Here is a 56,062-nt window from a genome sequence, read left to right as displayed (position 1 = left end):
GCGCGCTGAGGGTGTTCGCGCTCGGCATCGTCGCAGCGTTCGGGGCCTACCTGTCCTACGCCGTCGCGCAGAACCTCGTCGCGATCGCGATCGGCCAGGTGTTCATGTCGGTCGCCGTCGCGGCGACGGGTGCGTTGGGCGTTGCGATCGCTCAGGACCTCGTGCCCGAACGACTCGCCACCGCGACGAACACGTTCAGCAGTTCGGTGATGGTCTCCGGAGCGCTCGGCGGTCTCTACACAGGCGTTGCGGGTGACAGCCTGGGTATCCCGCGTCTGTTCCTGCTGCCGGCCGCGGCCACTGCAGTGGCCGCAGTGCTCTACGCTGCGATGGTGTTCGCCCGGCGCGGGCCTTGGGGCCATGGTCTGCGGCATTGACTTGAAGGTCTCGGCCGCGACGTACTTAAGGCGTACATGGATCAGTTGGGCAATGTAGCCAGAGCCCTGACTTCGCACGGCCCGAGGAGCCGGGTGAGCTCTACTCGTCGCTTCGGCTGGCGCTGAGGTACAACCCACCGAGCAGATTCTCGAGGTGGAGGTCGATCCGTCGGCTGACCGTGTGGTTAGTTCTGGTGTCCGAGGGGGGACTTGAACCCCCACGCCCCGCGAAGGGCACTAGCACCTCAAGCTAGCGCGTCTGCCTATTCCGCCACCCGGACGAGTGGTCTGCACCGGGGTGCGGTGCTGACCGGAGAACAGTAGCAAACTCCAGGGGTGGAATTCACATCGGGCGGGTGGGGGTGGTGACGGAGTGTTGGGGGCGGGGTAGTTTCGGGTTCAAGGAGAAGGGTGGGGTGGGATGACGGAGATCGAGCTGGGTGCGATCGAGGCCGAGCGGGAGCGGATCCGGAGCGCTTATCTGAAGCCGGGCGGGGTGAGTTCGGCGCGTGGGTTGCATCACACCGCGTTGCTGTGTGCCGACGTCGAGCGGACGGTGCGGTTCTACCAGGACGTGCTCGGCTTCCCGCTGACCGAGATGGTCGGGAACCGCGACTACGAGGGCTCGACGCACTTCTTCTTCGACATCGGGAACGGGAACCTGCTGGCGTTCTTCGACTTCCCGGGGCTGGATCTCGGGCCGTACGCCGAGGTGCTGGGCGGACTGCACCACATGGCGATCTCGGTCGAGCCGGCGCGGTGGGACGAGCTCAAAGCGAGCCTGAGCGCGCACGGCGTCGACTTCCAGGAGGAGAGCGGTACGTCGATCTACTTCCGCGACCCCGACGGCGCGCGGATCGAACTGATCTCGGATCCGCTCGGCGAGATGTACGGCCTCAAGGTGCTCTGACCAAGTCGCTCTGACCAAGTTGCTCTGACCGCCGGCAAGCAGTTGCGCCTCCGTGTCGACGGGCTGAGCCGTTGACCGGGCGGGTGGTCGGCGGGATCCTCGTCTCGGGGTGAGACAAGGCTCGGGGTGGGGCGGCGATGGGGCAGCGTAGTCCGTTGGTGACGTTGGCGGCGACGGCCGTCGGCCTGGTCGGGTTCCTCGTGGTCAACAGCACCCAGACCGGCAATCCAACGCCCGCGAGCAGTCCGCCCGCGGTCGCTCCGGCCGCCCAAGGCACCGTCACACCGAGCACATCCGAGTCGGCCGTCACCCCCACGGCCCCCAAGACCACGGCGCCCGCCACTACGACGGCCCCCGCCAAACCGCCCGCGGTCTACGCAGGGCATACCAACGAACGTGAAGCCTCGCTGGCGATCGCGACGAAGGGCGAGCGAGCCGCGGCCTACGTGTGCGACGGCCGTCGCCTGGAAGCCTGGCTGACCGGCACGTACCACAACGGTCAGCTCGTACTCCGCTCGAAGACCGGCGAGCGCCTGACCGCCGCGATCACCAACAACACCGCCACCGGCGCCTTCACGCTCAGTGGTCGCACCCTGCGATTCTCGATCGCCAAGGCCGGCCCGCCCGCCGGCCTCTACCGCGCGCGGAACGCGACCAGCACCATCGGCTGGATCGTGCTGCCCGACGGCAAGCAGGTCGGCGTCGACGACGACGGTACGCCGGCGCCCGCCCCGCCGCTCGACACCACCAGGCGCGCCGCGACCGTCAACGGCGTACCCGTGACCGCGCAGGCAGTCGTCGGAGATGAGACGTTCTGATGAGCACAGCACAGGTTCAGAAAGCGAGCACGATCGCGATACCGCTGTCGGTCGGCGCCGCCGCGGCCGTCGCGCTCGGTGTCTACGGTCGCCTCCACGATCCGACCGGCGTCGCGATCAACCTGGCCGGTTTCTCCAGCTTCCAGTCCGTCAAAACCTGGCTCGCCACGCTCGCCGCGGTACTCGGCCTGGTGCAGGTTGTCAGCGCCTACGCCCTGTACCACGGCCGCCCCAAAGTCGCGCCGCTCCACCGCTGGTCCGGCCGCGCCGCCGTCGCGGTCACCCTCCCGGTCGTCGCGCACTGTCTCTATGCACTCGGCTTCCAGTACGGCGAACCGCGCGTGCTGATCCACTCCCTGCTGGGCTGCTTCTTCTACGGCGCGTTCGTCGCGAAGATGCTCACGCTCACCAGGCCCGACGCCCCCAAATGGCTCTTGCCGGTCGTCGGCGGAGCCCTGTTCACCGCCCTGATCGGCCTGTGGCTGACCTCGGCCCTGTGGTTCTTCACGACGTTCGGAGTTATCCGATGACCGAGCAAGCAGGCCGCCGCGCGGTGCTGGCCGTCGTACTCGGAGCGACCGCCGCCGGCTGTTCGAAGTACGGCCAACCCTCGAACCCGCAGCCCTCGAACGCGCCACCGGGCTCGAACCCGCAGCCCTCGCAGACGGCGCCCGCGAACGCCGTCCTCGGGAAGACCGAGGAGATCCCGGTCGGCGAGGGCAAGATCTTCGACCAGAACCAGGTCGTCGTCACGCAGCCGGTGAAGGGCACGTTCAAGGCGTTCAGCTCGACCTGTACGCATCAGGGCTGTCAGGTGACGACTGTTGCCGACGGCACCATCGACTGTCCGTGTCACGGCAGCAAGTACTCCGTGAAAGACGGCTCCGTCGTGGCCGGGCCCGCGCCGCGGCCGCTCCCGCCGAAACAGATCACCGTCTCCGGGGACTCGATCACGCTGGTCTGACCGACCTCGGGGTGCCTCCCCAGGACCGGTGCGAGAGGATGGTCGGCATGACGACCTCCAGCGACCGCCCGTCGTACGCCCCCGATGCCGAGGTGGTGGAGCTCTGCAGTGAGCTGATCCGGATCGACACCACGAACTACGGCAACGGCAAGAGCAACGGGGAGCGGGTCGCGGCCGAGTACGTCGCCGCGAAGCTGGACGAGGTCGGGATCGAGTCGACGATCTACGAGTCGGAGCCGGGTCGCGCGACGCTGGTCGCTCATTGGGACGGTGAGGACCAGAATGCGGACCCGCTGCTGGTGCACGGGCACCTGGACGTCGTACCGGCGGACCCGAAGGACTGGAAGGTAGACCCGTTCTCCGGGGAGCTCTTCGACGGCTGCGTCTGGGGTCGCGGCGCGGTCGACATGAAGGACTTCGACGCGATGGTGCTTTCGGTGGTCCGCGCTCGGCAGCGCGCCGGCGTGAAGCCGCGGCGGCCGGTGCGTCTCGTGTTCACCGCCGACGAAGAGGCCGGCGGTGTGTACGGCGCGCAGTGGCTGATCAACAACCACCCCGACACCGTCGCCGACTGCACCGAAGGCATCGGCGAGGTCGGCGGGTTCTCGATCACGGTCAAGGACGACCTGCGGCTGTACCTGATCGAGACGGCCGAGAAGGGCATGAACTGGATGCGGCTCAAGGCCCGCGGTACGGCGGGGCACGGGTCGATGGTCAACAACGACAACGCGGTCACCAACCTGGTCGAGGCGGTGACCCGGATCGGCGGGCACGAGTGGCCGCTGCGGATCACGCCGACGGTGCGTGAGTTCCTGAAGACGCTGGAGGATGTGCTCGAGGTCGAGCTCGATCCCGAGGACATGACCGCGACGCTCGCGAAGCTGGGCACGTTCAGCCGGATGTTCGGCGCGACCATCCGCAACACCTCGAACCCGACGATGCTGAACGCCGGCTACAAGGTGAACGTGATTCCCGGCGACGCCGAGGCGCACATCGACGGACGGTTCCTGCCCGGGTACGAGGACGAGTTCTACGCGACCATCGACGAGCTGCTCGGCGACAAGGTGCAGCGGGAGACGGTGGTCAACGACATCGCGCTGGAGACCGAGTTCAGCGGCGGGCTGGTCGAGGCGATGAAGGCGTGCCTGGCCGCCGAGGATCCGCAGAGCCGGACCGCGCCGCTGCTGATGTCGGGCGGCACCGACGCCAAGTCGTGGAGCCGGCTCGGGGTGCGGTGCTTCGGGTTTGTACCGCTGCAGCTGCCGCCGGACCTGGATTTCATGGGCATGTTCCACGGCATCGACGAGCGGGTGCCGACCTCGTCGCTCGAGTTCGGGTCGCGGGTCCTGGACCGGTTCCTGGACCAGGCGTGAGCTCGAGCCGGCAGCCTGGGAAGGTAAGAGCGTGATCGCAGATAATGCCACCGAGGAGCTCGCCCGGCTCCGTAGCAGTATCGACAACATCGACGCCGCGCTGATCCATCTGCTGGCCGAGCGCTTCAAGTGCACCCAGCAGGTCGGTGCCCTCAAGGCCCGGACCGGGATGCCGCCGGCCGACAAGTCCCGCGAACAGGCTCAGGTGGCCCGGCTCCGCGCGCTCGCCGCCGAGTCCGGTCTCGATCCGGTCTTCGCCGAGAAGTTCCTCGCCTTCGTGGTCGCCGAGGTCATCCACCACCACGAACGCCTCGCCGAGGCGCGCGCCGCCGACTAGCTGGTTCGGATGATCGTCGGTACGGCGAGCAGCCCGGAGTTCAGGTAGTCGGCCGCGTGCTCGACGTGCTGCAGGTCGAAGCGGCGGCCGAATTCCTTGGTGACGGTTGCTGTCGCTTCGAGTAGGTGTTGGTCGGCGGACAGCGCGTTCGCGGCCGTGTTGTGTACGACGACGCGGAGCGCGTTGGCGCCTGAGTGTGCGGCCTGGGTGATGTCTACGCGGTACGGCGGGGCCCAGAGGGTGCCGCAGGGCGTTTCGTTGAGGTAGATCTCGGCGGCGACGCCGACCGGCGGGATGATGAGGGCCCGGTAGGAGTTGCTGGGCAGATACGGCTCGCTGTCGGGGGCGACGGGCTCGCCTGGGCCGAAGTCCAGGAAGAGCTTTCCGTCGGTGTGCTCCAGTTGCAGCTCGACTTCGTAGGTGGCCGAGCCGGAGTACGTCGCCAGCTCGGGGTCGTCTTCCCAGCGGTGGGGGAGCGTGACGGGGCGAATGTTGTGGTCGAAGGCAACCGACCAGTTGCCCTGGACCGGTCCGACGACTTGCTCGGTGGGGGCGGTTGTAGCAGTCCCGGTCGTCGGGGACAGCACGGCGGATTCGTACGGGCGCAGCGTGAGCGCGAGCGTTGGCTCGTCGGAGGTGCTCCAGTTTTCCATCGGGCGGTCGAAGGTGAGCGTGCGAGACTCAGGCCCGGTGTTGGCGACGAAGTAGAAATCGCCGTCGTCCAGGCGGCGGTGGACGACTCCGACGCCGGGAGGTGGCGTGATCGGTGCCGCCGGCAAGTATCCGGTCGGATCGGTGACCACCTGTCCGCCCGACGCGACCACAGCATCGAGCCAACGCCTGGTCTTCGGTGGCGTCGTGGTTCCTTCAGGTACGACGATCAGCGGCACGTCGGCCGGATCCACCACGGCGATGGCATCGTCGTCGATCAGGTCGTAGTCGAGGCCGGCCTCGCGGACCGTGCGGGGGATGCTTTCCGGAATCAGGCGGCGTACGACGCGGTACAGGTTGTTCGGTTCGTCGGCGCCCGTGTCGGCGTACGCGTCGGAGGCCGGGATGTAGATCTTGACCGGGCGGACCGGCGTACCTTGCTGGAGGAGCCAGGACAGGCGATGGAGTGAGGCGAACAGATCGGTTGCCACCGGCCACCAAGGGTTGCGGTCGTCGAGCGCGCCGGCGGCGTAGAAGATCCAGCCGAGTCCGGGTCCGTTCGTCGGCGAATACGGCCAGCCGTGGCCGATCAGCTGGTTGACGCCGGACAAGAAATGTTCGTGCGCCTCACCTTGGAGATCGAGCGGCGTCGCGCGGAACGAGGGCGAGTGCACCCAGGTCCACACCTCGGCCGACACCACCGAGCGGCCGTAGATGGCGGCCGCCGAGGATGCCCACCGAGTCTCGGGGATCCGCGTCCAACCCCAGCCCTCGCCCTCGAAGATGTCGGCGAACCGGAAGCTGCTCATTGTCGCCGGCGGTTCGCCGTAGCTCTGGATGCGGAACGGTACGCCGTGCCCGGCTGCCCACTGCTGGAACACCTTCAGGAAGTTGTCCTCGTACAGCTCCGACAACGTCCGCCCGAAGTCGATCCGCAGCTGCCTCCATTCACCTGTGTCGGCGAACAGCTCATACAGCCGCGGCCGCAGGTCGTATCCCCGGCGCTTGGCGAACTCCTCGAAGATCCCCGGCGTCCAGTCGCCCTTGTACACCTCGAGGCTGTCGCAGAACACGGACCCGAGCAGCTTCGGCGTCGCGGCCTGCAGCAATGGCTCCGCCACGGAGCGGATGTGCTCCAACGCTGCAGCCGCCGAGTAGTGATCGAGCGTGTGTCCCTCCGCTCCCGCGGCGGCTCGCTTCACGTTCTGCCCGGTCACCTGCGACGTCGCGATCAACACCTCGCGCGGTTGCCCGCCGGCCGGCACCTCGATCACCCCGTTGCGCACCGGCACCTCGACGTACGACGACGGCGCGCCGAGCGATCCGTCGCCGACGAAGGCCGCGACGAACTCGTCACCGGGCCAGGCCGTCACGATCGGTACGTCGTACGCCGCCGCGCCGATCTCGCGGCGATCCCAGTGCAACTGCCGGGCCGCGTACTCGATCCCGACGTGCGGCCCGCCGTACGACCAGCCGCTGCCGAGCGTCACGTCGAACCGCAGCCCGAGCGAACGCGCCCTCCGAGCCGCATGTCCCACCAGCTCGAGCAGCTCCGGGGACCCGAACGGTGCCGTAACCGGCCCCATCGGATACACGAACGCGACCTCGGCGCCGCCCAGTCCGGCTGCGGCCATCGCGGTCAGTTCGCGGTCGATTTCGTCTCGCGCGATGGACGGCCCGAACCACCACCAGCGCATCATCGGCCGTCCCTCGGGTGGCGGGTTCCGGAACTGTCGTCGTACGTCGTCGACGGTCGCCATACCCTTCACCCCACAGCGGACGCGACCAACGGTCAACGAGGATGACCACTACCGGTCAGATTTGGTCACCCCTGAGGCCAGCAGGTACTGACCGACGGCGTACGTCGACATCGTGAGCGTGCCGCGGCCAGGAAAGTCCCGCCCGGACATCCGCAGCGCGATCAACGCGTCCGAAACGAGGAACAGTGCGCCGCCGACGCCGCTCCGCGAGTTGTGCCAGCGGGAGGCGACGGCAGTTGCTGTCAGCAACAATGCGTACGCAGCCACCGGCACGCGCCGGCCATCGAGCCCAGGCGACAGCACCGCGATCAGGGCTGCCCACAGCGCTGCGTACGCCGCCAGCACTCGCCAGGACCGCTGCGCGGGGTTGGCGAGAAACACCGCGAGGTAACACGCATGCGCCGCCGCGAACGCCGCTATCCCGGCCAGCTGCGCATCAGTCTCGAGCAACAGATCCCCGGCCGCCGACGCGAGCAGCGCCGCCTGAAGCAGCGGCGGCGCGTCCTGTGTGCGCGACCACTGCCACAGCAGCGGCATCAACGTCACCTTGCTGGCCTGCTTGAGGATCTTGACGTCAAAGGCAACGGCCGCGACCTGCACGACCGTCGCACCACAGAACCCCGCCAATACCCGCCGCCCGTGCGTCAACCGCCCCAGGTTCATGCCCCTGAGTCTGCCTGCTCCCGGCGGCCGACTCACCGGTGTTCACGACAAGTTCAACGTGGCGCGAAGTTGGGGGAGGTGTCGGATCAGGGGGCGTGGCGGGTTGGGAGTGGTGACGACGGAGAGGGTGAGCCGGTAGGCGAAGGGGGAGGCGGCGAGGTGTTCGCCGGGGCGGAGCTCGGTGGCGAGGGCGCTGCGCGGGACGAGGGCCAGGTGCGAGCGGCGGCGGGCGATGGCGACGGTCGTGCTGAGCGTGACGCCGCGGCGCGGGACGGCCCCGAGGGCGGCGAGTCGGGTCTGGATCTCCTCGGCGCCGCGGTCGTAGGTGGAGAACACGATCGGGCGATCCTTCAGTGGCTGGCGACCACGGCCCGGTGGACGGGCGCCCGGTGGGACGAACAGGACGAGGTCGTCGCGGCCGACGCGACGGGACGTGGTGCCGCGGGGGAGGGTCATCTGGTCGGCGATCGCGATGAAGGCGGCGTCCATGGTGCCTTCGGCGACACGTTCGACCAGGAAGTGGCCGTGGTCGACCTGTTGCTGGATCTCGAGGTCGGGCAGATCGGCGTCCAGGACCGGGAACAGGATCGGCGCGAGACTCGCGAAGGTGCCGATCACGAGTTGCTGCCCCACCGCGGCCGCGCGCGTGGCGTCGTACACCTCCTCGAGGTGGCGGAGGATGTGGTCGGCCCGGCGACTCAGCTCGGCGCCGGCCGGGGTGGGGCGGGCGCCGCGGGTGTCGCGTTCGAAGAGCTTGGTGCCGCAGAGGCGTTCCAGACGGGCCAGGCGTTGTGATGCCGAGGGCTGCGAGATGCGGAGCTCGCGCGCGGCGGTGCCGACCGCGCCGGTGCGCGTGACGGCTTGGACGAGCCGCAGGTCCTCGACGGAGGGTAATGAGGCCATAGGTTGAGCCTATGGCAAGCAGTCAAGACTCGGCGGGTACCTGCGCAGTAGTGAAAGGCCAAGAATTGAAGGCGTGAGAGCGAAGTTCGAGGCGCTGGCACTGCTGGCCGGGAGTGGTACGGCGGACTTCGCGATGCGGATTACGCAGGTTGCTCTGCCGCTGGTGATCCTGCGCGAAACGGGGTCGGTGGGCGCAACCGGACTGGTCGGCGGCGCGGCCGGACTGCCGGTGCTGTTGTCGCCCTGGTGGGCGCGGAAGGCGCGGCAGCGGGTGGACTCCGGGCCGCGGCTGGCCCTGGTCGCGCTGGTGACGGCGATGGCGTTGGCCTCGGTCCCGGCTGCCGCGGGACTCGGCCTACTGACGCCGGAGTTGCTGGTACTGAGCGGTCTCCTGCTGGGCTGCGGTACTGCGCTGTCAGACCCGGGCCGGTCCGCATTGCTGGCTGACACGGGGGATCGGTGGGGCGCGGATCGCGCGGTCCTGTTGCTCACGTGGCAGGACGGCCTGCGCCGTGTCGGCATGCTGATCGGACCAACGGTCGGTGCGCTGGCGGTGTCGGCCGGGTTCACGAACCGGCTGCTGTGGATCGAAGCGGTGGCTGTCGTCGGCGCCGGACTGCTTGCCTGCACGGTGCCTGCACGGCGCACGGCCGGGCACGCGGTCGGTCAGGGCGAGCTGCCGTCCATTCGAGGCAGCCTCAAGGGCCGGCCGGAAGTCCGGTACGGCTGGCTGATCCGCAGCACAGGATGCGTGACCTGGTTCGCCTTCACGTTGGGGCTGTCGGTGCTGGGGGAACAACGCGGGCGGCCCGGGGTGTACCTGGCCGCGGGCATGACGGGGTACGGCGTGGGCTCGCTGATCGGAACCGCGATCTCGCTGGCCGTCGTACGCCGGATCCCGCCAGTGGTTTGCGCCGCGGTCGCCTGGTCCTGGAGCGGACTGTGCTGGATCGCGATGGGATTGTGTCCGACGCCGGCGGTGGTCGCGGGCGCGGGCGCGTTCTCGGGTGTGACGGTGGTGGTCGGGATTACGGCCATCTCGGTCATCATCACGAGGTCATCGTCCGGCGCAGAGCGGCGTACGTTGCTGGGGGGCCAGGCTGTGGTCGTCAGCGCGAGCAGTTCGGCGGGGCTGCTGGTCGGCGGACCGATCATCGCAGCGGCCGGTGCGCAGGTGACGCTGGTCGGCGCCGGGACGATCACGGCTTTAATCGCTGGACTCGTCCTGCTTCGGTGTCAGACTGCACTACATGCCAGGGATCGTGATCACCACGTTGGCCGAGCGTCCTGAGTACCTCCAGCGGATGTACGAGTTCGCCGACGCGTGGCCGAAGTTCATGTTCAACGACCCCATCGGCAACGCGCTGATGGGCCAGGTGGCGGCGAACTTCCCCGACCAGTGCCTGTTCGCGACGGAGGACGGCGAGCCGGTCGCGCACGGCCGGAGCATCCCGTTCGTCTACCCGGACGAGGACCGTCCGGAGCTGCCGGCCGACGGCTGGGACCGGGTCCTGCAGTGGGGCTTCGCCGACCTCCGTCACGGGCGCGAGCCGAACGTGTCGAGCGCTCTGGAGATCCTGATCCGTCCGTCGCATCAGGGTCGTGGGCTGTCCCACGCGATGCTCGACGCGATGCGCCAAGCCGTGAAGGCGAAAGGCCACACCACCCTCTACGCCCCGGTCCGCCCGAACGGCAAGACCGATGCACACCAGCCGATGACGGAGTACGCCGAGGAAACCAGGCCGGACGGTCTACCAACCGATCCCTGGTTGCGCGTCCACGTCAAAGCCGGCGGCACGATCGTCCAGGTCGCCCCACGCTCGATGGTCATCGCGGGCACCCTCGACGAGTGGCGCAGGTGGACCGGCCTGCCGTTCGACACGACCGGCGACGTCGTCGTACCCAAGGCGTTGGTCCCCGTCCACGTGGACATCCGTCACAACCACGCCGTGTACGTCGAACCCAACGTCTGGGTCCGGCACGACCTCTAACGCGCGAGACGACTGAGGAGCGCCGACGCCGCGCAGATGCCTGCGATCGCGGCGACGATCAGGACGGCGAAGTCGAGCCAGTAGTTGGTGGGTTGGCCGATCAGTAGGCCGCGCAGAGCGCTCACCTCGTAGGTCAGCGGGTTCGCATGGCTCAGCACCTTGAGCCAGGCCGGCATGATCGCGATCGGATACAGCGCGCTCGACGCGAAGAACAGCGGCATCGTGATCGCCTGCCCGATCCCCATCAGGCGGTCGCGGCGCAGGACGAGACCGGCGATGGTCATCGACAGGCACGAGAAGAACGCCGCGCCGAGTACGACGACCACGAGAACCGCGAGCAGCTTCAGCGGGTTCCACGTCATGCTGACGCCGAGCAGCGCGGCGACGATGATGACCACGATCGCCTGCGAGATCGTCCGGACGCCGGCCGCGAACGCCTTGCCCGCGACCAGAGCAGAGCGCGGGCTGGGCGTGACGAGCAGCTTGGTCAGGATGCCCGCGTCGCGCTCCCAGATGATCTGGATGCCGTAGAAGATCGCGACGAACAGCGCCGACTGCGCGATGATGCCCGGCGCGAGATAGTCGAGGTACGGCACGTTGCCGGTCGGGATGGCCCGGATCCGGCTGAACGTCTGGCCGAAGATCACCAGCCAGAGGATCGGCTGGATCGCGCGCGTGACCAGCTCGGTCCGGTCGTGCCGCAGCTTCTGCAGCTCGACCAGGCAGAACGTGCCGATCCTGGACAACAGCCGGAGCGCCGCTCGCGGCCGCGAATCAACCCATGCGCTGGGCGGTGCGGCGGGTGCCACGGACATCGCGCAGGCCTCCCTTCTCCGAAGCCGCGAGGCTTTCGCCGGTGTGGTGGCGGAACACGTCCTCGAGGCTCGCCTCGGGACCGAGCTCGGCCTTCAGATCAGTCGGTGTGCCGAGGGCCCGCAGCCGGCCCAGATGCATCAGCGCCACCCGGTCGCAGAGGATGTCGGCCTCCTCCATGTAGTGCGTGGTCAGCAGCACGGTCATCCCGTACCGCTGCTGCATGTCCTGCACACGCGCCCACACCGAGTCCCGCGCGACCGGGTCCAGGCCGACCGTCGGCTCGTCGAGGACGAGCAGCGCGGGCCGATTCACCAGCGCCTGCGCGAGCTCGAGGCGACGTACCATCCCGCCGGAGTACGTCGACGCGAGCCGGTCCGCTGCATCCGTCAGGTCGACGATCTCGAGTACTTCGGCCACGCGGGCCGCCCGTTCACGCCGCGGTACGTCGAACAGCCGCGCGAACCACGACACGTTCTCCCGGCCGGTGAGCGCGCCCTCGATCGACAACTGCTGTGGGACATAGCCGAGCATCCGGCGTACCGACATGGCATCCCGGCGCACATCGAGGCCGAAGACGCGGACCGTGCCCGACTGCGGCGGATAGAGCGTATTGAGCACCCGGAGGGTGGTGGTCTTGCCTGCGCCGTTCGGGCCGAGCAGACCGAAGCACTCACCGGGGGAGACGGTCAGGTCGAGGCTGTCGACCGCGAGATGGTCGCCGAACCGATGACTGAGCCCGATGATCTCGGCAGCCGGCGCCGACTGCGTTGCGGGTTCCGCATTCATACACTCTCCTTGACGTCCCGCTCGGATGGGGTGAGTCGTTCGGCGAGTACGCCGAGAGCCGGTAAAGCGGCGCGCAACGCGTCCCGGTCCGCGGGACGGAGTTCGTCGAGGGCTTCGTTGACGAGGGCGGCGCGGCGGTCGCGCCAGGCCTCGACCTGTTCGCGGGCCGGCTCGGTCAGGGTCAGGCGGGCGATTCTGCGGTCGCTCTCGTCCGGTGCCCGTAGCAGCATGCCGCGCTCGGTGAGCTGGCCGACCAGGGTCGACACGGTGTTCGCGACGAGACCGAGCTCGGCGGCGGCCTCGGCGACGGAGATGCCTGGGTTGCGCCGCACGAGCCGGACCAGCTCCGCCTGCGAACCCGTCAGTGTGCTGAGCGCCAACGGACGCCCGGCCGATCGACGGAGGCGACGGCGCACCAGCCCGATCGCAGCCAGCAGGTCCTCGGCGAGTGTCTCGGTCACGTCTTCGAGATTACCTCTGTCGCAGAGATATTTCACCGGCAGAACCCCAACTAATCGGGGTACAGCCGGGATCCGGACCCGCGCACGATCGAGTCATGAGCACAACAGACAGCAACAAAACCGTCGTCAAGGACTTCATCGACGGACTGTTCACCAAAGGGGACCTCGGCGCCGTGGACACGCACCTGGCCGAGGACTTCATCAACCACGACCCGCCGTTCGGCGTCACGCCGGACCGCGAGGGCATGCGGGACGCCGGAAGCATGATGCGGGCCGCGTTCCCGGACTGGCACAGCGACCTGCACGCGCTGATCGCGGAGGGCGATCTCGTCGTCGAGCGGTTCACGGCCGGTGGGACGCAGCGCGGTGAGGTGATGGGCGTGCCGCCGACCGGCAAGACCGTAAGCCTGCCGGGGATCAACATCTGGCGACTCCGGGACGGCCTGATCGTCGAACGCTGGGGGCGGCTCGACGACCTCGGGTTCCGCGAGCAACTCGGCGTAGCATCCTGACCATGGGGGCGGGGCGGGGTGGGGGCGATGGATCGCCTTGAGGTGCTGATCCAGCGCTGTTACGCGGGGCTGGACGCCGATGAGTTGCGCTCCGAGGTGCTCGCGCGGCTGAGGGGTGTGCTGACGGTCGACGCGGCGTTCTTCGCGACGGTGGATCCGGCGACGGTGCTGTTCACGTCGGTGACGGTCGACGAGCCGCTCGATGCGGTCACCGAGCAGTTCATCGCGAACGAGTTCGGGCAGGACGATGTGAACAAGTTCGCCGTACTGGCCGGCGGCCGCGATCCGGTGCGGTCGCTGGGCCAGGCGACGAAGGGCGACTGGGCGAGCAGTCCGCGGTACGCCGAGGTGATGCGCCCGCTCGGTCTCGGCGACGAACTCCGCGCCGCCCTGACGTCGAACGGCCGCTGCTGGGGCGTCCTCTGCCTCCACCGGGAGAACGCGGAGTCAGGCTTCGCCGCCCAAGAGATCCAGCTCGTACGACGACTGGCGCCACACCTGGGCGAGGGCCTGCGCCTCGGACTCCGACCCACCGCCTTCGAGGCGCGAGAGCTCGAGCCCGGGCCGCCAGACCATACCGTATGGTATGCCAGCGCGCCGCGAGTCGGGCCGGGCGTGGTGGTGCTGGACACCCGGCTCCGGATGCAGTCGTCGAGCGCCGAGGCGGGCTACTGGCTCGCGGAGCTCGGCTCGGCCGACGAGCTGCCCGTTGCCGTCCGGTCGGTGGCCGCGCGGATGCAGTTCGATCAGGCGACCGCGAGGCTGAAGGTCAGGACGCGTGCCGGCGACTGGTTACAGCTTCAGGCGTCGAAGCTCGGTGACAACGGGCAGATCGTCGTCGTGATGGAGCCGGTGACACCGGCTCAGCTGGGGTCGTTGTTGCTGGATCTGCATGGACTCACGCCGGCTCAGCAGCGGGTCACGGAGCTCTTGTTGCGCGGCTACTCGACGCGGCAGGTCGTCGAGCGGTTGTGCCTGTCACCGCACACCGTGCAGGAGCACGTGCGGGCGTCGTTCGACAAGGTCGGCGTCGGGAGCCGACGCGAGCTGGTGAGTGCGTTGCTCAGAGGGTCCGCATCACGCGGATGATGCGGCGGCGGAGCCAGACGCGGCGGGTGCCGTCGGGATAGCGACGAAGACGGGCAAGCTCCCACCCGCCGTACTCCGCGTGCTCGGTGAGCAACCTGCGCACCGCACCGCGGGACTCCGTCCTGGACACCTCGAACTGCTGCAGCTCGTATTCGGCCATCCGCACCTCCCTGCCACCTTCAACAACACAGCTGTAACAACAAAGGCCTCACGAAACATCCTCCAACGCCGCCGCGATCGCGGGCGGCAGGGTGAGTTCCTCCACTCCGAGCACCGACTTCAATTGCAGCGCAGTCCGGGCTCCGACGATGGCCGCCGACACGCCGGGCCGGTCCCGCACCCAGGTCAGTGCGACCTCGAGCGGGGTCCAGCCGAGCCCGTCCGCTGCCCGGGCAACCGCTTCCACGATGCCTGAAGCGCGCGCGTCGAGGTAGGGGTCGACGAATCTGGACAGATGTTGAGACGCCGCGCGGGAGTCCGCCGGGATGCCCGTGCGGTACTTCCCGGTCAGCACGCCGCGCCCCAGCGGGGACCACGCCAGGACCCCGATCCCGAGCCCGGCGGCGGCCCGCAGCGCGTCCAACTCGGCGTCCCGGGCGAGCAGCGAGTACTCCACCTGGTTGGACACCGGGACCGCGCGGCCCGGCCAGGCCTGCTGCCAGGTGACGGCTCGGGCGGACTTCCAGCCCGCGTAGTTCGAGATGCCGACATACCGCACCTTGCCGGAGTTGACTGCGTGATCCAGCGCCGAGAGCGTCTCCTCCAACGGCACGTCGTCGGACCAGGTGTGCAGCTGCCAGAGGTCGATGTGGTCGACGTTCATCCGGCGCAGCGAGCCCTCGAGGTCGCGCAGCAGGGCGCCGCGGGACGTGTCGGTGATCCGCTCGCCCCGGCGGACGCTGAACCCGGCCTTGGTCGCGATCACCAGGTCGTCGCGGTCCACCACGTCGCCGAGCAGCGACCCGATCAGCAGCTCGCTGTCACCGTCGCCGTACGCCGCGGCGGTGTCGATCAGCGTCCCGCCCGCGGACACGAACGCCGCCAGCTGCTCGCGCGCCTCGTGCTCGTCGGTGTCCCGGCCCCACGACATCGTGCCCAGGCCGAGCCGGCTCACCGCCAGTCCACTGTGACCGAGATAGCGCTGCTGCATGAGCCGAGCCTATTGCGGGCCACCGACAACCTCTCGCTAGGCTCGCCAGTCATGCGACTCGGACTCAACATCGGCTTCGTGTACGGCGGCGACGATCACCTGGACCACCTGAGGCTGGTGAAGGAGGCCGAGGCCCTCGGTTTCGCGGTCACCTGGGCAGCAGAGGCGTACGGCTCGGACGCCGCGACCCTGCTCAGCTGGATCGCCGCCCAGACCGCGACGATCGACGTCGGCGCGGCCGTTTTCCAGATCCCGGCCCGGACGCCGGCCATGACCGCGATGACCGCGGCCACCTTGGACCGGTTGTCGAACGGCCGGTTCCGGCTGGGTCTCGGCGTGTCCGGGCCGCAGGTCTCGGAGGGGTGGCACGGCGTCCGCTTCTCTCAGCCTCTGCTCAGGACCCGTGAGTACGTTGACATCGTGAACGCGGCCCTCCGGCGTGAGACCGTCGCGTACGAGGGGAAGCATTTCACGCTGCCGCTGCCCGACGGACCGGGCAAGGCGCTGAAACTGACGGTGCGGCCGATCCGCGACCATGTGCCGGTGTACCTTGCGGCGGTCGGTCCGAAGAACCTCGAGCTGGCCGGCGAGATCGCCGACGGCTGGCTCGGCATCCTGAACGATCCTGCCTATCTGGGAGAGCAGTTGACGCACATCAAGGCGGGCCGCGCGGCCTGTCAGAAAGACCTCGACGGCTTCGACGTCGTGGTCACCACGCCGCTCATGACGGGCGACGACCTGCAGGTCGCGGCCGACCCGGTCCGTGGGTACGCCGCGCTGTACATCGGCGGCATGGGCAGCCGGGAGAAGAACTTCTACAACGCGCTCGCGGTCCGGATGGGGTACGCCGAGGAGGCCAAGCAGATCCAGGACCTGTACCTGGACAAGAAGCACCGCGAGGCGATGGCCGCCGTACCGTTCGGGTTCCTGGACTCGATCTCGCTGCTCGGTTCCAAGGAGCGGATGGCCGACAAGCTCACGGCGTACGCCGAGGCCGGGGCGACGACTGTCGCGCTGACGCCGTTCGCGTCGACGGTCGAGCAGCGGATCGCCGACCTGCACACCGCCGCGGAGGCGCTCGAGCTGGCCGGGGTCGCCGGCTGATGACGATCTGGGACTCCATCATCCTCGGCATCGTCGAGGGCCTGACCGAATTCCTCCCGGTCTCCAGCACCGGGCACCTGACCATCGTGTCGAAGATGCTCGGGCTGAAGATCGACGACCCGTCGATCACCGGCTTCACCGCGGTGATCCAGGTCGGCGCGATCGTCGCGGTCGTCCTGTACTTCTGGAAGGACATCGCCCGGATCGCGGTCGCCTGGGTGCGTGGCCTGGCCAACCCCGAATACCGCGGCGAGTTCGATCACCGCATGGGCTGGTACGTCATCGTCGGCTCGGTCCCGATCGTGATCGTCGGCTTCCTCGCCCGCGACCTGATCTCGGGTCCGCTCCGCAGCTTGTGGTGGGTCGCCGGCGCGCTGATCGGCTGGGCGTTCGTGATGGTCGCCGCCGAACGCATCGGCACCAAGGAACGGCCCTTGACCCGCATCACGCTGGTCGATGCGCTCGTCATGGGCCTGGTCCAATGCCTGGCGCTGATCCCCGGCATCTCCCGCTCGGGCGCCACGATCTCCGCGGGTCTGTTCCGCGGCCTGGACCGGGTAGCCGCGACGAGAATCTCGTTCCTGCTGGGCATTCCGGCGCTCGTCGGGGCCGGCGTCTACGAGTTGAAGGACGCCCTCCACGGCGACGTCGGCGCAGTACCTGTGCTCGTCGGCACGGTCGTCAGCTTCGTGGTCGCCTACGCGTCGATCGCCTGGCTCCTGCGCTTCGTCGTCAAGCACACCATCGAGGTCTTCGCCTTCTACCGGGTCCTACTGGGCATCGTCCTGATCATCCTGCTGGCAACCAGCACGATCACCGCTACCTAGAGCCAGCCGACCTTGCGGAAGAAGGCGTACATGGTGGAACAGACGACGGCCATCAGCAGCAGTACGGCGTAGTACCCGAAGTGCCATCGGAGCTCCGGCATGTTGTCGAAGTTCATGCCGTAGATCCCCGCCAGCATCGTGGGGACTGCGGCGATGGCAACCCAGGCAGAGATTTTCCGCATGTCGTCGTTCTGCTGGACCGACACCCGCGCGAGGTGTGCGTTGAGCGCCGACTGGAGCAGGACGTCGATCGACTCGGTCTGCTCCGACACGCGGGTGAGATGGTCGGCGACATCGCGGAAGAACGGGCTCGCCTTCGGGCCGAGGCCGGCGACGCCGTGCGCGAACTCCTCCATCGGCTCGCGCAGCGGATCGATCGCCCGCCGCATCTCCAGCACCTCGCGCTTGAGCCCGTAGATCCGCTCCGCGTCGCTGGTCCGCTCGGGCGAGAACACCGAGCTCTCGATCTCGTCGACGTCGATCTCGACCTGTTCGGCCACGGTCTCGTACTGGTCCACGATCGCGTCGCAGATCGCCCACAGGACGGCGGCCGGACCGTGCCCGAGCATCGAGGCGCGCTCCTCCAACTGGTGCCGCGTGGTGGCGAGCTCACCGCCTTCCCCGTGCCGCACCGTCACGACGTACCGCTGCCCGATGAACGCGGTCACCTGCCCGGTCTCGACCGCGTCGCCTTCGTCGACGTACCAGAGGGTCCGCAGTACGACGAGGATCATGTCGCCGAACCGCTCGACCTTCGGCCGCTGGTGGATCTGCAGCGCGTCCTCGACCGCGAGGTCGTGCAAGTCGAACAGGCGCTGGACCCGCTTCATCTCGGCGTCCGACGGGTCGTGCAGCCCGATCCATCCGAACGATGCGTGGTCGTCGTCGATGGCCCGGGCAACGGTCTCGGGGTCCTTGGGCAGATCCCGCCGTTCCCCCTCGGCGTACACCCCGCAGTCCACGATCACGCCCCCATCATGGCATCACGACTTGCCCGACCGGATAACGTGCACCCCATGCCCACGGTGATTCTGGTCCGCCACGGTCGTAGCGCCGCGAACACATCCGGCACACTCGCTGGTCGCACGCCCGGCGTGAAGCTGGACGAGACCGGCGTCAAGCAGGCCGAGGCGGTGGCGCAGCGCCTGGCCGAACTGCCGCTGGCTGCGATCGTCACCTCGCCCCTCGAACGCTGCCGGCAGACCGCCGCGGCGATCGCCAAGGCCCACGCCGAGCACCACCCCGCGTTGCGTCCGGCAACCGATCGGCGGCTGACCGAGTGCGGGTACGGCGACTGGACCGGGAAGAAGATCGCGACCCTGGCGAAGGACCCGCTGTGGACCGTCGTCCAGCAGCACCCGTCCGCGGTCACGTTCCCGAACGGCGAGTCGATGCGGGCGATGCAGCAGCGCGCGGTCGACGCGGTCCGGGCGCACGACGCGGAGCTGGCCAAGAGCCACGGCAACAACGCGATCTGGGTCGCGGTCTCGCACGGCGACGTGATCAAGGCGATCGTGGCCGATGCGCTCGGCCAGCATCTGGACACGTTTCAGCGGATCGTCGTGGACACCGCGTCGACCACGATCATCACCTACACCGCGACCCGCCCGTTCCTGGTCCGCCTGAACGACTCCGGCAGCGAGCTAGCGTCCCTGGTCCCTAAGCCGACAGCGAAAGGCAAGCCCAAGAAGCAGTCCTCGGACGCGGTAGTCGGCGGACGGTAATAGGGTCTAGATATGGCGCGAGTTGTACATACCTACGACGACCCCGAGCGGTTCGTCGCCGGCACCGTGGGGGAGCCCGGTGCGAGGACGTTCTTCCTGCAGGCCAGGGCCGGGCAACGGCTGACGTCGGTCGCGTGCGAGAAGGAACAGGTGATGGCGCTCGCGGAGCGGCTCGACGTGATGCTGGACGAGGTCGCCCGGCGCTTCGACCGCGATCCGGTGACGCAGACCGCGGCCGACGACACCGCGCCGCTGGAGCAGCCGATCGAGGAGGAGTTCCGGGCCGGCACGATGACGCTGGCCTGGGAGGCCGACGCCGAGCGCGTGGTGATCGAGGTGTTCGCGGTGGTCACGGGCGAGCAGGCCGACCTCGAGGAGACCGATCCGGTCACGGCCGCGATGGAGTCCGACGACGCCGAGGTGTTCATCGTCCGGATCACCGAGGAGCAGGCCAGGGCGTTCGCCCGGCGCGCGGTCGCGCTGGTCGCGTCCGGTCGCCCGAGCTGCCCGTTCTGCGGCCGGCCGATCGACGCGGACGGGCACATCTGCCCGCGGGCCAACGGATACCGTCGGCACCTGCCGGAATGATGACCGATCCCGACCTGCTCGCCCATGGGGAGCTGTCACTGCACGGCCGCCTCGTCGCGGCTTCGAATGGTACCTACCAGGGCTCGGTCAGCCTCGACGGCGAGACCGCGACCGTGGTCTACAAGCCGGTCGAGGGTGAGCGGCCGCTGTGGGACTTCCCCGACGGCACGCTGGCACAGCGCGAGTTCGCGGCGTACGTCGTCTCCGAGGCGCTCGGCTGGTCGGTCGTGCCGCCGACGCTGTTGCGGGACGGGCCGCTCGGCGAGGGCATGGTGCAGCTGTGGATCGACGAGGCCGAGCTCGGGCCGGGGGAGACCGAGCTGGTCGACATCGTTCCGCAAGGTCGCGTGCCGAAGGGCTGGGTCGGCGTACTCGAAGCGCTCGACGGCCGCCACAACCCGGTCACGCTCGTGCACGCGGACAACGATGCGCTGAAGCGGATGGCCGTGTTCGATGCCGTGGTCAACAATGCCGACCGCAAGGGCGGCCACGTGCTGAACCCGGGCGACGGCCGGGTGTTCGGCGTGGACCACGGCGTCACGTTCAACGCCGACGACAAGCTCCGCACGGTCCTGTGGGGATGGGCCGGCGACCCCATCCCGGCCGGCCTGCTGGACGACGTACGCCGGTTGGCCGATCAGCTCGCTGGTGGCTTCGGGCAACAATTGTGCGAGCTGATCACCACGGTCGAGCTGACCGCGACCCGCGAGCGCTGCGCGACGCTGCTGAAGACCGGCACCTTCCCGTATCCGAGCGACGACTGGCCCGCGATTCCCTGGCCGGCGTTCTAGGCCTGCCAGGCGTTCCAGGCCTTCTGGGCCTTCTAGGTCTTCGGTTCGACGTTCACGGTGCCGAGGCGGCCGAGCTCGTCGAAGGTCGCGAGCACGACGCTGCCGTTCGGCGCCGTGCCGCGGATCGCGTCGGACCGCTCCTCGTACGGCAGGCCGAAATGCTGGAAGTACCCGCGGACGACCTGACGGGGGTCGGACGGGAACACGCTGACGGCCGTCATCAGCAGCCGCGGTGTGGCGATGGCATCGAACCCGGCCAGCGGCAGCTGCTCGTCGGCGACGTGCAGGTACACCTGCCCGCGACCCTCGTTGATCGCTGTCGACCAAACCCCACGACCACCCAGTACGGCGCCTGCCGCGATGGCCAGCGTGATCGCCGCCTGCGCCGGCTCCGGGAAGCCGCTCAGGTCCGGACTGTCGGTCGTGAACTCCGAGATCCCGTGCTGCGCCCCGAACTCGCGAACCGTCACCGTCGGCGCCACCGCCACAGCGTCCGCTCCGAAGCCCGGGTTCGCCCAACCCCACAGCCAGGTCTGATCCAGCTCGGAGAAGCTCCCGAGCAGCGACACCCCACCGAGTACGCCGCGCTCGCCGGTCAGGGTGCGGGCGTCGAGGTCGGCCTGCAGCGGGTCGGATCCGACCGCCTCGTTGAACAGATCCTGCTGCTGGATCGCGGCGGCGGCGATCCAGCCGCCGAACGCCTGGAACTCGGGACTGAAGTCAGCGCTCATCGCCCGCGACGTTAGCGGCACCAGGGGGCAAGCCGCCGGCGGGACCACAGATTGGAACCGTGTCGCGTCATTGAAAATCGGACTGGCATAAGCTCCGACACATGCAGGCGTGGACGAAACCAGACATCCCGGTCGTACCCGGGCCGGCCCGGCGGCTGCGCCTCTACGACACCGCCTCCCGCGGCCTGGTCGAGGTGCCGCCGGTCGACAGCACGACCGCCCGGATGTATGTGTGCGGCATCACGCCGTACGACGCGACGCACATGGGCCACGCGGCGACGTACGTCACGTTCGACCTGATCAACCGGATGTGGCGGGACAGCGGATACGACGTCCACTACACGCAGAACATCACCGATGTCGACGATCCGCTGCTCGAGCGGGCGACGGCGACCGGCGTCGAGTGGACCGACCTGGCCGCGCAGGAGATCCAGTTGTTCCGCGACGACATGACCGCGTTGCGGGTGATCCCGCCACAGCACTACATCGGCGTCGTCGAGTCAATCGACCTGGTCTCCGACGCGGTCGAGGACCTGCGCCGGGCCGGGGCCGTGTACTCGGTCGGCGGCGATCTGTACTTCGCGGTGAAGACCGACCCGCTGTTCGGCGGCGTGTCGAACTACGACCGCGAGACGATGCGCGAGCTGTTCGCGGAGCGCGGCGGCGACCCGGATCGCGAGGGCAAGCAGGACCCCCTGGACAGCCTGCTCTGGCGGCACGAGCGGCCGGGGGAGCCCGCGTGGGACTCGGAGCTCGGACGCGGCCGGCCGGGGTGGCACGTGGAGTGCTCGGCGATCGCGCTGAAGTACCTCGGGATGACGTTCGACGTCCAGGGCGGCGGGACGGACCTGATCTTCCCGCACCACGAGATGTCGGCCAGCGGTGCTCAGGTCGCGACCGGGAAGCACCCGTTCGCGCGGGCCTACGTGCACCAGGCGATGGTCGGGCTCGACGGCGAGAAGATGTCGAAGTCCAAGGGCAATCTGGTCCTGGTGTCGAAGGAGCGCCTCGCGGGTGCGGACCCGATGGCCATCCGGCTGGCGCTGCTCACGCATCACTACCGCACGGACTGGTTCTGGATGCCGACCGATCTGACGTCGGCGCAGGAGCGCCTGGACGTGTGGCGTGGTGCGGTGGGCCGCGGGTCCGGGCCTGACGGCGCGGCGGCGGTCGATGCCCTGCGGGCGGCGCTCACGAACGATCTGGACACAGTCGCCGCGCTGGCTGCCGTGGACGCCTGGGCGGAGAGCGAAGGCGACGACCACGAGGCTCCCGCCCTCGTCGCCCTAGCCGTAGACGCCCTCCTCGGCGTCAAGCTCTAGCCCGCGCCGCCGGCCCTCATTTGCCTGGCTGACCCACGAATTTGCCTGGCTGACCCATGCAATCCGGGGTTCTACACCCTGGCTACGGGTGAGGAACCCCTCACTAGGTGGGTCTGCCAGGCAAATGCGGGTGTGTGCGGGGCGGGCGGGGGGTCAGCCGGTGACGGGCTGGTGGGTTTTGACGGGGGTGGGGACAGGGGCCGCGGGGACGTGGTCGAGCGGCGGGGCGGGGACAACCGGCTGAGTCGGCTTCGGGGTGGGCTTGGGCTTCGGGGCCGGCTTCGCACAGGTGGCGGAGGCCAGGTTGATGACCTCGGCGCCGCCGCCGAGGTTGATGGTCAGGCCGGTGATCGTGAACGACCCGTCCGAGTGCTTGCCCTGGCTGTTGACGCTGATCGCTGCCAGCGGGTTGGACGGCAAGGACGCGCCCTGCTTGGTGCTCGGCAGCTTCAGGGTCTGACCGAGCAGCGTCACCGTGCCGAGGTCGACGCCGCCGGAATCACCCGAGCAGTAGACGTTCAGCGAGTCGATGGCGAGCAGCGACGTCGGCGGGTTGAGCAGCAGGTTGCACAGGTCGGGGAGGTTCTTGACCGGCAGGTCCTTGGTGCTCAGCTTCGGCAGCGGCAGGCCCAGGTCGGGCAGCGCGATGTCCGGGAGCGGCAGGTCCTCCGCGCCGGTCTTCGGCAGGCTCGCGCACTGCTGCTTCAGCTCCGGCGGGATCTGTACCTGGCTGAGGATGTCCGGGCCGACCACGATGTCGAACAGCTCGACCGAGGCGGAGTCGTTGCCCGCGGTCGCCGTACCGGCCCGGACCGAGAGCAGCGGGTTCTTCGGGAGCTCCAGCGCGGAGGTCGTCTGCCGCTTCCCGTCGAGCGATTCGGCGTACGGCGTCTTGGCGATCGGCACCTGGCCTTCCGCGCTCACGGCGTACGCCGACGACGGCCGGGCCGCGGCGTTGCCGGCCGGCGCACTGGCGACCAGGCTGAACGTCACGACCCCCGCCACGGCCGCAGCCGTCAGCAGCGTCGGAGTGAGGGGGCGTCGCATCGGAATCTCCTTATTTGCTGTCGATCAGGACGAGCGTCCCGAGCGGGACCTTCTGCAGGTCGGCGAGGGCGGTCTTCGGCACCCGGACGCAGCCGGCGCTGATCGCCGCGCCGAACACGTGCGGATTCGGCCAGCCGTGGATCGCGACCGTACCAGGTCCGCCACCGAACGTGTCCAAGGTGGGACTGTGTGCACCCAGCGGGAGCACGATCGGCGACGCCGACCGCTTGTGGTCGATGATCGAGCCGAGCAGGAACGTCCGGCCGGGCGGCGTCGGCGTCTTCTTCGCGCCGACCCCGGCCTTCCAGGTGCCCAGGCTCTTGTTCTTGTCGAAGAGCTCGATGGTCCGCGAGCTGGTGTGCACGCGGATCAGGTACGACGAGGAGGCGCGGTCGAGGTCCTCGTCCTGGAGCCAGCCGGTGGACCGGTTCGGCTTGGAGGGGAGCAGCACGCGCACCCAGCCGTCGGTCTGCTCGACCACCGGCAACCAGGTCGGGCCGAACTGGGTCGGACCGATCTTGCCGAACGCATCGGCGTCCGGAGCGGTGAACAGCGCCGCCTCGGAGCGTGGGTGGACGACCAGACCGCCGGTCCCGGTGAACGGCTGCGTGTCGAGCGGCGCGGTAGGGATCGTGGTGGCGGTCGTCGACGCCGTCAGCGTGGTGAGGTCGACGGTGACGTGCTTCGTCTTGTTACCGAAGATGCCGACCGCGGCGACGATGCCGAGCAGCACGAGCACCGCGAGGGCAGGGATCGAAGTACCTCCCCGCTCGTTCCGCATCTCGTTACTCCCCGTGCTCCCGGTGACGGCGCGCCGTCACCCCCCAGTTGTCCGGACGAGAATAAACCCATTAGTAACAACGCGCCATGCCCGGCCGGGTTACGTCGTCGCGTAGTGCGCGGCGATGTCGTCACTCGTGGTCAACCAGACGTCGCTCTGCGCGGCAATGTACTCCAGGGCGAGGTTCAGGTACTTCGCGCGGAACGGCTGCCCGATCACGAACGGATGCAGCGCGAGCGCCATCACCCGCCCGCCCTCTTCGCGGAGTACGTCGTACTGGTCCTTCACCATCTGGAGGAAGTCAGGGCCGGACAGGCCGCGGAGGAACAGGCCGAGGTCGTTGAGCTCGAGGGTGTACGGGACGCTGAGCATTTCGGGCACGTTGAGGCGGTACGGCTGATCGTCGTTGGTCCAGTCGAGGACGTACTGGTACCCGAGCTCGGCGAGCAGCTCCGGGGTGTTGTGGGTCTCGGTCAGCGCCGGCCCCATCCAGCCCTTCGGCCGCCTGCCGGTGGCGGTCTCGATGGTGGTGGTGATGTCGGTCAGGATGCGGCGTTCCTCGTCGGGCACGTAGCCGGTGTGCAGGATCGAGTTGGTCTGACCGTGCGCGAGCCAGGCCCAGTCGCGTTCGGTGCCGGCCTTGATGATCTGCGGGTTGTGCTCGGCAACCATCGAGTTGACCAGAGCGCTCGCCCGGACGCCGTGCCGGTCGAGGATGTCGATGATGCGCCAGATACCGACGCGGGCGCCGTACTCGCGCCAGCCGTGGTTGAGTGCATCGGGTTTGACGTCGATCGGCCAGATGCTGGTGGAGGGTTCGTCGGGCAGGAAGTGCTCGATGTTGAGGCCGACGTAGAAGGCCACGCGCTTGCCGCCGGGCCAGTCGAGGGCGGGTCGTTCGGTGATCGGGCTGTAGTTGTAAAGGGAGTCGTAGAGCGTCATGCCGGGACGGTAAAGTCTGACATCAGTGTCAGGTTCAAGTCCTGGAGGCAGCGTGCGGATCGGGGAGCTGGCGGAGCGGGCAGGCGTCAGCGTGCGCTCGCTGCGGTACTACGAAGCGCAGGGCCTGCTCGTCTCGCAGCGAACGGCCGGCGGCCAGCGTGAGTACGCCGAACGCGCCGTCGACCGCGTGATCCTGATCCAGGAGCTGTTCGCCGCCGGGCTGCACAGCAAGAAGATCGCCGAGCTGCTGCCCTGCATGCGCGACCCGGACGGCGGCCCGAACGAGCGGGCCACGCCCGAGCTCGTCACCGAGCTGACCGCCGAGCGGGACCGCATCGACCAGATGATCGCGGACCTCACCACCTCCCGCGCCGTGCTCGACGACGTCATCACCACTGCGACGCGGGAGATGCCGGCTTAGGCCCTAGTCGCTCGGATGGTTCTTGTTGCGGCGCCTGAGGTAGCGCTCGAACTCCGCCGCGATCGCCTCGCCGGTGGCTTCGGGCAGGTCGGCGGTGTCGCGCTGCTCCTCGAGCGACTGGACGTACTCCGCGACCTCGGGGTCCTCCTCGCTGAGCTCGTCGGCGCCGCGCTGCCAGGCCCGGGCCAGCTCGGGCAGCTCGCCCTCGGGGATGGCCAGATCCAGCAGCGCCTCGATCTTGCCGAGCAACGCGAGCGAGGCCTTCGGGCACGGCGTGCCGGCGATGTAGTGCGGGATCGCGGACCAGATCGAGACCGACGGGACGCCGAGCGTGGTGCACAGGTCGGCGAAGACACCGGTGATACCGGTCGGGCCTTCGTACGTCGAGGCCTCCAGGCTCCACGACGCGGTGAGCTCCGGGTCGGACGAGGTGGCGGACACCGGGATCGGCCGGGTGTGCGGCGAGTCGGCGAGCAGCGCGCCGAGCACGACGACGATCTGCGCGTTTGACTCGTCGACGATCTCCAGCAGCTCGCGGGAGAACGCACGCCAGCGCATGTTCGGCTCGATGCCGCGGATCAGCAGCACGTCGCGGCCGGTGTCGTCAGGGCGCGCCAGATAGATCCGGGTCGTCGGCCAGGACAACCGCCGTACGCCGTCCTCGTCGAGGCCCACCTGGGGGCGGTTCACCTGGAAGTCGTAGTAGTCCTCGGGGTCGATCGCCGTGACGAGCTCCGCGTCCCACTCGTCGACGAGATGGTCGACCGCTCCGGTGGCCGCCTCGGCCGCGTCGTTCCAGCCCTCGAACGCGGCGATCACGACCGGGTCCCTCAGGTTCGCGAGGTCAACCACTCGCAGGCCCCCTGTCGTCTCTGTAGGCAATCCGGCGGGAAACCGGACTGCCAGCCTACGTGTTCCGGCGAACCCGTGTGCCCGGTTTCACGCGCAGCGGAACGTGTCGGTGAGACCCGAAACGCCCGGGCCTGGCGCGACCAGGGAGAATGGACCCGATCTGATCTGAGCGAACGACGTAGAGGAGCGGTAGTTGCCGGCCCTGCAAGCGGTGCTGTGGGACATGGACGGGACGTTGGTCGACTCCGAGAAGGTCTGGGCGGAGGTGCAGCTCGAGCTGCTGGCCGGGCTGGGCGCGACCTGGACGATCGAGGACTGCATGTCCTTGATCGGCAGCGACCTGCGCGATGCCGTCGAGGTCTGGATGGCGCGCATCCCCGCGGGCGTGATCACCGCCGAGGAGCTGGCCGACCGGATGTTCTCCGAGGTGATCGTGGCGCTCCGCAAGGAGGTCACGTTCCAGCCCGGCGCGCTCGAGCTGCTGCAGGCGCTGCGCAAGGAGGAGGTGCCGTGCGGGCTGGTCTCGGCGTCGTACCGGCAGATGATCGACGCCGTTCTCCTGCACCTGCCGCCGGAGCCCTTCGACGTGATCGTCGCCGGTGACGAGGTGACCCTCGGCAAGCCGAACCCCGAGCCGTACCTGACCGCCGCCGCCAAGCTCGGCGTCGACCCGGCCAACTGCGTGGTGATCGAGGACTCGATGACCGGCACCCAGGCCGGGACGGCGGCCGGCGCGTACGTGGTCGCCGTGCCGCAGTGGATCGCGATCCCCGACGCACCCCGCCGCCTCGTGGTGAAGTCGCTCGAACCGCTCACCCCGGAGTCCCTGCGCTCCCTGCTCCATTGACCAGCTACCGTCACTTGGTGCCCTCGGGGGCGTTGTGTGGGGTAACGGGCTGGGGAAGGTGAGACGGTGAGTGAGTGGGTGCGCCGGATGTCGGCGGCCGTGGCTGTGGGTGCCCTGGGGGTGTCCCTGGCTGCCTGCGGTCAGCCGGACGACAATGCGCCGCACCCCGGGGAGACGTCGCCGAAGCCGGCGCTGCTGCGCGTGGCGACCACCGACTCGATCTCCTCGCTCGACCCGGCCGGCCCGTATGACGTCGGCTCCCGCACCGTCCAGGCGAACCTGTACCAGACGCTGCTGACGATCATGCCCGACAAGCCGACCCCGGTGCCGGACGCGGCGGACTGCCAGTTCGACTCGCCGACGACCTATACGTGCAGCCTCAAGGAGCACCTGACCTTCCCGAACGGGCACGAGTTGACCTCGTCGGACGTGAAGTTCAGCTTCGACCGGATGATGCGGCTGAAGACGCCTGGGGGAGCGGCACACCTGTTCTCATCGGTGAAGTCCGTGAGCACTCCAGACGACCTGACCGCGGTGTTCAACCTCACCAACCCCGACGCGCGCCTGCCGTACCTGCTGACCACGACTGCCGCGTCGATCGTCGACGAGCAGTCGTACCCGGCGAACAAGCTGCTCGATGCGAAGGCGGTCGGCAGCGGGCCGTACCAACTGGCGTCGTACAAGCCCGCGGAGGTCACGCTCGCCAAGTTCGCCGGGTACAAGGGTCCGCGGGCCGCCCAGAACGACGGCGTCACGATCAGCCGGCTGAAGGACTCGACCGCGCTGTACCAGGCCGTCACCTCCGGCGAGGCGGACGTCGCGTTCCACGGATTCGGTCCGAGCCTGCTGGACAAACTGCGCAAGTCCGACCAGGTGCAGGTGGTCGAGACCAACTCCGCCGAGATCCGGTTCTTCGCCTTCCAGATGAAGTCGCTGCTGGCCCGCAAGCCGGCCATCCGGCAGGCGGTCGCCCAGCTGATCGACCGCCCGGCGATCGCGAAGAAGGCGTACGGCGACCACGTGTCGCCGCTGTACTCCGTGGTGCCGCCCGGGTTCGGCGGCCAGACGGACGCGTTCAAGAAGGAGTACACGCAGCCGAGCAGGACGGCGGCCGCGGCCATCCTCAAGGCCGCGAACATCGCCGCGCCTGTCCCGCTGACGGTCGGCTGGACGCCGACTCAGTTCGGCACCGGCGCGAAGGCCGAAGTACTCGAGCTGAAGCGTCAGCTGGAGGCGTCGGGGTTGTTCCGGGTCACCCTGCGGAGCGCGGAGTGGCCGCAGTACCAGCTGGCCGCGAAGGCCGGGGCGTACGACATGTACCAGTTCGGCTGGACCCCGGAGTTTCCGGACGCCGACGACTACCTCGCGCCCTTCGTGACCGACGTACCGTTCCAGAACGGGTACCGCTCGGCCGCGGCCACGAAGCTGCTGCAGCAGCAACGGACCGAGCAGAACGGGCTGAAGCGCGACGAGCTCATCGGTCAGCTACAGACCGTGATCGCGCGAGAGGTCCCGGTGATCCCGAGCTGGCAGGGCAGACTCGCCGTGGTCGCCCACAACGACATCGAGAACGTCCAGCCGGCCATCGATCCGCTGTCGTTCGTCTACTTCTCCGGCATGCGGCGCTGAAACCCGGCGAATATCGCCTTGATCACGGCCCTGATCTCGGAACTGACACAAAAATGCCATGGCAGTAACGGTTCGCGAGGCCGCGGCGACCGTGGGTGCGAGAGCGTGGTTTACTGCGGAACGTCCACGATACGGGACGATTTCCTGACGATCACGATCGGGCAACGCAGCACTTTCCGCGTTTGACTCCGCGCTGTAATGGCGGCAGGTTAAGGCCGCAGCCCTACGGGATTTCGTTCCTGTTCAAAAACCGAACCAGTCAGGGGGACCTATCGCGTGAGTGCGCCACTCGAGGTCGAGCCCGGAGCATCGTCGGCCCAGCCTGACGCCATCCTCGAGGGCGTCGGCAAGATCGAGGGCAGGTCGCTGTGGCAGATCTCCTGGATGCGGCTGAAGCGCGACAAGGTCGCGATCGGCGGCGGGGTCGTCGTGGTGCTCCTGATCCTGGTCGCGATCTTCGCGCCGTTGCTGTGCAAGCTCGTCGGTGTCACCCCGAACGACTTCCACCAGGATCTGGTCGATCCGTCGCGGCAGGTGCCACTCGGCCGGTTCGGGGGCATCAGCTGGGACCATCCACTCGGCGTCGAGCCGCTCAACGGCCGCGACATCTTCGCCCGGATCGTCTACGGAGCCCGGATCTCGCTGCTGATCGCCTTCCTGGCGACGCTGCTGTCGGTGGTGATCGGCGTCGTGATGGGCATCGTCGCCGGATACTTCGGCGGCTGGATCGACTCCTTGATCAGCCGGCTGATGGACATCTTCCTGGCGTTCCCGCTGGTGCTGTTCGCGCTGGCGCTGGTCGGTGCGGTGCCGGACACGCTGCTCGGCCTGACCGGCGACGCGCTGCGGGTGGGGCTGATCGTGTTCATCATCGGCTTCTTCAGCTGGCCGTACATCGGCCGGATCATCCGTGGTCAGACGCTGTCGCTGCGTGAGCGCGAGTTCGTCGACGCGGCCCGCAGCCTCGGCGCGCGCCGCCCGTACATCCTGTTCACCGAGCTGCTCCCGAACCTGATCGCCCCGATCCTGGTCTACGCGACGCTGCTGATCCCGACCAACGTGCTGTTCGAGGCGGGCCTGTCCTACCTCGGCGTCGGCGTCCGTCCGCCGACAGCCAGCTGGGGAGACATGCTGTCGATCGCGGCGAAGTGGTACGCCGTCGACCCGTGGTACATGATCTCGCCGGGTCTGGCCATCTTCATCACCGTGCTGGCGTTCAACCTGTTCGGCGACGGGCTGCGCGACGCGCTAGACCCGCGGTCGCGCTAGGACTTCTCTCCAACCAGGGAGCCTGGCTCTCACGAAAAAAGGGGTGCAACAACAGATGAGATGGAATCGCATCACGACGGTTACCGCCGTCAGTGCGGCCGTCGCCCTCAGCCTGGTGGCTTGCGGGGGACCCAAGGCGACGCCCGGCGGGGGGTCCAGCGGTGGGAGTTCCGCGAAGGCCGAGTTCAACGCGGCCGTCGGGAAGAACTTCAACCCGAGCGACAAGAAGGGTGGCACGCTGCGGATGGCGATCACCGAGCAGTGGGACTCCACTGACCCCGGTGACACCTACTACGGCCTGTCCTGGAACCTGGTCCGCAACTACGTCCGTCCGCTGATGACGTTCAAGGCTGTCCCGGGTGCCGAGGGCGCGAAGCCGGTCCCGGACCTGGCCGAGGCTCCTGGTGTGCCCAGCGACAACGCGAAGACCTGGACGTACAAGCTCCGCAAGGGCGTGAAGTTCGAGGACGGCACGCCGGTCACGTCCAAGGACGTGAAGTACGCCGTCGCGCGGTCGCTCGACAAGGCCACGCTGCCGAACGGCCCGACGTACTTCAACGACTTCCTGCTGGACGTCCCGAAGGGCTACAGCGTCTACAAGGACAAGACGCTGGCCGGTGTCGCGAAGGCGATCGAGACGCCCGACGACCAGACCATCGTGTTCCACCTGAACAAGCCGTTCGCCAGCTTCGACTACTTCGCGCAGCTGCCGTCGACGGCTCCGGTGCCGCAGGCCAAGGACACCGGCGCGAAGTACAAGGAACACCCGATCGCGACGGGCCCGTACAAGTTCGGCACCTACGACTCGAACAAGGGCTTCGACCTGGTCCGCAACGACCAGTACGACCCGGCCACCGACCCGGACTCGGGCCGCAAGGCGCTGCCGGACAAGATCACCATCGCGTACAACGTCGACGGCACGGACATCGACAACCGGCTGCTGGCTGGTGACCTGGACGTCGACCTCGCCGGTACCGGCGTGCAGCCCGAGACCCAGGCGAAGATCCTCGCCGACCCGAACCTGAAGGCGCACGCCGACAACGTGCCGGCGCCGCGGCTGAACTGGACCGTGCTGAACAGCCAGGTCCCGCCGCTGGACAACGTGCACTGCCGCAAGGCGGTCCTGTACGCGGCCGACCACGAGGGCTACCAGCGCGCCTACGGCGGTCCGATCGGCGGCGACATCGCGACGAACCTGATGCCGCCGGGTGTCACCGGTGCGGAGAGCTTCGACGACTACGGCTTCCTGACCGACAAGAACGGCAACGTCGACAAGGCCAAGGACGAGCTGAAGCAGTGCGGCCAGCCCAACGGCTTCGCGATCAACATCACCTACCGCACCGACCGGGCCAAGGAGAAGGCGGTCGCCGAGACGCTGCAGCAGTCGCTGAAGCGGGTCGGCATCAACCTGACCACCAAGCCGTACCCGACCGGTGACTACACCAAGCTGTACGCCGGCAAGCCGGACTTCGCGAAGGCGAACCGCCTCGGCCTGATCGTCTACAGCTGGGGTGCCGACTGGAACGACGGCTTCGGCTTCCTGAGCCAGATCGTCGACAGCCGGGTCATCCGGGACACCGGTGGTAACACCAACCTGGGTATCCGCATCCCCGAGGTCGACAAGCTGATCGACCAGGCGATGTCCACCACCGACGAGACCGCGCGTAACAAGCTGTGGGTCGACGTCGACAAGAAGGTCATGGAGCAGGCGGCGGCGCTGCCGGGCATCTGGGCCAAGGGCCTGCTGTACCGTCCGGACACGCTGGCCAACGTCTTCAGCAACGACGGTCAGAACATGTACGACTACGCGGCCATCGGGCTCGCGCAGAAGTAGTTGCTCTGAACAACCATCATTTCGCCAGCAGAGGTAGGTGAAGGCTGATGGTGGCCGGTGATCAGCGATGATCACCGGCCACCACGCCGCGCACGGTGCTCGCATATCTGATCCGCCGGTTGATCGGGGCAGTGGTCCTGCTCTTCATAGTCACGGCAGTCACGTTCTCGATCTTCTTCCTGGTCCCGCGGCTCGGCGGTGCCACGGCGGACGACCTGGCCTCGCGGTACGTGGGCCGCAGTGTCGGCAAGGAACAGATCCACCAGACCGCGGAGCGGCTCGGCTTCACCGATCCGCTCTACGTGCAGTACGGGCGCTTCGTGAAGGGCCTGGTCGTCGGGACCGACTACAACTACGGCCCGTCGACGGAGCACTGCCCGCCGCCGTGCTTCGGCTACTCGTTCCTGACCCAGCAGCCGGTCTGGCCGGACCTGGTGTCACGAATACCCGTCACCGCCTCGCTGGCCGGCGGTGCGGCGTTCATCTGGCTCGTCACCGGCGTCGGCACCGGTGTCATCTCCGCGCTGAGACGCGGTTCGGTCCTGGACCGATCCATGATGTCGGTGGCACTGGCCGGGGTGTCGCTGCCGATCTTCTTCACCGGTCTGCTGGCGCTGTCGATCTTCAGTTACGGCCTCGGATGGACCGCGCAAGGCGGTACGAACCCGATGGACGAGACCAATCCGATCTGGTGGGCGTACGACCTGATACTTCCGTGGACGACGCTTGCGTTCCTGTACGCCGCGGCGTACGCCCGGCTGACCCGGGCCGGCATGCTCGAGACGATGAACGACGACTACGTCCGGACGGCGCGGGCCAAGGGCCTGACCGAGCGGGACGTCGTCCTCAGACACGGGCTGCGGTCCGCGCTGACGCCGATCCTGACGATCTTCGGCCTCGACCTCGGTCTGCTGATGGGCGGCGCGATCCTCACCGAGACGACGTTCTCGCTCCCGGGCATCGGTCAGTACGCCGTCATCGCGCTGCGGGCAAACGACCTGCCGAAGGTGCTGGGCGTGACCCTGGTCGCCGCCTTCTTCATCGTGCTGGCCAACCTGGTGGTTGACCTGCTGTACGCCGTCGTCGACCCGAGAGTGCGGATCTCGTGACCGATTCTGAAGACCTGATCCGGCCGCAGGACTCCGTGCAGCGGGTCGAACGCGGCGAGGCGTTCCTCGACGTCCGCGACCTCAGGGTGCATTTCCCGACCGACGACGGTGTGGTGAAGTCCGTCGACGGGATCTCGTTCCAGCTCGAGCGCGGCAAGACCCTCGGCATCGTGGGGGAGTCCGGCTCCGGCAAGAGCGTAACCAGTCTGTCGATCATGGGCCTGCACCCGCCGGGTGTCGCCAGGATCAGCGGCCAGATCTTCCTGGACGGGCAGGATCTGGTGACGTCGAGCCGGGAAGAAGTCCGGTTGCTGCGCGGCAAGCGGATGGCGATGATCTTCCAGGACCCGCTGTCGGCGATGCACCCGTTCTACACGGTCGGGCACCAGATCATCGAGGCGTACCGGGTGCACAACCAGGTCAGCAAGCAGGTCGCGAGGAAGCACGCGATCGAGATGCTGGACCGGGTCGGCATCCCGCAGCCCGACCGGCGCGTGGACGCGTACCCGCACCAGTTCTCCGGCGGTATGCGGCAGCGCGCGATGATCGCGATGGCGCTGTCGTGCGACCCGGACCTGCTGATCGCGGACGAGCCGACGACGGCCCTCGACGTCACCGTGCAGGCGCAGATCCTGGACCTGATCCGGGACCTGCAGCGCGAGTTCAACTCGGCCGTCATCATCATCACCCACGACCTCGGCGTCGTCGCCGAGCTGGCCGACGACATCCAGGTGATGTACGCCGGCCGCGCGGCGGAGTACGGCACGGCGGAGGAGATCTTCGACGAGCCGCAGCACCCGTACACCTGGGGCCTGCTCGGCTCGATGCCGCGGATCGACCGGGAGCGGAGCGAGCGGCTGATCCCGATCATGGGCGCGCCGCCCAGCCTGATCAACGTGCCGACGGGCTGTGCGTTCAACCCGCGCTGCAACTACGCGCACCTGAACGGCGGCGCGAGCGAGACGGAGCGTCCGGAGCTGCTCGACACCGGCAACGGCCACAAGGTCGCCTGCCACCTCTCCCCGAAGAACCGCCAGCAGGCGTGGGAGACCGACATCAAGCCGAAGCTGTGAACGGGACGACTGTGACTACTACTGACTCCGAGCTGACTCCCAAGACCCCGAAGCTAGGGGAGGAGATCCTGTCGGTCACCGGCCTCGTCAAGCACTTCCCGATCCGCAAGGGCGTCCTGCAGCGTCAGGTCGGCGCCGTCCAGGCGGTCGACGGCCTGACCTTCAACGTCACCCGCGGCGAGACGCTGTCGCTGGTCGGCGAGTCGGGCTGCGGCAAGACCACGACCGGCCGGCTGCTCACCCGGCTGGAGACGCCGACCGACGGCAAGATCGTCTTCGAGGGCCGCGACATCAGCCACCTCGGCGAGGGCCGGATGCGGCCGCTGCGTCGCGACGTACAGATGATCTTCCAGGACCCGTACGGTTCGCTGAACCCGCGGCACACGGTCGGCAAGATCGTCGGCGCGCCCTTCAGGCTGCAGCACGTGAAGACCGAGCACGGCGTGAAGAAGGCCGTCCAGGAGCTGCTCGAACTGGTCGGTCTGAGCCCGGAGCACTACAACCGGTACCCGCACGAGTTCTCCGGCGGCCAGCGGCAGCGCATCGGTATCGCCCGTACGCTCGCGCTGCGGCCGAAGCTGATCGTGGCCGACGAGCCGGTGTCCGCGCTGGACGTGTCGATCCAGGCCCAGGTCGTGAACCTGCTGGAGGACCTGCAGGAGGAGTTCGACCTGACGTACGTGATGATCGCGCACGACCTGTCCGTCGTACGGCATGTGTCGGACCGGGTCGCGGTCATGTACCTCGGCAAGATCGTCGAGCTCGCCGACCGCGTCGACCTGTACGAGAAGCCGATGCACCCGTACACCGTCGCATTGCTCTCCGCGGTGCCGGTGCCGGACACCAAGCGCAAGAAGAAGCAGGAGCGGATCCGGTTGCAGGGCGACGTCCCGAGCCCGATCAACCCACCGCCGGCCTGCCGCTTCCACACCCGCTGCTGGAAGGCCCAGGACATCTGCAAGTCCGTCGAGCCACCCCTCGTCGAACTGGCGCCGGGCCACCAAACCGCCTGCCACTTCCCGGAGAACCAGCCCACCGACACCCCGGCCGCGACTGCGGATCAGCCCAAGTCGTAGATGGGTGCGCCGGTCGGCATCGCGAACGGAGTCGTTCGCGGTGCCGTCTTGCTGAAGGTGTAGGTGGAGAACTCCGGCGCCACGACCCCGTAGGTGCTGGTCCGGGCGTCGACAACGAGCAGGTCCGCCTCGTTGCGAGACGTGTGTCGCGCTCCAGCCGCGGTGAAGGTCGTGTCGTCGAGCCACTGCCCGAACCTGAATTTCCAATAGCTGGTGCGCGGCAACGGGCGACCGGTCGGGGTCGTCACGCCGTACAGTTGCAGATCGGACCAGACCGGCTGGGGGCCCGCGGAGGCGTCGTTCGGCTGCGTCACGAGGTACTTCGCGCCTGGTGACAGGAACGCCTGCTCCCCGGCGAACGTGGTTCTGTCTCCGGTGGTCAGCGTGGGACCCACCCTCAACGTATGCCCTGCGGCCGGTTGGACGAGCGGTTGCTGGTACACCAGTTGACCCGCGGACACGGTTCGGACGGCGTCCGGGGGCACCTTGGCCAGCAGTTCGCCGTTGTTCGTGCTGATGTCCCAGCGGTACAGGCCTTTGAGCGTTCCGAAGTACGCGGTGTTGCCGTCGATGGCGACGATCCTGGGGCCGTACGCAAGGCTGGCGTTCGCGGGGATCGCGTTGCCGGCGGGCGTACGGACGAGCTCGCGGTTCGCCGCGACGTCGTACACCACCGACTCGCAATGGTCGTTGAAGTCCTCGACCCACGCGACCAAGCTGCCGCGGTGGTCGGCGGTCAGGCGCCACGTGCCCTTTCCGGTGGCACGGACCCCGGCCCGGTCAGCGATGTGGATGTTGTTGCCTTCGTCAAGGAACACGAAGCCGGCATCGGTCTGGACGAAGGCGTTGATGTGCTTGGACGGCACCGGGATGACATCGCTGCCGTAGTGGATCTTGTTGCCGAGCGCAAAGGTTACCGCGCGGCGTTCGACGTACGGCGCCGGACGGGCCGGCTGGGGTCGCGGGGTACGGGGACGGATCAGGGTCGCGCCACCGACGGCAACCGCTGCGGTGGCGACCGCGCCGCCGAGGACGGTCAGCGCCCGTCGGCGGGAGATCTGCCGGTTGCCGGCCGCAACGATGCCGTCGAGGTCGAGGGGCGGCGGTTCGATACCGTCGGCGCGCTCGTTGAGGGTGTCCCGGAGGAGGTCGGTCATTCGGTCATCCCTGCTTTCAGCACGACGTCGGACCCGAGACGGGTCCGGAGCTTCTTGAGTGCGTCGGAGACCTGGCTCTTGACGGTCCCGACGCTGCAGCCGAGCACCTCGGCCGTCTGCGGTTCGGTGAGGTCCTCGTAGTACCGCAGTACCAGCGCCGCGCGCTGCCTGGGCGGGAGCTTCTGCAGTTCGTACCACAGCCAGACGCGGGCGGTGACGTCGTCCGGGTCGGCGGGACGGTCCGGCACGTCGTCGTTGGGGAGCTCGGCACGCCAGGACTTACGCCGCCACCAGTCGATCGCGGTGGTGGTGATGACGCGGCGGGTGTAGGCCTCGGCGTTGTTCGGATCGCGGAGGCGGTGCCAGCCGACGTACGTCTTGACCAGGGCTTCCTGGACGAGGTCCTCCGCCAGGCCGCGGTCGCCGGCCAGCAGGTAGGCGTACCTGTAGAGCGCGCCGTGGCGGCTGGTCGCGAAGTCCGCGAAGCTCATCTGGTTTCCCCTCCGTCGATCTACCCTCCCTGACGTGGGGACGGCGTCAAAGGGTTGGGTGTTGCGGCGAGGAGGGTTCGGGCGATCAGGGCGTGGCCGGCGGCGTTCGGGTGGTCGCCGTCGGAGGCGAGCAGGCTGGTGATGTCGGAGCTGTTCTCGAACGGGGTGTAGATGTCGACGTAGGTCGCGTCGTCCGCACCGGCCGCGGCGGCGATCGCGGCATTGGTGCGGACGGTGAGCTGGTCGCTGGCGATCCGGCCGCTCGGGGTGTACTGGCGTTCGGCGACATCGCCGTCCTTGAAGACGTTCCAGTACCCGGTCATCAGGATCGTGGTCGGCAGGTTGGCCCGCAGGACGTGGATCCGGTGGAGGATCTTGCCCAGGTTGACCTGGAGCTGCTCGAACTCGTCGGACACGCAGTCACCCGTGCACTGGCCGCTGGTGACGTCGTCGTGGTGGTCGCCGAAATCGTTCGCGCCGATCGTGATCAGTACGACGTTCGCCGCTGCGGTGGCCTGCTCGGCGGGGGAGTTGCGCTGGTCGAGCAGCTGCAGCAGACCGTTCGAGTCGATGCCCGCGACGCCGAGGTTGTTGACGATCACCGGTGCGCCGGATCGGTCGTGCAGCAGGTCGCCGTACATCTGGGGGAACGCGGAGCAGTCGCAGTTGTGGCCGGACGTGACCGAGTCGCCGAGCGCGACGACCCGGACCTCACCGGCAGCCCGGGGCTGCGGCCGGAGGACCTCGCTGATCGTGTCCGCGCTGCTGATCGCGGTCACGACCGCCAGGACGACCAGACCGATCGCGAGTCGTCGGAGTATCTGGATCACGCCGGTTTCGTGTGCCTCGCTTCCTGATGCCGTTGCGAGTGCGGGACCTCGAGCTGGTTCGCCAGCCAAGGATAGGCCGTGGCGAACGCCGGGGCGGCGAACTGCCACACGTGCGTGCCGGGCGAGATCTCGACCCGGGACCAGATCCCGACCTTGGCGGCGGCCGCCGAGAGTTCCTCGGCCTCGTGCTGGTGCCGCAGCTCCTGGGTGCTGGTGAGGAACAGGCCGTTGACGTTCGTGTACTTGCCGTGGGCATGCATCACCAGGAGTGGCTCGTTCGCGTGCTCGAGCGCCACGTTGCCGCCGTACAGGTCGTGCAGGCTCGCCGCCGGCGTGCTCGTGTACGGCGCGAGGTCGCCGGAGATGTCGATGAAGTGGTCGAAGACGTCCGGGTGCTCGACGACCAGGTCGATGGCGCAGGTGCCGCCCATCGAGAACCCGGCGACCGCCCACTGCCGCGGGTCGTGCGAGGCGCCGAACGTCTTCTCGACGAAGTGCGGGATGTCCTGGTCCAGGTGGTCCGCAGAGTTCCCGCGCGGGCCGTTCACGCACTCGGTGTCGTTGTCGAACCGCTCGGTCGCGTCGACGAAGACCAGGATCGGCGCGTACCCGTGATGCCGGTGTGCGTACGCGTCGGACACCTGTACGGCGTTGCCGAGCCGCACCCAGTCGCCCGGACCGCCGCGCTCGCCGCCGATCAGCTCGACGACCGGCAGCGCGGGCCGGTGGTCACCGCGGAACCAGATCGGAGGGAGGTAGACCAGCTCCTGCCGGTGATTGAAATGGCTGTACGTCGCGGGGATGTTCACCGCGACCAGCCTCCCGGCCGGCGGGAGCTTCGTCGTACCGGCCGTGTGGGCGAGGCCCGCCATCGATACCTGACCCGGCAGCGGTGTGTCGGTCCAGTCGTTCACCGCGGAGTCGATCGTCGGGTAGTAGCCGACGAACTGATTGATCCCGTTGGCGCACACCAACGCGGCAAGCGCGGCCGCGACCACGGCCGTACCCCGCCGCCACCACCGCGCCGTCCGCCACCCGGCGCCCAGCACGATCAACGCGCCGACCGCCAGCCCGAACCACAACCACACCGAGAACGGCAACGGATCGGTGAGTCCGATCAACTCGGCCCCCGGGTAGGCCGCGAACAACGTCACGAACGCCGCCGCCCCGACGACAATTGGCACCACCCCCAACCGCCACCGCCGGTCCCGCCACCCCACGGCCGCGATCAGAACCCCCGCCGCAACCACCTCCAGCACCGCCGGAAACCATCCCCCGAGCAGCGACACACTCATCCAACCCTCCCGAAACCGAGTTGACCCACAGCCCAGACGCCGAACTCCGGCACCCGGTTGGCATGGTCGGCCGCGTAATCAGGAGATTACTGTGTGTCGCAGCTCACAGCCTGGGAATCGGCGTTCGACAATGTCGAACGGTGGGCGTTGTTTCGCCTGGTTGTCACTCCTAGATTCCAGCCAGCCGTGGTCGTCACGGCGGGGAAGGGAGGTTCGGTATGGCTACGACCGAAGCGGTCAAGGCGAAAACCCTCCTGGGGGAGTGTTGCGCGGAGTTCGCGGGCACGTTCATCCTGATCCTGTTCGGCGTCGGCGTGGTGGCCCAGGTGGTTGCCGGCGGGATCGGAGGCCACGACTCGATCGCGTGGGCCTGGGGTCTCGGGGTGACGCTGGGGGTCTACACGGCGGGCCGGATGACCGGTGCGCATCTGAATCCGGCGGTGACGGTCGCGCTGGCGACGTTCCGCGGGTTCAGCTGGAGGAAGGTGCTGCCGTACTCGCTGTCACAGATCGTCGGGGCGTTCGTGGCGGCTCTGGTGGTCCGCTGGAACTACACCGAGGCGATCGGCAAGGTGGATCCCGGGCACACGATCAAGACCCAGGGCATCTTCTCCACCCTGCCCGGCAACGGCGCCGACATCGGCGTCCACATGTGGGGCGGCTTGCGGGACCAGATCATCGGTACGGCGATCCTGATGTTCCTGATCCTCGCCGTCACCGACCTGCGCAACACGGCCCCGGCCGCGAACCTGGCCCCGTTCATCGTGGGTCTGATCGTGGTGGCGATCGGTATGGCCTGGGGCACCAATGCCGGCTACGCGATCAACCCGGCCCGTGACTTCGGGCCGCGACTGGCGTCCTTCCTCACCGGATACGGGACAGCTTTCAAGGATCAGTTCGGGGATATCTATTTCTGGGTGCCGATAGTCGGGCCCATCATCGGCGCCCTGGTCGGCGGGTTCCTGTACGACCTGCTGGTGGGCCGCAACCTGCCGATCGCCGACACGGACGAGGAGCCGGGCCGGATCCCCGAGGAGAAGACCGCATGACACCCCTGTGTGAGGAGAGGACTTTCCATGGCTGACTTCGTCGGTGCCGTCGACCAAGGCACCACGAGCACCCGATTCATGATCTTCGACCACTCCGGCAACGAGGTGGGCATCCACCAGCTGGAGCACGAGCAGATCCTGCCGCAGGCGGGATGGGTGGAGCACAACCCGCTGGAGATCTGGGAGCGGACCAGCTCGGTGATCCGGACCGCGCTGAACGCGAACAACCTGCAGGCGAGCGACCTGGCGGCGCTCGGCATCACGAACCAGCGCGAGACCGCGGTGGTGTGGAACCGCAAGACCGGACGCCCGTACTACAACGCGATCGTCTGGCAGGACACCCGGACCGACCGGATCGCCTCCGCGCTGGAGCGTGAAGGCAAGGGCGACGTGATCCGGCAGAAGGCCGGTCTGCCGCCGGCGACGTACTTCTCGGCCGGCAAGGTGCAGTGGATCCTGGAGAACGTCGACGGCGTCCGCGAGGCCGCCGAGGCCGGTGACGCCGTGTTCGGCAACACCGACACCTATCTGCTGTGGAACCTGACCGGCGGCCCCGACGGCGGCGTACACGTCACCGATGTGACGAATGCCAGCCGGACGATGCTGATGAACCTCGAGACGCTCGACTGGGACGACGAGCTGATCAGCTTCTTCAACATCCCGCGGCAGATGCTGCCGGAGATCCGTCCGTCGTCGGACCCGAACAAGTACGGCGAGACGCTGGCCAACGGTCCGTTGGGCGGCGTCGTGCCGCTCACCGGCGACCTCGGGGACCAGCAGGCGGCAACCGTCGGTCAGGTCTGCTTCAAACCGGGCGAGGCGAAGAACACCTACGGCACCGGCAACTTCATGCTGCTGAACACCGGCACCGAGCTGGTCCGGTCCAAGGCCGGCCTGCTCAGCACGATGTGCTACAAGTTCGGCGACGAGGCGCCGGTCTACGCGCTGGAGGGTTCCATCGCCGTGACCGGCTCCGCAGTGCAATGGCTGCGGGACCAACTCGGCATCATCTCCGGCGCGAGTGAGATCGAGACGCTGGCCCGGACCGTCGAGGACAACGGCGGCGTGTACTTCGTGCCCGCGTTCTCGGGCCTGTTCGCGCCGTACTGGCGGTCCGACGCGCGCGGGGCGATCGTCGGGCTGTCGCGGTTCAACACCAACGCTCACCTGGCGCGCGCAACACTGGAAGCGATCTGCTACCAGAGCAAGGACGTCGCCGACGCGATGGAGAAGGACTCGGGCGTGACGCTCGACGTGCTGAAGGTCGACGGCGGCGTGACGGCCAACGAGCTGGCCATGCAGATGCAGGCCGACATCCTCGGCGTACCGGTGAGCAAGCCGGTCGTCGCGGAGACCACGGCTCTCGGTGCGGCGTACGCGGCCGGTCTCGCGGTCGGGTTCTGGAAGACCAAGGAAGAGCTCGTCCAGAACTGGAACGAGGACAAGCGGTGGGAGCCGCAGTGGTCGGACGAGCAGCGTGCCGCGGGGTACGCCGGCTGGCAGAAGGCAGTCCAGCGGACACTGGACTGGGTGGACGTCAGCTGATCGACCGGCAGTGATCGGCAGTGATCGGCAGCACAGCAGTAGATAAGTAACTGGAATCGGAAGGAACAGCACAGTGGGCGTAGTGGCTCTGTCCCCGCAAGCGAGGGCCGACGCGATCGACGCGATGGCCGACGGACGGGAACTGGACGTCCTGGTGATCGGTGGCGGGGTGGTCGGCACCGGGTCGGCGCTCGACGCCGCGACCCGGGGTCTGACCACCGGACTGCTGGAGGCGCGCGACTTTGCGAGCGGCACCTCCAGCCGGTCCAGCAAGCTGATCCATGGCGGCCTGCGCTACCTGGAGATGCTCGACTTCCGACTGGTGCACGAGGCGTTGCAGGAGCGCGGTCTGCTCCTGCAACGCCTGGCACCGCACCTGGTCAAGCCGGTGCCGTTCCTGTACCCGCTCCAGCACCGCTGGTGGGAGCGGTTCTACGCCGGCTCCGGCGTCGCCCTGTACGACGGTATGGCGGTCAGCTCGGGCCTGGGAGCCGGGCTGCCGCTCCACCGGCACCTGACCCGCCGCGGCGCGATGCGGTTGGTCCCGTCGTTGAAGAAGTCCGCCCTGGTCGGCGCGCTGCAGTACTACGACGCGCAGGTCGACGACGCCCGCCACACGATGGAGCTCGCGCGGACTGCCGCGTCGTACGGAGCGCATGTGGCGAACCGCGTGAAGGTGACCGGCTTCCTGCGGCAGGGTGAGCGGGTCACCGGCGTCCAGGCGAAGGACCTCGAGAGCGGTCGCGAGTTCGAGGTCCGCGCGAAGCAGGTCGTGAACGCGACCGGCGTCTGGACCGACGACACGCAGGCGATGGTGGGGGAGCGCGGGCAGTACCACGTCCGCGCGTCGAAGGGCATCCACCTCGTCGTGCCGAAGGACCGGATCCAGTCCAGCACCGGGATGATCCTGCGGACCGAGAAGTCCGTGCTGTTCATCATCCCGTGGGGCCGGCACTGGCTGATCGGCACCACGGACACCGACTGGCACCTGGACAAGGCGCATCCGGCCGCGACGAGCAAGGACATCGAATACCTGCTCGACCACGTCAACGCAGTACTCACGACCCCGCTCACCCGCGAGGACGTCGAGGGCGTGTACGCCGGACTGCGGCCGCTGCTCGCCGGTGAGTCGGAGAGTACGTCGAAGCTGTCCCGCGAACACGTCGTCGCCCACACCGCACCGGGTCTCGTGGTAGTTGCTGGTGGCAAGTACACGACGTACCGGGTGATGGCGAAGGACGCGATCGACGCGGTGGCGGACGCGCTGGACGGACGGGTGCCGAAGAGCGTCACGAAGAACATCCCGCTGGTCGGCGCCGACGGGTACCACGCGTTGTGGAACCAGCGCCACCTGATCGCGCAGCGCTCCGGTCTGCACGTGGCCCGCATCGAGCACCTGCTGAACCGGTACGGCGCGCTGGTCGACGAAGTACTGCAGCTCGTCGAGGAGGACCCGTCGCTGGGCGAGCAGCTGCCCGGCACGCAGGACTACTTGAAGGCGGAGATCGTGTACGGCGCCAAGGCCGAGGGCGCTCGTCATCTCGACGACATCCTTGCCCGGCGCACCCGGATCTCGATCGAGGCCTGGGACCGCGGCGTCGGCGCAGCGGAGGCAGCTGCCCGGCTGGTCGCACCGATCCTCGGCTGGGACGCGGCGACAATCGAGCGCGAGGTCTCGTTCTACAACAGGCGCGTCCAGTCCGAACGGGACTCGCAGGACCAGCCCGACGACGAGTCCGCCGACAAGGTGCGCCTCGAGGCTCCGGACATCGTCTCGCCGGCCTGACCATCAGCGCGGGGAGGACCGGCACGGTCCTCCCCGTTGCTAGAGTTCCTGGTCCTCGGGACGGATCCAGTTGAAGGTCCGCTGGACGGCCGCCTGCCAGTTCGCGTACTCGGTCTTGCGGCGGGCCGGATCCATGTGCGGCATCCACTGACCTGCGCGGTGCCAGTTGCTGCGCAGGCCTTCCAGGTCGGGCCAGTACCCGACGGCCAGGCCGGCGGCGTACGCCGCACCGAGGGACACGGTCTCGGTCACCATCGGACGGACGACGCGGACGTCGAGCAGATCGGCGAGGAACTGCATCAGCAGGTTGTTCGCCGTCATCCCGCCGTCGACCTTCAGCGCGGTCAGCGCGATACCGGAGTCGGCGTTCATCGCGTCGACGACCTCGAGCGTCTGGAAGCCGGTGGCTTCCAGGACGGCGCGAGCCAGGTGACCCTTGGTGATGTACCCGGTCAGCCCGGCGATCACGCCGCGCGCCTCGCTGCGCCAGTGTGGTGCGAACAGCCCGGAGAACGCCGGCACGATGTACGCGCCGCCGTTGTCCTCCACCGTGCGCGCCAGCGTCTCGATCTCTGCCGCGGTGTGGATCATCCCGAGCCCGTCCCGGAACCACTGCACCAGCGACCCGGTCACGGCCATCGAGCCTTCCAGCGCGTACGACGCAGGGTGGTCACCGATCTGGTACGCGACCGTGGTCAGCATCCCGTGCTTCGACCGGACGATCTCCTGCCCGGTGTGCAGCAGCAGGAACGACCCGGTGCCGTATGTGCACTTCGCCTCACCGGCGCTGAAGCAGGTCTGCCCGAACAGCGCGGCCTGCTGATCGCCGAGCGCCGCACCGATCCGCACCCCGGGCAGTACTTCGGTCGCGGTCGCGAAGACCCCGGACGACGGGCGGATCTCCGGCAGGATCGCCCGCGGTACGTCGAACGCCTCGAGCAGCCGGTCGTCCCATTCGAGCGTCTCGATGTTCATCAGCATCGTGCGGCTCGCGTTGGTCACGTCGGTGGCGTGCAGGCCGCCCTTCGCGCCGCCGGTGAAGTTCCAGATCAGCCAGCTCTCCATCGTGCCGAAGAGGATCTCGCCGCGCTCGGCGCGCTGCCGCAGACCGGGCGTGTGGTCGAGCATCCACTTGATCCGGGGCGCCGAGAAGTACGTCGTCAGCGGGAGACCGCACAGATCGGCGAACCGGTCCGCGCCTTCGGTGCCGGCGAGCTCGGTGACCAGCCGGTCCGTCCGGGTGTCCTGCCAGGTCACCGCGTGCCCGATCGGCCGGCCGGTCAGCCGGTCCCAGAGCAGGCTGGTCTCGCGCTGGTTGGCGATGCCGATGGCAACGATCTGGGACGGTGAGGCGCCGATCTGCTTGATCGCGCCCGGCACCACGCGGGTGACGTTGTTCCAGATCTCGCCGGCGTCGTGCTCGACCCACCCGGGTCGCGGGAAGAGCTGGTGGTGCTCACGCTGCGCCACCGACACCAACCGCCCGCGCCGGTCGAACAGGATGCACCGCGTCGAGTTCGTCCCCTGATCCACGGCCGCCACATACTGCTCAGCCATCACCCCACCCCTCACTCCCGCCCCCGCCGCCGGACGTCTCAGGGGTCAACCCCTGAGTTGGTGGGTTGGCCCCCGAGAATCTCCTGGCCGAACCGACCAACTCAGGGGTTGACCCCTGAGACGTCCGGGGCGCGATGGCGGCGGCGCGTGCGGCGGCGCGTGCGGCGGCGCGTGCGGCGGTGGGCGGGGCGGTGGGCGGGGCGGTGGGCGGGGCGGTGGGCGGGGCGGTGAGCTCGGAGGAGGGCGGGGCGGTGGGTGGGGCGGTGAGTTCGGAGGAGGGCGGGGCGGTGGGCGGGGCGGTGAGCTCGGAGGACGGCGGGGCGGGGGTCATGCGTCCTCCCGGAGATCGCGGGCGATGGCGTCCGCGGTGGCGCGGACCATCGTCACCAGGTCGGCGCGATGTCGCAGGCGGCTGTCGCAGATGCGTTCGACCCGGCCGGCCAGACCGACCGCGCCGACGACCAGGCCGCCGAGTCCGCGGATCGGCGCCGCGATACTCGCCAGCTCGACCGTGTATTCCTCGAACTCGCTGGCCCAACCGCGGGCGCGCACCGCTGCGAGCTCCTCGGCCAGCCGGGCCGGATCGATGATCGTCCGGGTGGTGAACGCCTCGAGCTTGTGCGGCCGGGAGGCGCCGCTGGCGTCGTACGCGAGGACTGCCTTGCCCAGCGCGGTCGCATGCGGCGGCAGCGTCGTACCGACGTCCAGGTCCTGGTCGCTGTCGTCGGGCCGGAAGACGTGGTGCACGACGACGACCTTGCCCTCGACCAGGCGGCCGACGCGAACGACCTCACCGCTGCGGGACGCGAGCGAGTCGGCCCAGTTGATCGCGCGGCTGCGCAGTTCGTTCGGATCGAGGTAGCTCTCGCCGAGCCGGCCAAAGGCGTCGCTCAGGTGGTAATGCGCGCCGGTGTGGTCCTGTTCGACGAAACCGACCTGATGCAGGGTCCGGAGGATGCCGTGCACGGTCGTCTTGGCCAGCCCGAGTGCGTTGCCGAGGTCGGCGACCCCGAGCCCGTCAGGCGCGGCGGCGAGGAGTCGCAGCACCGCCGCGGCCCGCTCGATCGACTGCACAGTCCCCGGCACACCGGCAGATTACCTGTGAATCACTGGTATGGCTTCACCTCAGGAGTTTACTGCAGTCCTCACTCCGCGATCACTCTGCAGCTATTGCCCGCAGCACGTTGAGACGACTTGCACGGCGTGACGGCCAGACCGCAGCGAGTACGCCGAACAGCATCGCCGCGGCGACCGCTGCCACCAGCTGGAGCACCGGGATATCGCGAACGTTGAGGCCGTTGTCGACCATCGCGGACTGGATCGCGGCCGCGACGCCGACACCGAGGGCCAAGCCCAGCAGCGATCCGAGCAGTGTGATCGCGATCGACTCGACGCGGAGCATCCGGCTCAGCTGCGGGGCGTCCATGCCGACCGCCCGCAACAGGCCGATCTCGCGGGTCCGCTCGACCACGCCGAGTCCGAGCGTGTTCACGATGCCGAGCAGAGCGATCAGAACAGCGAGCACGAGCAGGAAGCCGACCGCGGCCAGTACGCCGTTCACCGGCTCGCGCGCCGCGGCGGCGTACGCCTGCTGGTCGCGGACCTGGATCGACGGATAGTCCTTCGTCAGCCGACCGAGAATCTCGGCCCGGACCTGGCCGACTCGGTTGCCGTCAGCAACTTCGACGTACAGGAGGTTGTCGCTGGTCGTGCCGCCGATGGTCCGGTACGTCGGCAGCGACACGATCACGGCGTTGAGCTGCCTGTTCGGTGCGACGATCCCGCCGACGGTCAGCTTGTGGGTGCCGGTCGCCGTGGCCAGCTCGAAGGTCTTGCCGACGGTCACGCCGAGGGTGGTGGCGAGGTTGCGGGGGAGAAGGGCCTGGCCGGCGTCGAGCGCGGCCGCGGAGCCCGCGTCGAACTTCGTCGTGATCGGGCCGTCCAGCGTGCCGTCGCTGATCCCGGTGACCTGGACGTTCGTCTTCCCGACCTTGCCGGTCTCCGTCCGGACCCGATGCACGGACCGTACGCCGGCGACCTTCTCCGTCCGGTCGCCGACCTGTGTGCTGAAGGCCGGGGTGCCGTCGGTGGTGATGAGGATCTGGGACGTGCCGAGCGCGTCGTCGATGTTCTGGTTGATCGAGGCCTTCGCCGACGCGGCGATCACCATCAGGCCGCTGATCAGCGAGACCGAGATCATCAGTGCGGACGCGGTAGCCGACGTACGGCGCGGATTCCGCTCGGCATTGCGGCGGCCGAGCGTGACCGGTGCCTTGCGGCCGAACGGGTACATCAGCATGCGGACGACGTACCGGCTGAGGAGCGGGCTGAGCATCACGATGCCGATGACCGCGGTGCCGGCGCCGAGGACGATCAGTACGACGCCCGGCAGGCCGCCCGCGTTCAGGCCGATCGCGTACAGCAGGACAGCCATCAGCAGCACGAAGGCGCCGATCAGGATCCGGGTGAGCAGGGAGCGTTCCGGCGCCGAGACGTCGTCGCGCATCGCGGCGATCGGCGGGAGCTTCCCGGCCCTGCGGGCGGCCGGCGCCGCAGCCGCGACCGTGACGCCGATGCCGATGAGGTAGCAGGCGATGATCGTGGTCGGGGTGACCTGGAGCGACGCGGTCGGGATGCGGAGGTCGAGCGTCTCGTACGTGAAACGAATCGCGACGGCGACGCCGATGCCGATCAACAGGCCGAGCGTGGAGCCGAGGAAGCCGATGATCGCGCTCTCGGCGACGATCGAGCTGGTGACCTGACCGCGGGACGCACCGATCGCCCGGAGCATCGCGAGCTCGCGCGACCGTTGCGCGACGACCATCGCGAACGTGTTGACGATCAGGAACGTGCCGACGAACAACGCGAGGCAGGCGAACAGCACGAGCACGGTGCTGAAGCCGCCGAACGTGGTGTCGAGGTCGTGCTCGCCGTCGGCCGAGACCTGCTTCGCGGTCCGGACCTTCACCGAGTCGCCGATGGTCGTGGAGATCACCTTGCTGACCGTGTCGGCGTCGGATCCCGGCTTGAGCGCGACCGTGACCGACGTCCAGCCCGCCTGGCCGAGCAGTAGGCGCTGGGCTGTCGCACCGTCGAAGGTGACCAGCGGCGCGCCGGCCGCGGCACCAGCAACAGCGGGTGTCGTGGTCCCGGTCAGCGTCGCAGTCAGGGCCTGGGTCGGAGTGACGATCTTGACCTGGTCACCGATCTCATACCCGGCACGGCTCGCGGTCGATTCGTCGAGTGCCAGCTGGCTGCCGCCGAAGGGCGGGGTGCCGTCGACCAGCTTGAACGGCGCGGTCGCCGGCTCCCGCGGCCACGCGGCGCCGAAGCTGGTCAGCCCGTAGTTCTCGATCTTCTTGCCGTCCGGGCCGAGGATCTCGACATCGCTGACCATCAGCTGCGGGATCGCGCTCGCCACACCGGGCACTTCGGCGACTCGGTCCGCAATCTCGGACTGGAACGTCGCCGGGCGGTCGGTGCCGGTCTCGATCGGGGACGACGGCGTGACGGTGATGTCCGCCGTACTCACCGCGAAGTTCTTCTTCAGGGCGTGCGACAGGGTGTCGGTGAAGACCATCGCGCCGCCGGCGAACGCAACGCCCAGCGTGACGGCGAGCGTGCACAGGACGAATCTGAGCCGGTGGGCGAGGACCGAGCGGAGGCCGAGCTTGAACATCAGCCGGCCACGGGTTCGGCGGGCTGGGTCGTTTCGAGCTTCTTCATCGTGTCGAGCACCGACTCGGCGGTCGGGTCGAGCAGCTCGGACTGGAGCGTGCCGTCGGCCAGGAACAGGACCCGATCGGCGTACGACGCGGCGCTCGGGTCGTGCGTGACCATGACAACGGTCTGGCCGAAATCGCGGACGGAGCGGTGGAGGAAGTCGAGGACGTCGGCGGACGAGCGGGAGTCGAGGTTGCCGGTCGGCTCGTCCGCGAGCACCACGTCCGGACGGGACACGAGGGCGCGGGCGCAGGCGACCCGCTGCTGCTGGCCGCCGGAAAGCTCGGCCGGCTTGTGGCTCAGACGATCACTGAGGCCGATCGCGTCGATCACGGTGGTCAGCCACTCCTGATCAGGCTTGCGCCCGGCCAGGTCGAGCGGAAGCGTGATGTTCTCGAGCGCGGTCAGGGTCGGGACCAGGTTGAACGCCTGGAAGACGAAACCGATCCGGTCCCGGCGGAGATGGGTCAGCTGCTTCTCGGGCAGCGTGGTCAGGTCGACCTCACCGAGCTGAACCGTGCCGTCCGACGGCTTGTCCAACCCGGCGAGACAGTGCAGCAGCGTCGACTTCCCGGAGCCGGACGGCCCCATGATCGCGGTGAACCGCCCCTTCCCGAAGTCCGCACTCACATCGGCCAGCGCATCCACCCGCGTCTGCCCACCGCCGTACACCTTCCACACCCCGACCGCCCGCACCGCCGCATCAGCCACGCCCATGCGACGAACCGTATCGATCGAGGGTTCCTCCGATGGGGTGGAGGTGGGGATCAGCGGACGACTCAGCCGTCAACTGTGATCAGGTCGATGCCGGCCGACTCGGCGGCGACCTCTTCGACCGAGCGGGTCGGGAGGGGCGGAGGTGTGCCGCCCCAGGCGGGGCAGAGAGGCTTGTGGTCACACCAGTCGCAGAGCGGGCCCGGGTTGGGACGCCAGTCGCCGGAGTCGAGGGCCCGGGTGATCGCGATCCAGAGCGCGGAGACCTTGCGCTCGCAGGCGCGGAGGTCGGCTTCGTCGGGGATGTAGCGGACGATCTCGCCGTTGCCCAGATACACCAGTTGGAGCATGGCCGGCACGACACCGCGCAGCTTCCACAGCACGAGCGCGTAGAACTTCATCTGGAACAGGGCCTTGGCCTCGAAGAACTCCGACGGCGAGCGACCGGTTTTGTAGTCGACGACCCGGATCTCTCCGGTCGGCGCGACATCGAGACGGTCGACGTAGCCGCGCAGCACCAGACCCGAGTCCAGGGCGGTCTCTACGTACAGCTCGCGCTCGGCGGGCTCCAAGAGGTTGGGGTCCTCGAGCGTGAAGTACTTGCCGAGCAGTTCGTGTGCCTCGGCGAGCCACTTCGCCAGCTCGTCGCCGCTCGCGTCCTCGGCGAACAGCTCGGCGACCTCGGGCTCCTCCTCGAGGATCCGCTGCCACTGCGGCTCGAGCAGCTCCGACGCCTGCTCCAGCGTCCGCTGCCCGCGGGGCAGGTCGAACAGGCGCTCCAGCACGGCGTGGACGACGGTCCCGCGCACCGCGGCAGCCGACGGCTTCTCCGGCAACCGGTCGACGACGCGGAACCGGTACTTCAGCGGGCAGCTCATGAAATCCGCCGCTCGGGACGGGGACAACGCCCCACGCGAGTGCTCCTGCGGATCGACTACGGCTGCAACGCTCATACCGGAACCCTAGGCACAACCACCGACAGTTCGCGCGCACCCCACACCGCCCTGTGGAAAAGCCCCTGGAAAGCCCTGTGGAAATTGCCGGAGATGTCGATCAGGGGTACATCCCGGCTCTCACGGTGGGTAGGTAGCACGGAGTTACCGACGGCAAAGTAGGTTTGGCTTGATGCCAGACTCGCGTGATCCCCAGAATCCCGCCCAGCCGGCCGGCCCACCACCGCCCGGGACCTGGGTGCTCGGTCGTGTCCGCGGGATCCGGCTGACGATGCGCTTCACCTGGCTGCCGGTGGCGATGCTGCTCGCGGTCGGGTTCGCCGCGATCATCGGGCAGCAGTTCCCCGAGCTCGGCGGCTGGCGGTATGCCGCGGCGTTCGCGTTCGTGGTCGCGTTCACGCTGTCGATCCTGGTCCACGAGCTGGCGCACGCGCTGATGGCGTTGCGGTTCGGCATCGGCGTCTCCGAGATCAACCTCGGCTTCTTCGCGGCCGGCACGCACATCGAGGGCGAGCGGAAGTCACCGCTCGAGGAGTTCGCCGTCTCAGTGGTCGGCCCGATCGCCTCACTGGTCGTCGGCGGGCTCGCGTACCTCGGCTCCCGCGCCTTCGACGAGGGCGTCGGGTACGTCGCCCTGTGGGAGCTCGGGATCGCGAACCTGATCGTCGGCGTCACCAACCTGCTGCCCGGTCTGCCGCTGGACGGCGGCTGGGTACTGCGCGCGATCGTCTGGAAGTTCACGGGCAACATGCACACCGGCACGATCGTGGCCGCGTGGGCGGGCCGGTTGCTCGCGCTCTCGGTGCTCGCGGTGCCGGTGCTGCTGCAGGAGATCTGGGGCTGGCAGCCATCGATGATCGATTTCATCATCGCGCTGCTCGTCGGCTTCTTCCTCTGGACCGGCTCGACCACGTCCTTGATGCAGGCCCGGCTGCGGCGCAAGCTCCCCAGCCTCCAGGTCCGTACCCTGGCCCGCCGCGCCGTCGCCGTACATTCCGGCACACCGATCGCCGAAGCGGTCCGGCTCGCGGGCCAGACCCAGGCCGGCGCGGTCGTGGTGATCGACGGTGACGGCAAGCCGCACGCCCTCGTCTCGGAGACCGCGGTCGCGGCCGTCGCCCCGAACCAGCGGCCGTGGACCACGGTCAGCGAGGTTTCGACCGCCATCGGCGCGGGCCACATCATCGGCGTCAACGACACCGGCGAGGAGATCCTCGCCACGTTGCGCGAGCACCCGGCCTCGGAGTACCTCGTCCTCGACGCCGCCGGCGCGGTGTACGGCGTACTCGCGACGGCGGACGTGGAACGCGCCTTCCGTTCGCGCTGATTACTCGGTTGCGGTGACCGAAAGTTAAGGTGAGCGCCTTATGGCTGACTTGCGTGACTTTCCCGACCAGGCGTTCTCCGGGGTCCATCACGGACCGCTGCAGGAGGGCGAGTGGATCACCCTGCAGGACTCGAAGGGCCGCCGGCACTCGGTCAACCTGGAGCGCGGGAAGATCTTCCACACCACCAAGGGCGGGATCGCGCACGACGACCTGATCGACGGCCCGGACGCGGTCGTGATCAAGTCGAAGGGCGGCGTCGAGTACCTGGCGCTGCGTCCGCTGATGGCCGACTACTCGGTCTCGATGCCGCGCGGTGCGGCGGTGATCTACCCCAAGGACACGGCGCAGATCGTGACGATGGCCGACATCTTCCCGGGTGCCAAGGTGGTCGAGGCGGGAGCCGGCTCCGGCGCGCTGACCACGGCTCTGTTGCGGGCGGTCGGGATCCACGGGCAGGTGATCTCGTTCGAGCGCCGCGAGGACTTCGCGGAGGTCGCGCGGAAGAACGTGACCGGCTTCTTCGGCGGCGAGCACCCGGCCTGGCGGCTCGAGGTCGGTGACCTGGTCGAGAAGCTGAACGAGCAGGACGTGGACCGCGTCGTGCTCGACATGCTCGCGCCGTGGGAGTGCGTTGACGTCGTCGCTGAGGCTCTTTCGCCCGGTGGGGTGTTCTGCGCCTACGTGGCCACCACGACGCAGCTGAGCCGCTTCGTGGAGACGCTGAGGGCACACGGCGAGTTCACCGAGCCGCGCGCGTGGGAGTCTCTCGTGCGAGACTGGCATGTAGAAGGCCTTGCGGTTCGTCCGGGCCACCGGATGCAAGGTCACACCGCCTTCCTGGTCACAGCACGAAGGATGGCGCACGGGGTGCAGGCACCCCGGAAGAAGCGACGCCCCGCGCCCGGCGCGTACGGCGACGACTACCTCGGGCCTCGTCGCGAAGAGGCCCGTTCGGAATCAACCGACGACATGCCGAAGGCAACTGGTTCATCCGCAACCGACACGTGATGGGATTCAGCTTGCCCGGCGAGGTTTTCTGGGTAAGGTCCATAGGGTCGAGCCCCACATGGTGAGGTGATGATCGTGGCTGGAGACGAGAGTCCTACCGCGGCAGAACTGCGTAACCAGGTCCGGTACCTGGAAGCCGAAGTCGCGGCGTTGCGACGGCGGCTGCTCGAGCACCCGGCAGACAGCCGGTCGCTCGAGAGCAGGCTGTCCGAAACACAGGCTTCCTTGGCGAGTGTCACCGCTCAGAACGAGCGGCTGGCCGACACGCTGCGGGAGGCGCGAGAGAAGATCATCGCCCTGAAGGAGGAGGTCGACCGGCTGGCGCAACCGCCGTCCGGATTCGGCACCTTCCTCGGACGCAATGAAGACGACACGCTGGACGTGTTCACCGGTGGCCGGAAACTCCGGGTCGCGGCGAGCCCGTCGGTGGACCTGGACGCGCTCCGGCTCGGCCAGGAACTGATGCTGAACGAAGCACTCAACGTGGTCGAGGCCTGCGAGTTCGAGGTCGTCGGTGACGTGGTGATGCTGAAGGAGCTGCTCGCCGACGGCGAGCGGGCGCTGGTCATCGCGCAGGCGGACGAGGAACGGGTGGTGCGGCTCGCGTCGCCGCTGCTCGACGTGCCGCTGCGGGCCGGCGACTCGCTGCTGCTCGAGGCCCGCTCCGGGTATGTGTACGAGAAGATCCCGAAGTCCGAGGTCGAGGAGCTGATCCTCGAAGAGGTCCCGGACATCGACTACACCCAGATCGGCGGCCTGACCGGCCAGATCGAGCAGATCCGGGACGCGGTCGAGCTGCCGTACCTGCACAAGGACCTGTTCCTCGAGCACGAGCTGAAGCCGCCGAAGGGCGTGCTGCTCTACGGCCCGCCCGGCTGCGGCAAGACGCTGATCGCCAAGGCGGTGGCGAACTCGCTGGCCAAGAAGGTCGCCGAGCGGACCGGGACCGAGGGCCAGAAGTCGTTCTTCCTGAACATCAAGGGCCCCGAGCTGCTGAACAAGTACGTCGGTGAGACCGAGCGGCACATCCGCCTGGTCTTCCAGCGGGCCCGGGAGAAGGCCTCCGAGGGTATGCCGGTGATCGTGTTCTTCGACGAGATGGACTCGCTGTTCCGCACCCGCGGATCCGGTGTGTCCTCGGACGTGGAGAACACCATCGTTCCGCAGCTGCTGAGCGAGATCGACGGTGTCGAGGGCCTCGAGAACGTCCTGGTCATCGGCGCCTCCAACCGCGAGGACATGATCGACCCCGCGATCCTGCGGCCCGGCCGGCTGGACGTGAAGATCAAGATCGAGCGCCCCGATGCGGAGGCGGCCCGGGACATCTTCTCGAAGTACCTGACCAGCGGACTGCCGTTGCACGAGGACGACCTAGGCGAGTTCGGCGGCGACCGGCAGGCGTGCGTGGACGGCATGATCCAGCGCACGGTCGAGCGGATGTACACCGAGGCCGACGAGAACCGCTTCCTCGAGGTCACCTACGCGAACGGTGACAAGGAGGTCCTGTACTTCAAGGACTTCAACTCGGGCGCGATGATCCAGAACATCGTCGACCGGGCGAAGAAGATGGCGATCAAGGCCTTCCTGGACGAGAACCAGAAGGGCCTGCGGGTGCAGCACCTGCTCCAGGCCTGCGTGGACGAGTTCAAGGAGAACGAGGACCTGCCGAACACCACCAACCCGGACGACTGGGCCCGCATCTCCGGCAAGAAGGGCGAACGGATCGTCTACATCCGGACGCTCATCTCCGGCAAGCAGGGCACCGAGCCAGGCCGCTCGATCGACACCGCGACCAACACCGGTCAGTACCTGTAGGACACCGCGAACCGCCCCTGGACCGAGCGTCCAGGGGCGGTTCGTTCTGCCACCGGGCCGCGCCAGGGCCGCCAGGCCGCGCGGGGGTAGGTAAAACTCCCGGTGCGATCGGGGGGTTTCCCCGATTGGTACGGCGGTCCGGCGGACTTAGCTTGCTGTCATGGCAACGGATGAGGTGCGGAAGGACCTGCGGGCCGCGGTGGCGGCTCGGCAGGAGCTGGGGCCGGAGTACGAGAACGAGATCATCGACAGCTTCCTGGAGAAGCTCGATGCCCGGGATGTCCAGCGACGCGTCGGCCCGTACGCCGAGGCCGCCCCGCGACGCCACCCCAGCCGCGAGACCGACCCCGGCGGGCTGGCGCTGGCGATCGTGTCGATCGTCGCGGCCATCCCGATCACCGCGATCGCGGCCGGCATGGTCGGCCCGTTCGGCGTGGTCATCGCCTGGTTCGGCCTGATCGCGATCAACGTCGCCCGCACCATGTCCCGCCGCCGCTGATCCGCGCTACTTGAGCTCGATCGGCAGCAGCCGGCCATGGGCGTCGTACGCCCGCACCTGCTGGCGCAGGCTGCTGGCGGTGAGCACCTTGTCCGCCCGGTTGTCCGTGTAGGCGTAGCCGCTGTCGACGTAACCGGGTTGCCACGGCCCGACGGTGCCGTTCGAGACGTAGCGCGATTCGACCCGGGCGATCTCCGGGCGGGCCCGGTAGAGCGTCCAGATCCGGGACTCCGGCTTCGGCTCCGACGTCGAGGAAGTGCCACCGATCAGGCTTGCGAGGCCTTGCTTCTGTGTCGGCAGATCGGTCCAGCCCGACGGATCCTTCTGCCACATGCCGCCTCCGGATGGGGCCAGGCAGGATGCGATACCTGGGGCTCCGGAGCCCTTGACAATCATCAGGATGTCGGTGGCTTTCGACGTCTTGCCCGGCACCCGCCGCGCCCAGACGACCGTGAGCGGTTGCTTCAGCTCGCGGTGCAGGCGAGGTTCGCACGACTTCACGAAGGCGGCGGTAGCCTCGGCGTCGGTCACAGCTCCGAGACTGCTCGAGGTCGGCGCCGCCGCCGTCGCAGTGCCGGCGACCGGGGGACCGTCGGACGGACGGTTGCTGACGACGAGCGTGCCGGCCACAACGGCCGCCACGGCCGCGATACTGACCGCCGGAGCGATCCAGCGCGGGGCGCGGTGATGGCCGGCCGGGCGTGACTTGTCCATGATCCGGTTGCGAAGCTGCGCGCGCCGCGCCGGGTCGAGCGGGGGGACGGGCGGCGGGTCGAGTCGGACG

Annotated in this window: 56 protein-coding genes and 1 tRNA gene (2 of these 57 only partly in view); 32 read left to right on the top strand and 25 right to left on the bottom strand. The window is 68.5% G+C overall.

What is annotated here, in order from left to right; all coding sequences use genetic code 11:
- On the top strand, positions 1-377 hold the 3' portion of the coding sequence (locus EV653_RS10880; RefSeq protein ID WP_134100996.1) for an MFS transporter. Its footprint begins 883 nt before the window's first position; 377 of the gene's 1,260 nt are visible here — the last part of the coding sequence; the start codon falls outside the window, past its left edge; the stop codon is at positions 375-377.
- 192 nt (positions 378-569) lie between these two features.
- On the opposite strand, the gene EV653_RS10875 is transcribed toward EV653_RS10880, so the two are convergent.
- Positions 570-658: transfer RNA gene (locus tag EV653_RS10875), tRNA-Leu, on the bottom strand.
- 140 nt (positions 659-798) lie between these two features.
- Here EV653_RS10875 and EV653_RS10870 point away from each other — a divergent pair.
- The 6 genes from EV653_RS10870 (at position 799) to EV653_RS10845 (ending at position 4,779) form a co-directional block, all read left to right on the top strand.
- Positions 799-1,287 (top strand): VOC family protein, encoded by a 489-nt coding sequence (locus EV653_RS10870; RefSeq protein WP_134100993.1) that lies wholly within the window; start codon positions 799-801, stop codon positions 1,285-1,287.
- Positions 1,288-1,424: 137 nt separating this feature from the next.
- Entirely contained in the window at positions 1,425-2,105 is a 681-nt protein-coding gene (locus EV653_RS10865; protein ID WP_134100991.1) for a hypothetical protein, read from the top strand.
- Complete coding sequence (locus EV653_RS10860) at positions 2,105-2,635, top strand: DUF6529 family protein (RefSeq protein ID WP_134100988.1); 531 nt, start codon at positions 2,105-2,107, stop codon at positions 2,633-2,635. The genes EV653_RS10865 and EV653_RS10860 overlap by 1 nt, the downstream gene beginning before the upstream one ends.
- Positions 2,632-3,069, top strand: a complete 438-nt coding sequence (locus tag EV653_RS10855) for a Rieske (2Fe-2S) protein (RefSeq protein WP_134100985.1) — start codon at positions 2,632-2,634, stop codon at positions 3,067-3,069. Before EV653_RS10860 ends, EV653_RS10855 begins: the two co-directional genes overlap by 4 nt.
- Before the next feature lie 47 nt (positions 3,070-3,116).
- Positions 3,117-4,442 carry a M20/M25/M40 family metallo-hydrolase gene (locus tag EV653_RS10850; protein ID WP_134100983.1) on the top strand — a complete coding sequence of 442 codons (1,326 nt, stop codon included), beginning with the start codon at positions 3,117-3,119 and terminating at the stop codon, positions 4,440-4,442.
- A 34-nt stretch (positions 4,443-4,476) separates the two neighbouring features.
- On the top strand, positions 4,477-4,779 hold the full coding sequence (locus EV653_RS10845; RefSeq protein WP_370357952.1) for a chorismate mutase: 303 nt from the start codon (positions 4,477-4,479) through the stop codon (positions 4,777-4,779).
- Here the strand turns inward: EV653_RS10845 and EV653_RS10840 are convergent.
- Genes EV653_RS10840 through EV653_RS10830 form a run of 3 tightly spaced genes read right to left on the bottom strand, consistent with a single transcriptional unit; the run spans position 4,776 to position 8,756 of the window.
- A complete protein-coding gene (locus tag EV653_RS10840) occupies positions 4,776-7,190 on the bottom strand; it encodes a glycosyl hydrolase (protein WP_134100977.1) in 2,415 nt (804 codons plus the stop codon). The two genes, EV653_RS10845 and EV653_RS10840, sit on opposite strands and share 4 nt — an antisense overlap.
- A 48-nt stretch (positions 7,191-7,238) precedes the next feature.
- Entirely contained in the window at positions 7,239-7,853 is a 615-nt protein-coding gene (locus tag EV653_RS10835) for a lysoplasmalogenase family protein (RefSeq protein ID WP_134100975.1), read from the bottom strand.
- Between the two features lie 42 nt (positions 7,854-7,895).
- Positions 7,896-8,756, bottom strand: a complete 861-nt coding sequence (locus EV653_RS10830) for a LysR family transcriptional regulator (protein ID WP_134100972.1) — start codon at positions 8,754-8,756, stop codon at positions 7,896-7,898.
- Between the two features lie 73 nt (positions 8,757-8,829).
- Here EV653_RS10830 and EV653_RS10825 point away from each other — a divergent pair, with 73 nt between their 5' ends.
- Positions 8,830-10,047, top strand: coding sequence for an MFS transporter (locus EV653_RS10825; RefSeq protein ID WP_134100969.1), 1,218 nt, complete (start codon positions 8,830-8,832; stop codon positions 10,045-10,047).
- Positions 10,007-10,747, top strand: a complete 741-nt coding sequence (locus tag EV653_RS10820) for a GNAT family N-acetyltransferase (RefSeq protein ID WP_134100966.1) — start codon at positions 10,007-10,009, stop codon at positions 10,745-10,747. Before EV653_RS10825 ends, EV653_RS10820 begins: the two co-directional genes overlap by 41 nt.
- On the opposite strand, the gene EV653_RS10815 is transcribed toward EV653_RS10820, so the two are convergent.
- Genes EV653_RS10815 through EV653_RS10805 form a run of 3 tightly spaced genes read right to left on the bottom strand, consistent with a single transcriptional unit; the run spans position 10,744 to position 12,810 of the window.
- The gene (locus EV653_RS10815) at positions 10,744-11,562 is read right to left on the bottom strand and encodes an ABC transporter permease (RefSeq protein WP_134100963.1); all 819 of its coding nucleotides are present in this window, start codon (positions 11,560-11,562) and stop codon (positions 10,744-10,746) included. The two genes, EV653_RS10820 and EV653_RS10815, sit on opposite strands and share 4 nt — an antisense overlap.
- Complete coding sequence (locus EV653_RS10810; protein WP_134100960.1) at positions 11,522-12,349, bottom strand: ABC transporter ATP-binding protein; 828 nt, start codon at positions 12,347-12,349, stop codon at positions 11,522-11,524. Before EV653_RS10810 ends, EV653_RS10815 begins: the two co-directional genes overlap by 41 nt.
- Positions 12,346-12,810: a MarR family winged helix-turn-helix transcriptional regulator gene (locus EV653_RS10805; RefSeq protein ID WP_202871534.1), complete on the bottom strand. Its 465-nt coding sequence runs from the start codon at positions 12,808-12,810 to the stop codon at positions 12,346-12,348. The genes EV653_RS10810 and EV653_RS10805 overlap by 4 nt, the downstream gene beginning before the upstream one ends.
- A gap of 95 nt (positions 12,811-12,905) precedes the next feature.
- Between EV653_RS10805 and EV653_RS10800 the strand changes: the two genes are divergently transcribed.
- Both EV653_RS10800 and EV653_RS10795 read left to right on the top strand, forming a co-directional pair.
- The gene (locus EV653_RS10800; protein ID WP_134100955.1) at positions 12,906-13,322 is read left to right on the top strand and encodes an ester cyclase; all 417 of its coding nucleotides are present in this window, start codon (positions 12,906-12,908) and stop codon (positions 13,320-13,322) included.
- 27 nt (positions 13,323-13,349) lie between these two features.
- On the top strand, positions 13,350-14,411 hold the full coding sequence (locus tag EV653_RS10795) for a LuxR C-terminal-related transcriptional regulator (RefSeq protein ID WP_134100952.1): 1,062 nt from the start codon (positions 13,350-13,352) through the stop codon (positions 14,409-14,411).
- Here the strand turns inward: EV653_RS10795 and EV653_RS10790 are convergent.
- Both EV653_RS10790 and EV653_RS10785 read right to left on the bottom strand, forming a co-directional pair.
- Entirely contained in the window at positions 14,386-14,571 is a 186-nt protein-coding gene (locus tag EV653_RS10790) for a DUF5703 family protein (protein WP_130448421.1), read from the bottom strand. The two genes, EV653_RS10795 and EV653_RS10790, sit on opposite strands and share 26 nt — an antisense overlap.
- A gap of 48 nt (positions 14,572-14,619) precedes the next feature.
- Positions 14,620-15,561 (bottom strand): aldo/keto reductase, encoded by a 942-nt coding sequence (locus tag EV653_RS10785; protein ID WP_134100949.1) that lies wholly within the window; start codon positions 15,559-15,561, stop codon positions 14,620-14,622.
- Positions 15,562-15,612: 51 nt separating this feature from the next.
- On the opposite strand from EV653_RS10785, the gene EV653_RS10780 reads away from it, so the two are divergent.
- Positions 15,613-16,665, top strand: a complete 1,053-nt coding sequence (locus EV653_RS10780) for an LLM class F420-dependent oxidoreductase (RefSeq protein ID WP_134100947.1) — start codon at positions 15,613-15,615, stop codon at positions 16,663-16,665.
- Positions 16,665-17,492, top strand: coding sequence for an undecaprenyl-diphosphate phosphatase (locus EV653_RS10775; RefSeq protein WP_134100944.1), 828 nt, complete (start codon positions 16,665-16,667; stop codon positions 17,490-17,492). The genes EV653_RS10780 and EV653_RS10775 overlap by 1 nt, the downstream gene beginning before the upstream one ends.
- On the opposite strand, the gene corA is transcribed toward EV653_RS10775, so the two are convergent.
- Positions 17,489-18,460 (bottom strand): magnesium/cobalt transporter CorA, encoded by a 972-nt coding sequence (gene corA, locus EV653_RS10770; RefSeq protein WP_134100941.1) that lies wholly within the window; start codon positions 18,458-18,460, stop codon positions 17,489-17,491. The genes EV653_RS10775 and corA overlap by 4 nt on opposite strands.
- Positions 18,461-18,508: 48 nt before the next feature.
- Here corA and EV653_RS10765 point away from each other — a divergent pair, with 48 nt between their 5' ends.
- From EV653_RS10765 to EV653_RS10755, 3 genes are read left to right on the top strand one after another with little or no spacing between them, the layout of a single operon-like run.
- A complete protein-coding gene (locus EV653_RS10765) occupies positions 18,509-19,216 on the top strand; it encodes a histidine phosphatase family protein (protein WP_134100938.1) in 708 nt (235 codons plus the stop codon).
- 12 nt (positions 19,217-19,228) lie between these two features.
- Entirely contained in the window at positions 19,229-19,804 is a 576-nt protein-coding gene (locus tag EV653_RS10760; protein ID WP_134100935.1) for a DUF3090 family protein, read from the top strand.
- Complete coding sequence (locus EV653_RS10755) at positions 19,804-20,595, top strand: SCO1664 family protein (protein ID WP_134100931.1); 792 nt, start codon at positions 19,804-19,806, stop codon at positions 20,593-20,595. Before EV653_RS10760 ends, EV653_RS10755 begins: the two co-directional genes overlap by 1 nt.
- A 32-nt stretch (positions 20,596-20,627) precedes the next feature.
- Here the strand turns inward: EV653_RS10755 and EV653_RS10750 are convergent, their stop codons facing one another.
- On the bottom strand, positions 20,628-21,326 hold the full coding sequence (locus EV653_RS10750) for a DUF6882 domain-containing protein (RefSeq protein WP_134100928.1): 699 nt from the start codon (positions 21,324-21,326) through the stop codon (positions 20,628-20,630).
- A gap of 101 nt (positions 21,327-21,427) precedes the next feature.
- Here EV653_RS10750 and mshC point away from each other — a divergent pair, with 101 nt between their 5' ends.
- The gene (gene mshC, locus EV653_RS10745; protein ID WP_134100925.1) at positions 21,428-22,648 is read left to right on the top strand and encodes a cysteine--1-D-myo-inosityl 2-amino-2-deoxy-alpha-D-glucopyranoside ligase; all 1,221 of its coding nucleotides are present in this window, start codon (positions 21,428-21,430) and stop codon (positions 22,646-22,648) included.
- A gap of 153 nt (positions 22,649-22,801) precedes the next feature.
- Here the strand turns inward: mshC and EV653_RS10740 are convergent, their stop codons facing one another.
- The 3 genes from EV653_RS10740 to EV653_RS10730 form a co-directional block, all read right to left on the bottom strand.
- Positions 22,802-23,695 (bottom strand): hypothetical protein, encoded by an 894-nt coding sequence (locus EV653_RS10740; RefSeq protein WP_134100923.1) that lies wholly within the window; start codon positions 23,693-23,695, stop codon positions 22,802-22,804.
- A 10-nt stretch (positions 23,696-23,705) separates the two neighbouring features.
- Positions 23,706-24,476, bottom strand: a complete 771-nt coding sequence (locus tag EV653_RS10735; RefSeq protein ID WP_134100920.1) for a L,D-transpeptidase — start codon at positions 24,474-24,476, stop codon at positions 23,706-23,708.
- Positions 24,477-24,575: 99 nt separating this feature from the next.
- The gene (locus tag EV653_RS10730; RefSeq protein ID WP_134100918.1) at positions 24,576-25,418 is read right to left on the bottom strand and encodes a polysaccharide deacetylase family protein; all 843 of its coding nucleotides are present in this window, start codon (positions 25,416-25,418) and stop codon (positions 24,576-24,578) included.
- A 52-nt stretch (positions 25,419-25,470) separates the two neighbouring features.
- Here EV653_RS10730 and EV653_RS10725 point away from each other — a divergent pair, with 52 nt between their 5' ends.
- Complete coding sequence (locus tag EV653_RS10725; RefSeq protein WP_134100915.1) at positions 25,471-25,839, top strand: MerR family transcriptional regulator; 369 nt, start codon at positions 25,471-25,473, stop codon at positions 25,837-25,839.
- Positions 25,840-25,842: 3 nt separating this feature from the next.
- Here EV653_RS10725 and EV653_RS10720 read toward each other — a convergent pair whose 3' ends face one another.
- Positions 25,843-26,691, bottom strand: a complete 849-nt coding sequence (locus tag EV653_RS10720; RefSeq protein ID WP_134100912.1) for a PAC2 family protein — start codon at positions 26,689-26,691, stop codon at positions 25,843-25,845.
- A gap of 193 nt (positions 26,692-26,884) precedes the next feature.
- On the opposite strand from EV653_RS10720, the gene EV653_RS10715 reads away from it, so the two are divergent.
- From EV653_RS10715 to EV653_RS10685, 7 genes are all read left to right on the top strand, one after another.
- A complete protein-coding gene (locus tag EV653_RS10715; protein WP_238159673.1) occupies positions 26,885-27,538 on the top strand; it encodes an HAD family hydrolase in 654 nt (217 codons plus the stop codon).
- 66 nt (positions 27,539-27,604) lie between these two features.
- Positions 27,605-29,167 (top strand): ABC transporter substrate-binding protein, encoded by a 1,563-nt coding sequence (locus EV653_RS10710; protein WP_238159672.1) that lies wholly within the window; start codon positions 27,605-27,607, stop codon positions 29,165-29,167.
- 276 nt (positions 29,168-29,443) lie between these two features.
- Positions 29,444-30,436, top strand: coding sequence for an ABC transporter permease (locus EV653_RS10705; protein WP_134100909.1), 993 nt, complete (start codon positions 29,444-29,446; stop codon positions 30,434-30,436).
- Between the two features lie 55 nt (positions 30,437-30,491).
- The gene (locus EV653_RS10700) at positions 30,492-32,270 is read left to right on the top strand and encodes an ABC transporter substrate-binding protein (protein ID WP_134100907.1); all 1,779 of its coding nucleotides are present in this window, start codon (positions 30,492-30,494) and stop codon (positions 32,268-32,270) included.
- A 95-nt stretch (positions 32,271-32,365) separates the two neighbouring features.
- On the top strand, positions 32,366-33,379 hold the full coding sequence (locus tag EV653_RS10695; RefSeq protein ID WP_134100904.1) for an ABC transporter permease: 1,014 nt from the start codon (positions 32,366-32,368) through the stop codon (positions 33,377-33,379).
- 35 nt (positions 33,380-33,414) lie between these two features.
- Entirely contained in the window at positions 33,415-34,452 is a 1,038-nt protein-coding gene (locus tag EV653_RS10690) for an ABC transporter ATP-binding protein (RefSeq protein WP_238159808.1), read from the top strand.
- A gap of 11 nt (positions 34,453-34,463) precedes the next feature.
- Complete coding sequence (locus EV653_RS10685) at positions 34,464-35,528, top strand: ABC transporter ATP-binding protein (RefSeq protein ID WP_134100902.1); 1,065 nt, start codon at positions 34,464-34,466, stop codon at positions 35,526-35,528.
- Here EV653_RS10685 and EV653_RS10680 read toward each other — a convergent pair.
- From EV653_RS10680 to EV653_RS10665, 4 genes are read right to left on the bottom strand one after another with little or no spacing between them, the layout of a single operon-like run.
- Positions 35,513-36,685: a hypothetical protein gene (locus EV653_RS10680; protein ID WP_134100899.1), complete on the bottom strand. Its 1,173-nt coding sequence runs from the start codon at positions 36,683-36,685 to the stop codon at positions 35,513-35,515. The two genes, EV653_RS10685 and EV653_RS10680, sit on opposite strands and share 16 nt — an antisense overlap.
- Positions 36,682-37,176, bottom strand: coding sequence for a SigE family RNA polymerase sigma factor (locus tag EV653_RS10675; RefSeq protein WP_134100896.1), 495 nt, complete (start codon positions 37,174-37,176; stop codon positions 36,682-36,684). Before EV653_RS10675 ends, EV653_RS10680 begins: the two co-directional genes overlap by 4 nt.
- Positions 37,177-37,196: 20 nt before the next feature.
- The gene (locus EV653_RS41065; protein ID WP_166679339.1) at positions 37,197-38,006 is read right to left on the bottom strand and encodes an SGNH/GDSL hydrolase family protein; all 810 of its coding nucleotides are present in this window, start codon (positions 38,004-38,006) and stop codon (positions 37,197-37,199) included.
- On the bottom strand, positions 38,003-39,301 hold the full coding sequence (locus EV653_RS10665; RefSeq protein ID WP_134100890.1) for an alpha/beta hydrolase: 1,299 nt from the start codon (positions 39,299-39,301) through the stop codon (positions 38,003-38,005). Before EV653_RS10665 ends, EV653_RS41065 begins: the two co-directional genes overlap by 4 nt.
- Before the next feature lie 218 nt (positions 39,302-39,519).
- Between EV653_RS10665 and EV653_RS10660 the strand changes: the two genes are divergently transcribed.
- The 3 genes from EV653_RS10660 to EV653_RS10650 all read left to right on the top strand — a co-directional run bounded on the left by EV653_RS10660 (position 39,520) and on the right by EV653_RS10650 (position 43,681).
- A complete protein-coding gene (locus EV653_RS10660) occupies positions 39,520-40,350 on the top strand; it encodes an MIP/aquaporin family protein (RefSeq protein WP_134100887.1) in 831 nt (276 codons plus the stop codon).
- Positions 40,351-40,377: 27 nt separating this feature from the next.
- Positions 40,378-41,895, top strand: a complete 1,518-nt coding sequence (gene glpK / locus EV653_RS10655; protein ID WP_134100885.1) for a glycerol kinase GlpK — start codon at positions 40,378-40,380, stop codon at positions 41,893-41,895.
- Positions 41,896-41,968: 73 nt separating this feature from the next.
- Positions 41,969-43,681 carry a glycerol-3-phosphate dehydrogenase/oxidase gene (locus EV653_RS10650; protein ID WP_238159671.1) on the top strand — a complete coding sequence of 571 codons (1,713 nt, stop codon included), beginning with the start codon at positions 41,969-41,971 and terminating at the stop codon, positions 43,679-43,681.
- Positions 43,682-43,720: 39 nt separating this feature from the next.
- Here the strand turns inward: EV653_RS10650 and glpK (EV653_RS10645) are convergent, their stop codons facing one another.
- The 5 genes from glpK (EV653_RS10645) to EV653_RS10620 form a co-directional block, all read right to left on the bottom strand.
- A complete protein-coding gene (glpK, locus tag EV653_RS10645) occupies positions 43,721-45,238 on the bottom strand; it encodes a glycerol kinase GlpK (RefSeq protein WP_134100882.1) in 1,518 nt (505 codons plus the stop codon).
- A gap of 327 nt (positions 45,239-45,565) precedes the next feature.
- Positions 45,566-46,324, bottom strand: coding sequence for an IclR family transcriptional regulator (locus EV653_RS10635; protein ID WP_134100879.1), 759 nt, complete (start codon positions 46,322-46,324; stop codon positions 45,566-45,568).
- Between the two features lie 70 nt (positions 46,325-46,394).
- On the bottom strand, positions 46,395-48,917 hold the full coding sequence (locus EV653_RS10630; protein WP_134100877.1) for an ABC transporter permease: 2,523 nt from the start codon (positions 48,915-48,917) through the stop codon (positions 46,395-46,397).
- Positions 48,917-49,678, bottom strand: coding sequence for an ABC transporter ATP-binding protein (locus EV653_RS10625; RefSeq protein WP_134100874.1), 762 nt, complete (start codon positions 49,676-49,678; stop codon positions 48,917-48,919). Before EV653_RS10625 ends, EV653_RS10630 begins: the two co-directional genes overlap by 1 nt.
- A gap of 62 nt (positions 49,679-49,740) precedes the next feature.
- On the bottom strand, positions 49,741-50,628 hold the full coding sequence (locus EV653_RS10620) for a RecB family exonuclease (protein ID WP_134100871.1): 888 nt from the start codon (positions 50,626-50,628) through the stop codon (positions 49,741-49,743).
- A gap of 172 nt (positions 50,629-50,800) precedes the next feature.
- On the opposite strand from EV653_RS10620, the gene EV653_RS10615 reads away from it, so the two are divergent.
- The 4 genes from EV653_RS10615 to EV653_RS10600 all read left to right on the top strand — a co-directional run bounded on the left by EV653_RS10615 (position 50,801) and on the right by EV653_RS10600 (position 55,278).
- Positions 50,801-51,955: a M50 family metallopeptidase gene (locus tag EV653_RS10615; RefSeq protein ID WP_238159670.1), complete on the top strand. Its 1,155-nt coding sequence runs from the start codon at positions 50,801-50,803 to the stop codon at positions 51,953-51,955.
- 40 nt (positions 51,956-51,995) lie between these two features.
- A complete protein-coding gene (locus EV653_RS10610; RefSeq protein WP_134100868.1) occupies positions 51,996-52,964 on the top strand; it encodes a tRNA (adenine-N1)-methyltransferase in 969 nt (322 codons plus the stop codon).
- 69 nt (positions 52,965-53,033) lie between these two features.
- Complete coding sequence (gene arc / locus EV653_RS10605) at positions 53,034-54,779, top strand: proteasome ATPase (RefSeq protein ID WP_134100865.1); 1,746 nt, start codon at positions 53,034-53,036, stop codon at positions 54,777-54,779.
- Between the two features lie 160 nt (positions 54,780-54,939).
- On the top strand, positions 54,940-55,278 hold the full coding sequence (locus tag EV653_RS10600; protein WP_134100863.1) for a hypothetical protein: 339 nt from the start codon (positions 54,940-54,942) through the stop codon (positions 55,276-55,278).
- 6 nt (positions 55,279-55,284) lie between these two features.
- Here the strand turns inward: EV653_RS10600 and EV653_RS10595 are convergent, their stop codons facing one another.
- Positions 55,285-56,062, bottom strand: the 3' portion of a protein-coding gene (locus EV653_RS10595; RefSeq protein WP_134100860.1) for a hypothetical protein. 5 nt of this gene lie beyond the right edge of the window; the window shows 778 of its 783 coding nt (coding positions 6-783); its start codon lies beyond the right edge, outside the window; the stop codon is at positions 55,285-55,287.

The sequence above is a fragment of the Kribbella pratensis genome (genome assembly GCF_004365355.1).
In the GTDB taxonomy this organism is placed as follows: Bacteria; Actinomycetota; Actinomycetes; order Propionibacteriales; family Kribbellaceae; genus Kribbella.
Note: the sequence above shows the minus strand (reverse complement) of the source record. Positions and strands in the feature narration are given on the sequence as shown.

Coding starts and splice junctions, on each gene's coding strand:
- EV653_RS10835 (WP_134100975.1), bottom strand. CDS start 7,853: ATGAACCTGGGGCGGTTGACGCACGGGCGGCGGGTATTGGCGGGGTTC.
- EV653_RS10740 (WP_134100923.1), bottom strand. CDS start 23,695: ATGCGACGCCCCCTCACTCCGACGCTGCTGACGGCTGCGGCCGTGGCG.
- EV653_RS10610 (WP_134100868.1), top strand. CDS start 51,996: ATGGCTGACTTGCGTGACTTTCCCGACCAGGCGTTCTCCGGGGTCCAT.
- EV653_RS10660 (WP_134100887.1), top strand. CDS start 39,520: ATGGCTACGACCGAAGCGGTCAAGGCGAAAACCCTCCTGGGGGAGTGT.
- EV653_RS10810 (WP_134100960.1), bottom strand. CDS start 12,349: ATGAATGCGGAACCCGCAACGCAGTCGGCGCCGGCTGCCGAGATCATC.
- EV653_RS10620 (WP_134100871.1), bottom strand. CDS start 50,628: ATGAGCGTTGCAGCCGTAGTCGATCCGCAGGAGCACTCGCGTGGGGCG.
- EV653_RS10625 (WP_134100874.1), bottom strand. CDS start 49,678: ATGGGCGTGGCTGATGCGGCGGTGCGGGCGGTCGGGGTGTGGAAGGTG.
- EV653_RS10760 (WP_134100935.1), top strand. CDS start 19,229: ATGGCGCGAGTTGTACATACCTACGACGACCCCGAGCGGTTCGTCGCC.
- EV653_RS10665 (WP_134100890.1), bottom strand. CDS start 39,301: ATGAGTGTGTCGCTGCTCGGGGGATGGTTTCCGGCGGTGCTGGAGGTG.
- EV653_RS10750 (WP_134100928.1), bottom strand. CDS start 21,326: ATGAGCGCTGACTTCAGTCCCGAGTTCCAGGCGTTCGGCGGCTGGATC.
- EV653_RS10755 (WP_134100931.1), top strand. CDS start 19,804: ATGACCGATCCCGACCTGCTCGCCCATGGGGAGCTGTCACTGCACGGC.
- EV653_RS10600 (WP_134100863.1), top strand. CDS start 54,940: ATGGCAACGGATGAGGTGCGGAAGGACCTGCGGGCCGCGGTGGCGGCT.
- EV653_RS10860 (WP_134100988.1), top strand. CDS start 2,105: ATGAGCACAGCACAGGTTCAGAAAGCGAGCACGATCGCGATACCGCTG.
- arc (WP_134100865.1), top strand. CDS start 53,034: ATGATCGTGGCTGGAGACGAGAGTCCTACCGCGGCAGAACTGCGTAAC.
- EV653_RS10785 (WP_134100949.1), bottom strand. CDS start 15,561: ATGCAGCAGCGCTATCTCGGTCACAGTGGACTGGCGGTGAGCCGGCTC.
- EV653_RS10615 (WP_238159670.1), top strand. CDS start 50,801: ATGCCAGACTCGCGTGATCCCCAGAATCCCGCCCAGCCGGCCGGCCCA.
- EV653_RS10850 (WP_134100983.1), top strand. CDS start 3,117: ATGACGACCTCCAGCGACCGCCCGTCGTACGCCCCCGATGCCGAGGTG.
- EV653_RS10795 (WP_134100952.1), top strand. CDS start 13,350: ATGGATCGCCTTGAGGTGCTGATCCAGCGCTGTTACGCGGGGCTGGAC.
- EV653_RS10815 (WP_134100963.1), bottom strand. CDS start 11,562: ATGTCCGTGGCACCCGCCGCACCGCCCAGCGCATGGGTTGATTCGCGG.
- EV653_RS10765 (WP_134100938.1), top strand. CDS start 18,509: ATGCCCACGGTGATTCTGGTCCGCCACGGTCGTAGCGCCGCGAACACA.
- EV653_RS10840 (WP_134100977.1), bottom strand. CDS start 7,190: ATGGCGACCGTCGACGACGTACGACGACAGTTCCGGAACCCGCCACCC.
- EV653_RS10780 (WP_134100947.1), top strand. CDS start 15,613: ATGCGACTCGGACTCAACATCGGCTTCGTGTACGGCGGCGACGATCAC.
- EV653_RS10730 (WP_134100918.1), bottom strand. CDS start 25,418: ATGACGCTCTACGACTCCCTTTACAACTACAGCCCGATCACCGAACGA.
- mshC (WP_134100925.1), top strand. CDS start 21,428: ATGCAGGCGTGGACGAAACCAGACATCCCGGTCGTACCCGGGCCGGCC.
- glpK (WP_134100885.1), top strand. CDS start 40,378: ATGGCTGACTTCGTCGGTGCCGTCGACCAAGGCACCACGAGCACCCGA.
- EV653_RS10790 (WP_130448421.1), bottom strand. CDS start 14,571: ATGGCCGAATACGAGCTGCAGCAGTTCGAGGTGTCCAGGACGGAGTCC.
- EV653_RS10855 (WP_134100985.1), top strand. CDS start 2,632: ATGACCGAGCAAGCAGGCCGCCGCGCGGTGCTGGCCGTCGTACTCGGA.
- EV653_RS10735 (WP_134100920.1), bottom strand. CDS start 24,476: ATGCGGAACGAGCGGGGAGGTACTTCGATCCCTGCCCTCGCGGTGCTC.
- EV653_RS10830 (WP_134100972.1), bottom strand. CDS start 8,756: ATGGCCTCATTACCCTCCGTCGAGGACCTGCGGCTCGTCCAAGCCGTC.
- EV653_RS10630 (WP_134100877.1), bottom strand. CDS start 48,917: ATGTTCAAGCTCGGCCTCCGCTCGGTCCTCGCCCACCGGCTCAGATTC.
- EV653_RS10800 (WP_134100955.1), top strand. CDS start 12,906: ATGAGCACAACAGACAGCAACAAAACCGTCGTCAAGGACTTCATCGAC.
- EV653_RS10675 (WP_134100896.1), bottom strand. CDS start 37,176: ATGAGCTTCGCGGACTTCGCGACCAGCCGCCACGGCGCGCTCTACAGG.
- EV653_RS10680 (WP_134100899.1), bottom strand. CDS start 36,685: ATGACCGACCTCCTCCGGGACACCCTCAACGAGCGCGCCGACGGTATC.
- glpK (WP_134100882.1), bottom strand. CDS start 45,238: ATGGCTGAGCAGTATGTGGCGGCCGTGGATCAGGGGACGAACTCGACG.
- EV653_RS10700 (WP_134100907.1), top strand. CDS start 30,492: ATGAGATGGAATCGCATCACGACGGTTACCGCCGTCAGTGCGGCCGTC.
- EV653_RS10775 (WP_134100944.1), top strand. CDS start 16,665: ATGACGATCTGGGACTCCATCATCCTCGGCATCGTCGAGGGCCTGACC.
- EV653_RS10820 (WP_134100966.1), top strand. CDS start 10,007: ATGCCAGGGATCGTGATCACCACGTTGGCCGAGCGTCCTGAGTACCTC.
- EV653_RS10865 (WP_134100991.1), top strand. CDS start 1,425: ATGGGGCAGCGTAGTCCGTTGGTGACGTTGGCGGCGACGGCCGTCGGC.
- EV653_RS10870 (WP_134100993.1), top strand. CDS start 799: ATGACGGAGATCGAGCTGGGTGCGATCGAGGCCGAGCGGGAGCGGATC.